This is a genomic window from Gordonia sp. IEGM753 (assembly GCF_050321825.1).
In the GTDB taxonomy this organism is placed as follows: domain Bacteria; phylum Pseudomonadota; class Gammaproteobacteria; order Pseudomonadales; family Pseudomonadaceae; genus Aquipseudomonas.
Genome location: NZ_JBNQGB010000001.1, coordinates 800,074 through 857,046 on the forward strand (window position 1 = coordinate 800,074; position 56,973 = coordinate 857,046).

General features: G+C 59.8%; 52 protein-coding genes (2 of these 52 cut by a window edge). 44 read left to right on the forward strand and 8 right to left on the reverse strand.

What is annotated here, in order from left to right; all coding sequences use genetic code 11:
- The 15 genes from ACQR3R_RS03680 to ACQR3R_RS03750 all read left to right on the forward strand — a co-directional run.
- A protein-coding gene (locus ACQR3R_RS03680) for a TetR family transcriptional regulator (RefSeq protein ID WP_428270650.1) crosses the window boundary here: on the forward strand, positions 1-371 show its 3' portion. Its footprint begins 295 nt before the window's first position; the window shows 371 of its 666 coding nt (coding positions 296-666); its start codon lies beyond the left edge, outside the window; it ends in the stop codon at positions 369-371.
- 347 nt (positions 372-718) lie between these two features.
- Positions 719-1,783 carry an amidohydrolase family protein gene (locus ACQR3R_RS03685; RefSeq protein ID WP_428270651.1) on the forward strand — a complete coding sequence of 355 codons (1,065 nt, stop codon included), beginning with the start codon at positions 719-721 and terminating at the stop codon, positions 1,781-1,783.
- Complete coding sequence (locus ACQR3R_RS03690; protein ID WP_428270652.1) at positions 1,783-2,634, forward strand: fumarylacetoacetate hydrolase family protein; 852 nt, start codon at positions 1,783-1,785, stop codon at positions 2,632-2,634. The genes ACQR3R_RS03685 and ACQR3R_RS03690 overlap by 1 nt, the downstream gene beginning before the upstream one ends.
- Positions 2,635-2,647: 13 nt before the next feature.
- Positions 2,648-3,550: a 3-hydroxyacyl-CoA dehydrogenase gene (locus ACQR3R_RS03695; RefSeq protein ID WP_428270653.1), complete on the forward strand. Its 903-nt coding sequence runs from the start codon at positions 2,648-2,650 to the stop codon at positions 3,548-3,550.
- Entirely contained in the window at positions 3,547-4,722 is a 1,176-nt protein-coding gene (locus ACQR3R_RS03700; protein ID WP_428270654.1) for an acetyl-CoA C-acyltransferase, read from the forward strand. The genes ACQR3R_RS03695 and ACQR3R_RS03700 overlap by 4 nt, the downstream gene beginning before the upstream one ends.
- 34 nt (positions 4,723-4,756) lie before the next feature.
- On the forward strand, positions 4,757-5,227 hold the full coding sequence (locus ACQR3R_RS03705) for a carboxymuconolactone decarboxylase family protein (protein WP_428270655.1): 471 nt from the start codon (positions 4,757-4,759) through the stop codon (positions 5,225-5,227).
- Between the two features lie 139 nt (positions 5,228-5,366).
- Complete coding sequence (locus tag ACQR3R_RS03710; RefSeq protein ID WP_428270656.1) at positions 5,367-6,644, forward strand: cytochrome P450; 1,278 nt, start codon at positions 5,367-5,369, stop codon at positions 6,642-6,644.
- Positions 6,645-6,757: 113 nt separating this feature from the next.
- Positions 6,758-8,065, forward strand: a complete 1,308-nt coding sequence (locus tag ACQR3R_RS03715; protein ID WP_428270657.1) for an amidohydrolase family protein — start codon at positions 6,758-6,760, stop codon at positions 8,063-8,065.
- Positions 8,066-8,175: 110 nt separating this feature from the next.
- Complete coding sequence (locus ACQR3R_RS03720) at positions 8,176-9,324, forward strand: acyl-CoA dehydrogenase family protein (RefSeq protein WP_428270658.1); 1,149 nt, start codon at positions 8,176-8,178, stop codon at positions 9,322-9,324.
- Positions 9,324-10,397, forward strand: coding sequence for an acyl-CoA dehydrogenase family protein (locus tag ACQR3R_RS03725; protein WP_428270659.1), 1,074 nt, complete (start codon positions 9,324-9,326; stop codon positions 10,395-10,397). The genes ACQR3R_RS03720 and ACQR3R_RS03725 overlap by 1 nt, the downstream gene beginning before the upstream one ends.
- Positions 10,394-11,194, forward strand: a complete 801-nt coding sequence (locus tag ACQR3R_RS03730) for a crotonase/enoyl-CoA hydratase family protein (protein ID WP_428270660.1) — start codon at positions 10,394-10,396, stop codon at positions 11,192-11,194. Before ACQR3R_RS03725 ends, ACQR3R_RS03730 begins: the two co-directional genes overlap by 4 nt.
- 42 nt (positions 11,195-11,236) lie before the next feature.
- A complete protein-coding gene (locus ACQR3R_RS03735; RefSeq protein ID WP_428270661.1) occupies positions 11,237-12,361 on the forward strand; it encodes an acyl-CoA dehydrogenase family protein in 1,125 nt (374 codons plus the stop codon).
- Between the two features lie 24 nt (positions 12,362-12,385).
- Entirely contained in the window at positions 12,386-12,931 is a 546-nt protein-coding gene (locus ACQR3R_RS03740; RefSeq protein WP_428270662.1) for a glutathione peroxidase, read from the forward strand.
- A gap of 38 nt (positions 12,932-12,969) precedes the next feature.
- The gene (locus ACQR3R_RS03745) at positions 12,970-13,710 is read left to right on the forward strand and encodes an alpha/beta fold hydrolase (protein ID WP_428270663.1); all 741 of its coding nucleotides are present in this window, start codon (positions 12,970-12,972) and stop codon (positions 13,708-13,710) included.
- Positions 13,707-14,900 (forward strand): MFS transporter, encoded by a 1,194-nt coding sequence (locus ACQR3R_RS03750; RefSeq protein WP_428270664.1) that lies wholly within the window; start codon positions 13,707-13,709, stop codon positions 14,898-14,900. The genes ACQR3R_RS03745 and ACQR3R_RS03750 overlap by 4 nt, the downstream gene beginning before the upstream one ends.
- Here ACQR3R_RS03750 and ACQR3R_RS03755 read toward each other — a convergent pair whose 3' ends face one another.
- A complete protein-coding gene (locus ACQR3R_RS03755; protein ID WP_428270665.1) occupies positions 14,901-15,704 on the reverse strand; it encodes a LysR substrate-binding domain-containing protein in 804 nt (267 codons plus the stop codon).
- Entirely contained in the window at positions 15,695-15,823 is a 129-nt protein-coding gene (locus ACQR3R_RS03760) for a LysR family transcriptional regulator (RefSeq protein ID WP_428270666.1), read from the reverse strand. Before ACQR3R_RS03760 ends, ACQR3R_RS03755 begins: the two co-directional genes overlap by 10 nt.
- 140 nt (positions 15,824-15,963) lie before the next feature.
- Between ACQR3R_RS03760 and ACQR3R_RS03765 the strand changes: the two genes are divergently transcribed.
- Complete coding sequence (locus ACQR3R_RS03765; RefSeq protein WP_428270667.1) at positions 15,964-16,737, forward strand: SDR family NAD(P)-dependent oxidoreductase; 774 nt, start codon at positions 15,964-15,966, stop codon at positions 16,735-16,737.
- 42 nt (positions 16,738-16,779) lie between these two features.
- The gene (locus tag ACQR3R_RS03770) at positions 16,780-18,099 is read left to right on the forward strand and encodes an MFS transporter (protein WP_428270668.1); all 1,320 of its coding nucleotides are present in this window, start codon (positions 16,780-16,782) and stop codon (positions 18,097-18,099) included.
- A gap of 696 nt (positions 18,100-18,795) precedes the next feature.
- Here ACQR3R_RS03770 and ACQR3R_RS03775 read toward each other — a convergent pair.
- The gene (locus ACQR3R_RS03775) at positions 18,796-20,124 is read right to left on the reverse strand and encodes an MFS transporter (protein ID WP_428270669.1); all 1,329 of its coding nucleotides are present in this window, start codon (positions 20,122-20,124) and stop codon (positions 18,796-18,798) included.
- 252 nt (positions 20,125-20,376) lie between these two features.
- On the opposite strand from ACQR3R_RS03775, the gene ACQR3R_RS03780 reads away from it, so the two are divergent.
- The 11 genes from ACQR3R_RS03780 (at position 20,377) to ACQR3R_RS03830 (ending at position 35,313) form a co-directional block, all read left to right on the forward strand.
- The gene (locus tag ACQR3R_RS03780) at positions 20,377-21,462 is read left to right on the forward strand and encodes an oxidoreductase (protein ID WP_428270670.1); all 1,086 of its coding nucleotides are present in this window, start codon (positions 20,377-20,379) and stop codon (positions 21,460-21,462) included.
- Complete coding sequence (locus ACQR3R_RS03785; RefSeq protein WP_428270671.1) at positions 21,459-23,312, forward strand: long-chain-acyl-CoA synthetase; 1,854 nt, start codon at positions 21,459-21,461, stop codon at positions 23,310-23,312. Before ACQR3R_RS03780 ends, ACQR3R_RS03785 begins: the two co-directional genes overlap by 4 nt.
- The gene (locus ACQR3R_RS03790) at positions 23,305-24,390 is read left to right on the forward strand and encodes an MBL fold metallo-hydrolase (RefSeq protein WP_428270672.1); all 1,086 of its coding nucleotides are present in this window, start codon (positions 23,305-23,307) and stop codon (positions 24,388-24,390) included. Before ACQR3R_RS03785 ends, ACQR3R_RS03790 begins: the two co-directional genes overlap by 8 nt.
- 67 nt (positions 24,391-24,457) lie before the next feature.
- Positions 24,458-26,125 carry a DUF1302 family protein gene (locus tag ACQR3R_RS03795; RefSeq protein ID WP_428270673.1) on the forward strand — a complete coding sequence of 556 codons (1,668 nt, stop codon included), beginning with the start codon at positions 24,458-24,460 and terminating at the stop codon, positions 26,123-26,125.
- Between the two features lie 94 nt (positions 26,126-26,219).
- Entirely contained in the window at positions 26,220-27,431 is a 1,212-nt protein-coding gene (locus tag ACQR3R_RS03800; protein ID WP_428270674.1) for a thiolase C-terminal domain-containing protein, read from the forward strand.
- A 4-nt stretch (positions 27,432-27,435) separates the two neighbouring features.
- Entirely contained in the window at positions 27,436-28,386 is a 951-nt protein-coding gene (locus ACQR3R_RS03805; RefSeq protein WP_428270675.1) for an OB-fold domain-containing protein, read from the forward strand.
- Between the two features lie 258 nt (positions 28,387-28,644).
- Complete coding sequence (locus ACQR3R_RS03810) at positions 28,645-29,631, forward strand: YCF48-related protein (RefSeq protein ID WP_428270676.1); 987 nt, start codon at positions 28,645-28,647, stop codon at positions 29,629-29,631.
- Between the two features lie 15 nt (positions 29,632-29,646).
- Positions 29,647-32,061: an efflux RND transporter permease subunit gene (locus tag ACQR3R_RS03815; RefSeq protein WP_428270677.1), complete on the forward strand. Its 2,415-nt coding sequence runs from the start codon at positions 29,647-29,649 to the stop codon at positions 32,059-32,061.
- 195 nt (positions 32,062-32,256) lie between these two features.
- Positions 32,257-33,492, forward strand: coding sequence for a LuxR C-terminal-related transcriptional regulator (locus tag ACQR3R_RS03820; RefSeq protein WP_428270678.1), 1,236 nt, complete (start codon positions 32,257-32,259; stop codon positions 33,490-33,492).
- 207 nt (positions 33,493-33,699) lie between these two features.
- Positions 33,700-34,467 carry an SDR family oxidoreductase gene (locus ACQR3R_RS03825; protein ID WP_428270679.1) on the forward strand — a complete coding sequence of 256 codons (768 nt, stop codon included), beginning with the start codon at positions 33,700-33,702 and terminating at the stop codon, positions 34,465-34,467.
- Between the two features lie 12 nt (positions 34,468-34,479).
- Positions 34,480-35,313, forward strand: a complete 834-nt coding sequence (locus tag ACQR3R_RS03830) for an SDR family NAD(P)-dependent oxidoreductase (protein ID WP_428270680.1) — start codon at positions 34,480-34,482, stop codon at positions 35,311-35,313.
- An 81-nt stretch (positions 35,314-35,394) separates the two neighbouring features.
- Here ACQR3R_RS03830 and ACQR3R_RS03835 read toward each other — a convergent pair whose 3' ends face one another.
- Complete coding sequence (locus ACQR3R_RS03835) at positions 35,395-36,168, reverse strand: glucose 1-dehydrogenase (protein WP_428270681.1); 774 nt, start codon at positions 36,166-36,168, stop codon at positions 35,395-35,397.
- 192 nt (positions 36,169-36,360) lie between these two features.
- Here ACQR3R_RS03835 and ACQR3R_RS03840 point away from each other — a divergent pair, with 192 nt between their 5' ends.
- From ACQR3R_RS03840 to ACQR3R_RS03860, 5 genes are all read left to right on the forward strand, one after another.
- On the forward strand, positions 36,361-37,548 hold the full coding sequence (locus ACQR3R_RS03840; RefSeq protein ID WP_428270682.1) for an acyl-CoA dehydrogenase family protein: 1,188 nt from the start codon (positions 36,361-36,363) through the stop codon (positions 37,546-37,548).
- Positions 37,549-37,627: 79 nt separating this feature from the next.
- Entirely contained in the window at positions 37,628-38,650 is a 1,023-nt protein-coding gene (locus ACQR3R_RS03845) for a 2Fe-2S iron-sulfur cluster-binding protein (RefSeq protein ID WP_428270683.1), read from the forward strand.
- Positions 38,651-38,682: 32 nt separating this feature from the next.
- Positions 38,683-40,299, forward strand: a complete 1,617-nt coding sequence (locus ACQR3R_RS03850) for a FadD3 family acyl-CoA ligase (protein WP_428270684.1) — start codon at positions 38,683-38,685, stop codon at positions 40,297-40,299.
- A gap of 98 nt (positions 40,300-40,397) precedes the next feature.
- Complete coding sequence (locus ACQR3R_RS03855; protein WP_428270685.1) at positions 40,398-42,047, forward strand: DUF1302 family protein; 1,650 nt, start codon at positions 40,398-40,400, stop codon at positions 42,045-42,047.
- Positions 42,048-42,117: 70 nt separating this feature from the next.
- Positions 42,118-43,350 (forward strand): oxidoreductase, encoded by a 1,233-nt coding sequence (locus ACQR3R_RS03860; protein ID WP_428270686.1) that lies wholly within the window; start codon positions 42,118-42,120, stop codon positions 43,348-43,350.
- A gap of 40 nt (positions 43,351-43,390) precedes the next feature.
- On the opposite strand, the gene ACQR3R_RS03865 is transcribed toward ACQR3R_RS03860, so the two are convergent.
- On the reverse strand, positions 43,391-44,224 hold the full coding sequence (locus tag ACQR3R_RS03865) for an alpha/beta fold hydrolase (RefSeq protein ID WP_428270687.1): 834 nt from the start codon (positions 44,222-44,224) through the stop codon (positions 43,391-43,393).
- Positions 44,225-44,480: 256 nt separating this feature from the next.
- On the opposite strand from ACQR3R_RS03865, the gene ACQR3R_RS03870 reads away from it, so the two are divergent.
- From ACQR3R_RS03870 to ACQR3R_RS03880, 3 genes are read left to right on the forward strand one after another with little or no spacing between them, the layout of a single operon-like run.
- A complete protein-coding gene (locus ACQR3R_RS03870; RefSeq protein WP_428270688.1) occupies positions 44,481-45,215 on the forward strand; it encodes an SDR family oxidoreductase in 735 nt (244 codons plus the stop codon).
- Positions 45,216-45,229: 14 nt separating this feature from the next.
- A complete protein-coding gene (locus tag ACQR3R_RS03875; RefSeq protein WP_428270689.1) occupies positions 45,230-46,003 on the forward strand; it encodes a glucose 1-dehydrogenase in 774 nt (257 codons plus the stop codon).
- Entirely contained in the window at positions 46,003-46,638 is a 636-nt protein-coding gene (locus ACQR3R_RS03880; protein WP_428270690.1) for a nuclear transport factor 2 family protein, read from the forward strand. The genes ACQR3R_RS03875 and ACQR3R_RS03880 overlap by 1 nt, the downstream gene beginning before the upstream one ends.
- A gap of 138 nt (positions 46,639-46,776) precedes the next feature.
- On the opposite strand, the gene ACQR3R_RS03885 is transcribed toward ACQR3R_RS03880, so the two are convergent.
- From ACQR3R_RS03885 to ACQR3R_RS03895, 3 genes are read right to left on the reverse strand one after another with little or no spacing between them, the layout of a single operon-like run.
- Positions 46,777-47,103 carry a hypothetical protein gene (locus ACQR3R_RS03885; RefSeq protein WP_428270691.1) on the reverse strand — a complete coding sequence of 109 codons (327 nt, stop codon included), beginning with the start codon at positions 47,101-47,103 and terminating at the stop codon, positions 46,777-46,779.
- Positions 47,104-47,135: 32 nt separating this feature from the next.
- Positions 47,136-48,329 carry an acyl-CoA dehydrogenase family protein gene (locus ACQR3R_RS03890; protein WP_428270692.1) on the reverse strand — a complete coding sequence of 398 codons (1,194 nt, stop codon included), beginning with the start codon at positions 48,327-48,329 and terminating at the stop codon, positions 47,136-47,138.
- Positions 48,326-49,498: an acyl-CoA dehydrogenase family protein gene (locus ACQR3R_RS03895; protein WP_428270693.1), complete on the reverse strand. Its 1,173-nt coding sequence runs from the start codon at positions 49,496-49,498 to the stop codon at positions 48,326-48,328. The genes ACQR3R_RS03890 and ACQR3R_RS03895 overlap by 4 nt, the downstream gene beginning before the upstream one ends.
- Before the next feature lie 320 nt (positions 49,499-49,818).
- On the opposite strand from ACQR3R_RS03895, the gene ACQR3R_RS03900 reads away from it, so the two are divergent.
- The 8 genes in view from ACQR3R_RS03900 to ACQR3R_RS03935 are tightly spaced (at most 16 nt apart) and all read left to right on the forward strand, a layout consistent with a single transcriptional unit that may run on beyond the window.
- Complete coding sequence (locus tag ACQR3R_RS03900; protein WP_428270694.1) at positions 49,819-50,709, forward strand: VOC family protein; 891 nt, start codon at positions 49,819-49,821, stop codon at positions 50,707-50,709.
- Between the two features lie 9 nt (positions 50,710-50,718).
- On the forward strand, positions 50,719-51,597 hold the full coding sequence (locus ACQR3R_RS03905) for a CoA-transferase (protein ID WP_428270695.1): 879 nt from the start codon (positions 50,719-50,721) through the stop codon (positions 51,595-51,597).
- Between the two features lie 12 nt (positions 51,598-51,609).
- Positions 51,610-52,407 carry a CoA-transferase subunit beta gene (locus ACQR3R_RS03910; protein ID WP_428270696.1) on the forward strand — a complete coding sequence of 266 codons (798 nt, stop codon included), beginning with the start codon at positions 51,610-51,612 and terminating at the stop codon, positions 52,405-52,407.
- Between the two features lie 16 nt (positions 52,408-52,423).
- Positions 52,424-53,332 carry an enoyl-CoA hydratase gene (locus tag ACQR3R_RS03915; RefSeq protein ID WP_428270697.1) on the forward strand — a complete coding sequence of 303 codons (909 nt, stop codon included), beginning with the start codon at positions 52,424-52,426 and terminating at the stop codon, positions 53,330-53,332.
- Positions 53,329-54,441 (forward strand): nitronate monooxygenase, encoded by a 1,113-nt coding sequence (locus ACQR3R_RS03920; protein ID WP_428270698.1) that lies wholly within the window; start codon positions 53,329-53,331, stop codon positions 54,439-54,441. The genes ACQR3R_RS03915 and ACQR3R_RS03920 overlap by 4 nt, the downstream gene beginning before the upstream one ends.
- Positions 54,438-55,190, forward strand: coding sequence for an enoyl-CoA hydratase family protein (locus ACQR3R_RS03925; protein ID WP_428270699.1), 753 nt, complete (start codon positions 54,438-54,440; stop codon positions 55,188-55,190). Before ACQR3R_RS03920 ends, ACQR3R_RS03925 begins: the two co-directional genes overlap by 4 nt.
- A 9-nt stretch (positions 55,191-55,199) precedes the next feature.
- Positions 55,200-56,363 carry an acyl-CoA dehydrogenase family protein gene (locus ACQR3R_RS03930; RefSeq protein WP_428270700.1) on the forward strand — a complete coding sequence of 388 codons (1,164 nt, stop codon included), beginning with the start codon at positions 55,200-55,202 and terminating at the stop codon, positions 56,361-56,363.
- A gap of 10 nt (positions 56,364-56,373) precedes the next feature.
- On the forward strand, positions 56,374-56,973 hold the 5' portion of the coding sequence (locus ACQR3R_RS03935) for an acyl-CoA dehydrogenase family protein (RefSeq protein ID WP_428270701.1). The gene runs 459 nt beyond the window's last position; 600 of the gene's 1,059 nt are visible here — the first part of the coding sequence; it begins with the start codon at positions 56,374-56,376; its stop codon lies beyond the right edge, outside the window.

Here is a 56,973-nt window from a genome sequence, read left to right on the forward strand (position 1 = left end):
AGGAACTGGGTCATATCAGTGATCCGGAGGCGCGCCTCAACGCATTGTTCGCCTACCTCGACAACTACCTGGAACAGAGCCGGGCGCGCCGTTTGCTGGTGGTTGCACCTGACTACGCGCTGGGTTTCTTTCGGCGCATCTTCCATGACTCGATCGTGCGCTTCCAGGATGGCCTGGGCATCGTGTTCGATGACTGGGACGACCGATTGGGCGTACGACTCGACCGTGAGCTGATCTGCGAAATGATCATTCGTTATGTGTTGAGCGAAATCCTGGTGCCTGAAGCTGCGGGACGTCGTTTGTTTCCGATCAGGGTCAAAAAACTGCTCGGTGCGCTGATCATGGGTTCAACCTCACGCACTCGTCGCTGACCTCGCCGCAAGCCCTTCGTTACATCCCAGAGCCCCCGATATTCGGGGGCTCTGTCGTTTCAGAGTGTTTATTTTCTGCGATCAAAACCCCTCGCTTCCTCCCGTTTGACTGCCTTTTAGCCACGCTTCAATGCTTGAACGAGCCAAGCCGAAGGCTCTGTTTCGGGCTTCTTGGCGCGTCCTGAAAATAAATTGAACAGTATTTTGATTTCTGCTCAATTTAAATTTAAGCTCTGGTCTTAGCAGCGAGCCCTTCGGCTTAACCTTTTCGCGGCAATTTAATTTCGGCCGTGTGAAGGCACCGCGCTAACAACCAACAAAAAGTGCCAACTTCGAGGTACCTAGACATGCTTATCGATCTCCACGCCCACGCACCCCATCCTGGCTACTACAACCAGCACCCTCATTGGGGGCCGTTCTTCGAGCAACACGCCGACGGCGATATCAAGCTGCGTGTAGGTGACTGGATTCTTGGCCTCGGGTCGCCAGAACGTAAGGCTGCCGTGCGCTCAGGCAAAGGCCCCAAGCTTGAGGAGTATTTCGCTCGCTGGGCTGATCCCAAGGTGCGCCTGGCCGGTATGGACGCAGCAGGGCAGAACCTGCAGGTGGTTTCCGTTCCATCGCATTGCTACATGTACTGGACCGAAGCCGAATTTGCCGTGCCATTTGCGCGCACCGTCAATAACACCCTGGCCGAGTACTGCTCCGCAGCGCCTGATCGCCTGATGTTCTGGGCTCATGTGCCTTTGAACTCGCCGGAAGCAGCGGCGGCTGAACTGCGTTATGCCTGCACCGAACTGGGTGCCAAAGGCATGGTCGCTGGCGGCGCCAATTTTGGTGGGCTGGAATTCGATTCGCCGGAACTCGACGTAGTCTGGAAAACCCTGTGTGACCTGGACCTGCCGATGTTCATTCACGGCTACAACCAGTCGGTTACCTGGGGCAAGAACGCCAACGACGACCGTTACGAAACCACCGCCATCGTCGGCATGCAGTACGACGAAAGCCGTTGCTTCTGGAACCTGATTTGCGGCGGCGTGCTGGACCGTTTCCCTGACCTCAAGGTGTACATCACTCACGGCGGCGGCTATGTGCCGTACCAGTTGGGTCGTTTGGCCAAGACCAACGAGAACCTCGACGTCAAATTCAACAAAAAGCCGTTGCTCGATTACATGAAGAACTTCTACTTCGACGTCGAGCTGCATGAGGTGCCGATGCGCCAGGCCCTGGTTGACATCATTGGTGCCGACCATGTGCTGTACGGCAGCAACTTCGGTGGCAGTGATGCCGTGCGCCACGACTTGACTCATGGCCTGAAGCTGTCCGACGCCGACCTGCGCAAGATCCGTTATGAAAACGCATGCCGTTTGCTGCACATCGATCCGGCCAAGTTGGGCAAGGTAGGTGGCTGATGAAACTGGCTCGATGTGAGTATTTTGCTACAGGCGTTTTTTGGGCTGTGGTCGACGTTGCTCAGGATCAGGTCACACCGATTTCCGGCACCTTCCAAGAGTGGGCGCCGGCCGTCGCAGCGGGACGCGGCATCAGTTCGTTGCGTTTCGCCGGGCCAGCGTTACCACTGTCGAAAGTGCGTTTGCTGCCGCCGATTGAACCGATTAATCGGGTGGTGGTAGCCGGTGCCAATTACGCCAAGCACCTGGTGGAGTTCGGGTTGAGTGCGCCAGCGCAACCGGTGGCATTTCTCAAGGCCTACGGCGCGCTGATTGGCGCCCATGACCCTATCCGCTTTCCGCCGTTGACTGAAGAGCTCGATCACGAAGTTGAATTGGTGGCCGTTATCGGCACCGACGAAATTGACCTCGAAGACCCGTTGGCGTGCGTGCTCGGTTACACCGTCGGCAACGACGTCAGTGCTCGCGACCTGCAACGCAGCGGGGCTGCAGGTATTGGCATGGACCTGTTCGCCGCCAAGAGCCAGGACCGGACCACCGGTCTTGGGCCGTGGATCGTCACCAAGGACGAATTCCCGCAGGGTTCGCCGCAGTTGCGCCTGACGTTGAAAGTGAACGGCGAAACGCGTCAGGACGGTTCAACCAGCGAGATGACCTGGGACGTGGGGCAGTTGATCCGCTTCGTGCAACAGCGTTCAAGCTTTGCCGGTGGTGATGTGTTGTTCACCGGTTCGCCAGCGGGTGTGGGGATGGGCACTGGCCTGTTCCTCAAGGAAGGCGATGTGGTTGAAGCCAGCGTCGAAGGCATTGGCACGTTGCGTAATGTGGTCAGCGAAAAGAACCGCGCCTAATCGAGAGCCAAACATGAACGCTAATAAAGAAAAAGTAGTCGTGGTCGGTGCGGGCCTGATGGGCACCGGTATTGCTCATGCGTTCGCCAGCCGCGGCTTCAGTACGGTGTTGGTGGATACCAACGCCGTCTCATTGACGAACGCCAGGGCGAGCATCGAAAAAATCCTCGCCGACGGTGTGCGCTTGGGCAAGGTCAGCGAAGAAGACGCGCAGCTGTCGCTGGTCAATCTCCAGACCTGTAGTGACTTGAGTGAAGCGGCAACTGGCGCCAACTGGCTGGTGGAAACGGTCTCCGAGCAATTAGCGGTGAAGAAAGCGGTGATTGCCCAAGCGGCGCCGCTGCTGGCTGAGAACGCGATTATCGCGACCAACACCTCGGCCCTCAGCGTCACCGAAATTGCAGCGTCGGTGGACTGTGCGGATCGCGTGATCGGCATGCACTTCTTCAACCCCGTGCACAAAATGAAACTGGTTGAACTGGTGCGCGGGTTGGCCACCAGCGATGACGTGGTGGCTCGCACTCGCAACCTGTGCGAGCAGATCGGCAAAACCTCGATCATCGTCAATGAGTCGCCGGGCCTGACCACCAGCCGCATGTCGGCGTTGTTGGGTAATGAGGCGATGTGGATGCTGCAGGAAGGTACTGCAACCGCCGAAGACATCGACACCGCTCTGCGCCTGGGTTTCAACCACCCGATGGGTCCATTGGAGTTGGGTGACCTGACCGGTTGGGACACGCGTTTGTCCGTTTTGCGTTATCTGCACCAGACCTTGGGCGAGAAATTTCGACCGTGCCCGCTGATCATCAAAATGGTCGCGGCCGGGCGTCTGGGGCGCAAATCGGGGCAGGGCGTTTATCGCTATGAAGACGGCAAGCAAGTTCCCGGTTCGGGACTGAAGGCGAGCGCGTTATGAAAGACATCGTCATCGTTGATGCGGTACGTACGCCAATCGGCAAGTTCCGCGGCAGCCTGGCCGGTGTGCGCGCCGATCACCTGGGTTCGTTGGTGATCGGCCGCTTGCTGGAGCGTGTCGATCTGTCGCCGGCGCTGGTCGATGATGTGATCTTCGGCTGTGTCACGCAGATAGGCGAACAGTCGGCCAATATTGCCCGCACCGCTTTACTCGGTGCCGGTTGGCCGGCCTCCGTTCCGGGGCTGACCATTGACCGCAAATGTGGTTCGGGTGAAGTTGCGGTGCACCTGGCGGTTGGCGCCATCGCCGCCGGTTCCGCCGACATTGTGGTGGCCGGTGGCGCGGAAAACATGAGCCGGGTGCCCATGGGCAGCAACCGCGATATTCATGGCGAAGCGTTTGGCTGGATGGCAGCGCAGCGCTATGAATTGACCGGCCAGGGTGAAGCGGCGGAGCGCATCGCCGACAAGTGGGCGTTGAGTCGCGATGCGCTGGATGATTTTGCTTTCGCCAGCCACCAGCGTGCGGGTGCGGCATCCGATGCTGGCTATTTTGATAATGAAATAGTGTCGGTTGCGGTGGAGGACCTGCGTGAGTTGGGGCTGACCGAGCCTGTGGCGGAGTTGCGTCACGATGAAACCATTCGTCGTGATACCTCGCGAGAAAAACTGTCGACGCTTAAAACCAGTTTTCGTCCCGACACCGGGCGCATTACTGCGGGTAACTCGTCGCAGATCTCCGACGGTGCGGCGGCGTTGCTGCTGATGAGCGCCGACACCGCGAAGAAGCTCAAGCTCAAGGCTCGCGCACGTGTGGTGGCGTTTACCACAGTGGGGTCTGATCCGACGTTGATGCTCACCGGGCCGATGGCCGCTACCCAAAAGGTGTTAGCCAAGGCCGGATTGAGCATCAATGACATCGACCTGTTTGAAGTCAACGAAGCGTTTGCCTCGGTACCGTTGGCTTGGATGCATGAGACCGGCGTGCCGCACGAAAAGTTGAACGTCAACGGTGGCGCCATCGCGCTCGGTCACCCATTGGGCGCCAGCGGTGCCCGGTTGATGACTACCTTGCTCAATGAGCTGGAGCGACGCGGTGGTCGTTATGGCTTGCAAGCTATTTGCTGTGCGGGCGGCATGGGCACGGCCACCATTATCGAACGGCTCGATTGAAGTGGCGCGCTTACCACTGATCCCTGTGGAGGCCATGCCGGCCGCGTTGCAAGACGCGGTCGAGCGTGGTCAGCGCAGCCGCATGCTCAGTTCCATCACACCGGTTCAAGTCTGGGCGCATCGACCCGCAGTCGCATTGGCCTGGTTGAACCTGATGGAAAGCCTGCATGCCGACAGCCTGCTCGATGAGCGTTTACGTGAATTGGTAAGGCTGAAGATTGCCAGCATCACCACCTGCAAAGCCTGCCAACTGGCGCGCAAGTCCGACACCGTGACTGAAGAAGACATTGCCTGCATGGCCTCTGACAGCGAGCACTTCGTGCCCGCCGAGCAGGCGGCGTTGCGTTATGCCGAGTTGTTTGCCAGCGACTACATGGCCATCGATGACAGCCATTTTGCTCGCCTCGGGGCGTTTTTCTCCGCGGCACAAGTGGCAGAGCTTGGGCTGTACTGCGCGCTGATGCTGGCAGGTGGCCGCATGACCCTGGTGCAACAAGCCTACTGAATGACCTTTCAGCTTAATTTGTTGATCGAAATGTTAATAAATGTCCAATATAGATCTATCGAGCCTATGATTGGCCTTTAAGGCGCTGCCTTTGTGCAGGCTTTATAAAAGAATAATGACAATAACAACGGAGACGATCATGTCCACACCGGCACAGAGCGACCTGGTTAAGGTTTTTACCGACGTAGCCAGCAATTATCGCGGCAACAGCGATATCGACTTGCACGCGACCTACCGCGACATGCGCGCCAATTCGCCCGTGCTGCAAGACAATTTCATGTCCCGCCTGGGTGTGCCGTCGATTGCCGGGCTGGACGCCAGCCGACCAACCTTCACCTTGTTCAAGTACGACGACGTGATGGCTGTCATGCGTGACGCTGGCAGCTTTACCAGCGGTTTCATCGCCGAGGGCCTGGGTGCGTTTTTTGATGGCTTGATCCTCACGGCAATGGACGGCGACGCGCACAAGAATATTCGTAATCTGTTGCAGCCGGTGTTTATGCCGGAGACCGTCAATCGCTGGAAAGAAACCAAGATCGACCGGGTAATCCGTGAGGAATACCTGAAGCCGATGGTGCCGTCCAAGGGTGCCGATCTGATGGATTTCGCCCTGTACTTCCCTATCCGGGTTATCTACGCGTTGATCGGTTTCCCCGAGGATCGCCCCGAGCAGATCGAGCAATACGCCGCGTGGGCCCTGGCGATTCTGGCCGGCCCGCAAGTTGATCCGGAAAAAGCCGCGGCTGCGCGGGGCGCCGCGATGCACGCCGCCCAAGCGCTTTACGATGTGGTGAAAGTGGTGGTCTCGGAGCGCCGCGCAGAAGGCGCAACCGGCGATGATTTGATCAGTCGCCTGATCAACGCGCAGTACGAGGGACGTTCGCTGGACGATCACGAGATCGCCACGTTCGTGCGCTCGTTGTTGCCCGCTGCCAGCGAAACCACAACCCGCACCTTCGGCACTTTGATGTCGTTACTGCTGCAAAACCCTGAGGTGTTGGAGCGTGTGCGCAACGATCGCAGCCTGGTGAACAAGGCCATCGATGAAGCGGTGCGGTTTGAGCCAGTGGCCACCTTCAAGGTCCGCCAGGCCTCAAAGGACCTGGAGATTCGTGGCGTGGCCATTCCGAAAGGGGCGATGGTGCAGTGCATCGTTACCTCGGCCAACCGCGATGAAGACGCGTTCGAAAACGCCGATAAATTCGATATCGACCGCAAGCCAAAACCTTCGTTTGGCTTCGGCTTCGGCCCGCACATGTGCATCGGCCAGTTTGTGGCCAAGACCGAAATCAACTGCGCGCTGAATGCGATCCTCGACCTGATGCCCAACGTCCGTCTCGACCCGAGCAAGCCTGGGCCGCAGATCGTCGGTGCGCAGCTGCGCGGCCCGCATTACCTGCATGTGCTGTGGGACTAAGCTGCATTAGCTTTTGATTTAATATGAACACAATCAAAAAAAGTGTTTAAATAAATTAAGTTGTGCACTATGATTCAGGCACAACAACAAGCCCGAATGCGAAGGGGAAAACAATGAAAGTTGAAGATCTGATTCTCGTCAGTGTCGATGACCACGCGATCGAGCCGCCGAATGCTTTTGCTCGCCACATGCCTGCCCGCTTCAAAGGGCGTGAGCCTCATGTGGTCAAAAAAGGCGACCGTGATGTGTGGGTATTCGAGGAACAGGCCACAGGTTACATGGGCCTCAACTCGGTGGTCGGCCGACCGAAAGAGGAATACGGCATGGAGCCGTTGGGCTACGAGCAAATGCGTCGTGGTACCTGGAACATCGCCGACCGCGTCGACGACATGAACGCCAACGGCGTGCTCGGTTCATTGTGCTTTCCAACCTTCCCGGGCTTCGCCGGGCAACGTTTTCAGATGCACGCTGACCGTGAAGTCTCGATGGCGGCCATCCAGGCCTACAACGACTGGCATTTGTATGACTGGTGCAACGCTGCACCAGGCCGCTTCATCCCGCTGATGATCGTGCCATGGTGGGACATGAAGGCCGCCGCTGCCGAAGTCGTGCGCCTGGCCAAACAAGGCGTGCATGCACTGTCGCTGTCGGACAACCCGGCGATTCACGGCTACCCGTCGATCCACAGTGATTACTGGGACCCGTTGTGGAAAGCCTGCAGCGATAACAAAGTGGTCATCTGCTGCCACATCGGCACCGGTGTCAAAGCCAACCACGCGTCTGACCTGTCGCCAATCGACGCCTGGATCACCTCCATGCCGATTTCCATCGCCAACTCCGCCGCTGACTGGATTTGGGCGCCGATGTGGAAGAAGTTCCCGGACCTGCGCATGGCGCTTTCCGAGGGTGGCATCGGCTGGATTCCGTACCTGCTGGAACGTGCCGACTTCACTCACCGTCACCATAACGCCTGGACCAACTCCAACTTCGACGGGAAGATGCCGAGCGACGTCTTCAACAAGCACTTCATCACCTGCTTCATCGAAGACAACTTCGGTTTGCAGAACCTGAACTACCTGAACGCCGAGATGGTGACGTGGGAAAGCGATTACCCGCACTCCGACTGCACGTGGCCGAACTCGCCGGAAACCGCGTGGGAAGGGTTGCAGCACTTGGATAAAGTGATGATCGACAAGGTCACTCACTTGAACGCAATGCGTGAGTTCTCGTTTGATCCGTTCTCCATCCACGGTCGCGAAAACTGCACCGTCGGCGCACTGCGGGCCAAGGCTACACACGTCAGTATCGAGCCCGCCTTGGGCTTGGGTGGTGCCGATCACGGTCGCCACGACAACAAGCCAGTCACCTCTGGCGACATCAATGCGATGTTCGCCGAAGCTGACGCGCAAACCGCGTTGTAAGTTGCCGCTGTTCCTGCAGTCGCCGGCCAACGGCGGCTGCAGGTCAGTTGCGGTTCTGTGGTCGCTTCGTTCGAAGCGATTGCGCCTGTGTTCAGCATTAGAGAGCGCATATGGCCATCAGTCAATTTTCCTACAGCAGTATTCCTCCCGAGGCTGAAGCGCTTCGTGCACAAGTGCGCGCGTTCATTCACGAGACTTTGGCCGATTATCCGTCCACTTTGAGGGCTGAGTCCTGGATGGGTTTCGACGCCCGGTTCAGCAAAAAACTTGGCGCCATGGGTTGGGTCGGCATGGCGTTGCCCAAAGCCTACGGCGGCGCGGCGGCAGGGCCCTTTGCACGTTACGTGATTATTGAAGAATTACTGGCTGCCGGCGCGCCGGTATCGGCGCACTGGATTGCCGATCGGCAAAGTGGCCCGTTGATCAACCGCTTTGGCACCGAGCAGCAGAAGCAGCATTACCTGCCGGCCATTTGCCGGGGTGAAAGTTTTTTCTGCATTGGCATGAGCGAGCCCAACTCCGGTTCCGACCTGGCATCGATCAAGAGCAATGCAGTGCGTGAAGGGGATAGCTGGCTATTGAATGGCCAAAAAGTCTGGACCACCAACGCGCACCATTCGCATTACATGATTGCCTTGGTACGTACGGGTGAAAAACAGGCGGCCCGGCATGAAGGCATGTCGCAATTCATCGTCGACCTGAGCCTTCCTGGCATCACCATCCGGCCGATCCGCGACCTGGCCGGTGGCGAGCACTTCAACGAAGTGTTCTTCGACAATGTGCAGTTGCCCGCCGATGCCTTGATTGGCACCGAAGGCAAAGGTTGGGATCAGGTGACCGCAGAGTTGGCTTTCGAGCGCAGCGGTCCCGAGCGATTCCTCAGTTGCATGGCCTTGTTGAAAACACTGATCGATGCGCTGGGCAAGACGCCCGATGCATTGCAGGCCCGCGAAATCGGGCGCCTTTCGGCCAAGCTGTTGACGCTGCGCAACATGTCGTTGTCGGTCACGGCGCAATTGGCAGCCGGCGAACATCCGGCCTGGGCGGCCTCCTGCGTGAAGGACCTGGGCAATGCGTTTGAACAGGAAATTCCCGAGGTTGCCCAGCTCTTGCTGGAAACCGAGCCACGACAGGATGGCGGCGGCGAACATGCACGCGTGCTGGCCTACCTGACACAAATGGCGCCCTCATTTTCACTGCGTGGGGGCACTCGCGAAATTCTGCGCGGCATTATTGCCCGCGGCTTGGGGTTGCGATAATGCGCGAGTTATTTGAATCGACCATTGAACGGTTGTTTGCCGACCTGGTGACGCCGGCCTATGTGATGAGCTGTGAAGCGGCGGTATGGCCAAGCGAGCTCTGGGCTGCGCTGGATGAGTCGGGTTTTACCTTGGCCGGTGTCTCTGAAGCACTTGGCGGTGCGCAAGCGAGCTGGGCTGACATGTACGTGCTGGTCCGGGCTGCCGGTCGATTTTCAGTGCCCGCGCCTTTGGCTGAAGCCTTGCTCGCTAACTGGCTGTTGAGCAAGGCGGGTCTTGAAGGGCGATCCGGCAGCCTGAGCTTTTGCGCCAATGCTCACCTGATGCTGGATGGCGAACACGTCTATGGCACTGCCTATGCAGTGCCGTGGGGGCGCAATGTCGACGCTGTGGTCGCCATTGCCAATAGCGAAGACGGCAAGCGCAGCGTGGTATTGCTGCAGAGCAGCGCCGTCAGCGAACTCACGCTCAGCCTGAACGTGGCAGGCGAACCACGCGATGACCTGGGCTTCACCAGTGCTCTGGTGCTGGCTCAGGCGCCATTGCCCGATGACCTCGGCGCCGATGTGCTGGAGCTGGGCGGAGCGATGCTTCGTTCGGCGCAGATCGCCGGAGCCCTGCACGCGCTGTTGGACATGACGGCCAACTATGCCGGTGAACGCAAGCAATTCGGCAAGGCTATCGGCTCGTTCCAGGCCATTCAGCAGCAACTGGCGGTCTTCGCAGAACAGGCCGCGGCCGCCAATATTGCCGCCGAGGCAGCCTTCACTGAATCCAGCGCAGGCCTTGCCGCGCTAACCATCTGCGCGGCGAAAATCAGTACCGCAGAAGCGGCAAGCGTGGGGGCCGGTATTGCCCATTCGGTGCATGGCGCCATTGGTTTTACCGAGGAATATCCGCTGCATTTACTGACCCGCAGGTTATGGGCGTGGCGCAGTGAATTCGGTTCCGCCAGCCTTTGGAGTCAACGCCTGGGTGAGCGGATCTGCCAGGGTGGCAGCGATGGCTACTGGCCGTTGCTGACCCACCATGGCCAACAACCTCTAACCAGCCTTGCGAGTAAGCCGGCATGAATCCGTTTCTTCAAATCGAGCGCGAGGGCGGCATCGTCACTGTGCGCATGAACCACCCCGACACCCGCAATGCGCTGACGACGCCTGAGCAGATTCAGGAGTTTGTCGATTTGTGCGCGCAGTTGCGCCGCGACCAGTCGGTGCGCGTGATGGTGCTGACCGGCAATGGCAGCGCGTTCTGTGCCGGGGGTAACGTCAAGGACATGCGTGAGCGCGACGGTATCTTCGCCGGCTCGCCTTATGAACTGCGTAACAACTATCGGGACGGTATTCAGCGCATTCCGCTGGCGATCTATGAGCTGGATATTCCGGTGATTGCGGCGGTAAACGGCCCCGCGATAGGTGCCGGACTCGATCTGGCGTGCATGTGCGACATCCGCCTGGCGGCACCCAAGGCCATCTTCGCCGAGAGTTTCGTGCGCCTGGGGATTGTCCCGGGTGACGGCGGCGCGTGGCTGTTGCCGCGCATCATCGGCATTCCGAAAGCCAGCCTGATGGCTTTCACCGGTGACGCTATCGACGCCGCCAAAGCGCTGGAATGGGGCCTGGTAGAGCAGGTGTGCACCCATGAAACGCTGCAGTCCGAAGCGCAAGCGCTGGCGCGACGCATCGCCAGTAATCCGGGGCATGCGTTGCGTCTGTGCAAGCGGTTGTTGCGCGAAGGCCAGCACATGCGCCTCGATTCATTGTTGGAGCTGTCCGCCGCGTACCAAGCGTTGGCGCATCACACTGAAGACCATCAAGAAGCAGTGGCGGCTTTTGTCGACAAACGCGATCCGCATTATCAGGACCGCTGATTCCCCATTGCCCACAACAAGAATCGATCTGGAGTAAGCAAGATGCGTGGCGTATTTCGAGAAGACCACAACATGTTCCGTGATCAGGCCCGCCGTTTCGTCGACCGCGAAATCGTGCCTTTCCTGCATGAGTGGGAAAAAAACGGCATCGTTCCCCAGGACGTATGGCTCAAGGCTGGCGAGAATGGTCTGTTGTGTTCCACCGTGCCCGAAGAGTATGGCGGCCCCGGAGGCGACTTTGGCCATTCGGCGGTGATGATCGAAGAGTTGGCGCGGGCCAATGCCACGGCAGTGGGTTTTACCACTCACTCGGAAATCGTTACCCCTTACATCGTTGCCTACGGCAGTGAAGAGCAGAAGCAGAAATGGCTGCCGCGTATGGTCGCGGGTGAGTTGATCGGCGTCATCGCGATGAGCGAGCCGGGTATCGGCAGCGATCTGCGTGCGATGCGCACCTCGGCGCGACGTGACGGCGACGACTACATCGTCAATGGCCAGAAAACCTTTATCACCAATGGCGGAAACGCCGGTTTGGTGGTCACCGCCACCAAGATTGATCCGGCCGCCAAAGAGTTGACCCTGATTTGCGTCGAAGCCGATCGTGACGGCTTCGCCAAAGGGCGCTTGCTGGAAAAAATCGGCTTGAAGGGCCAGGACACCGCCGAGCTGTTTTTTGATGAAGTGCGGGTGCCGGCCGGTAATCGATTGGGCGAAGAGGGCATGGGCTTTAAATACCTGACGCACCAGTTGGCCTGGGAACGCTTGATCATTGCGATCCGCGCCGCTCAATCAATCGACACGCTGCTGGAAGAAACTATCGCCTACACTCGTGAGCGCAAAGTCTTCGGCAAACCGGTACTCGACTTCCAGAACACACGCTTCAAACTGGCAGAAGCCAAGGCGCAGGCCACCATGCTGCGGGTGTTCGTCGATGACTGTCTGGCCAAGGTAATGCGTGGTGAGTTGACCCCCGAAATCGCGGCAATGGCCAAGCTGCTGGGTTCGGAAATGCAAGGCAAATTGCTCGACGAATTCCTGCAGTTGCATGGCGGCTACGGCTTCATGAGCGAATACAAGATCAGCCGTGCCTGGGTCGACGCCCGAGTGGCCCGCATCTACGGCGGCACCTCGGAAATCATGAAAGAAATCATTGGCCGCACCCTTTGACGCACAACCGCATGAGGCAGACAAATGACTAACTCTCTTTACGATATTCCACTGAAGCAGATCGATGGCACCGCGAGCAGCCTGGCCGACTATCAGGGCAAAGTCCTGTTGGTGGTCAACGTCGCTTCGAAATGCGGCTTGACCCCACAATACGAAGGCCTGGAAAAACTCTACCAGAGCAAAAAAACCGAAGGGCTTGAGGTGCTGGGTTTCCCCGCCAACAACTTCAAGGAGCAAGAGCCAGGCAGCGATGAGGAAATTGTCTCGTTCTGCTCGACCCAGTACGACGTGCACTTCCCGTTGTTTTCGAAAATTTCGGTGGTCGGCGCCGACCAGCATCCGCTCTACGCCGAGCTGACCGCTGCCCAGCCTGATGCGACCGGTGAAGGTCCTTTCCGTGAGCGCTTGAAGGGTTACGGCATCGAGACAGACAACACCACCGACGTGCTGTGGAACTTCGAGAAATTCCTGATTGATCGCCAGGGCAACGTTGTCGCCCGTTTTTCCCCGGACGTCGCGGCTGATGATGCGCGGTTATTGGCGGCGATTGATGCGCACCTGAAGGGCTAACGGCTCAACAACCGACATCTCCAGCAAGGAATGTTTGCATGACTGATTTGGTATTGCTGCACGGCGGCAGCCATGGTTCGTGGTGCTGGGGGCCGTTGGTTGAGGCATTAAGCCTGCAACCAGAATGCTTCGGGCGGGTGATCACTCTGGACATGCCAGGGTGTGGCAAGAAGCGCGGCAGGGATGTTGCGTCATTGCGGCTCGACGATGTGGTCAATGAGCTGACGCAAGAGCTGCAAGCGCTCGAGGTGAATCAGGCCGTGCTGCTGGGTCACTCCATCGCGGGGGCGATCTTGCCGATGATGGCGCTGTCCGCTCCGCGGTTGTACTCACACTTGGTGTATCTGGCGTGCGCCTTGCCGGATGAAGGCCAGTCAATTTTGCAGTTGCTGGGTAATTCGCTGCACGGCGAAAACCCGGAGCAGGTCGGCTGGCCGCTGGACCCGGTACAGGCCACTCCGCAAGCCATGGCCGTGGCCATGTTCGGCCAGGACCTGAGTGAGCAAACCCTGGCCTGGTTGTTGAACGAAGCGAGCCAGGACACCACGCCACCCTGCCTGGCGGTAGACGCCATCAGTCGTGCCGGGTACACGACGACCATTCCAGTGAGCTACATCATCACCCAGCGCGACAACATCTTGCCCGTCGACTGGCAGCGCCGTTTTGCCCAACGTGCCGGTGCAAGCAAGGTGATCGAGATTGACACGGCGCACGAGCCGTTCATATCGCACACGCAGTTGCTGGCAGAAGTTGTCCGGGGTTTAGAGCGTCATCAATGAAGGCTGACGTCGGTGTCTTGAGCCGCAGCAAGGGCGAGGCAACCCGCAGCCATTGGGTGATCCTGTCGATTATCTGCTTCAACTTTGTCTCTTACGTGTGCAGTGGTTTACCGCTTGCCGTGTTGCCGGGCTACGTCCTCAACGACCTGGGCCTGACCTCGGTGTTCGCCGGGCTGGTGATCAGCGTGCAGTACCTGGGGACGCTGCTGGCTCGCCCATTGGCGGGTGCTGTAGCAGATCGCTTTGGTGCAAAATTTGCCGTGGTGTCGGGTTTCTGCGGATTGATGCTGAGTGGCTGCCTGACCGTGCTTGCAATGGTTTTGCAGTCTCATCTGTGGCTGCTGGTGCCGCTGTTATTGGCGGGCAGGGTTGTGCTGGGCGTCTCCACAGCGATGGTTTCCACGCCGTGTTGCACGTGGGCCATCGGCTTGTGCGGCACCTCGCGATCCGCGCAGGTGATGTCATGGAACGGCATCGCGGCGTATGGCGGCACCGCTGTCGGCGCACCGTTGGGCGTGCTGCTGCGCAACGCATTTGGCATTGCCAGTGTGGGGCTGTGCACGCTGTTGCTGGGCCTGGTTTTCCTGCTGGTGGCGTTGAGCAAGCGCCCCGCGCCTTTGATACCCGGCGTGCGGCTGGCCTTTCACCGAGTGCTGTTGACGGTCATGCCCAATGGCCTGGTATTGGTGTGCAGCTCGGTAGGTTTTGGCGGGTTGACCGCTTTCGTTGCCCTGTATTTCGATAGCCAGAATTGGGAACACGCCGCTTATTGCCTGAGTGCGTTTGGCGCGGGTTTCATCCTGGCCAGACTGACGTCTTCGACAGTGCTGCAACGTTTTCGAGGGTACAAAGTGGTGGGTGTCTGCCTGTTGGTGCAGACCTTGGGCATGCTGCTGATATGGCTCGCGCCTTCACCTGCGCTGGCCATTGCCGGCGGTGCATTGACCGGCATCGGCGTGTCGTGGGTTTACCCCGGGCTGGGCGTGGAAACGTTGGCCAGCACGCCTGCGGCGAACCGTAATTCAGCCCTCAGTGCGCTTTCGCTATTCTTTGATATTGCCGTGGGCATGGCCGGCCCGGTCATGGGGTTTGTGGCATCAGGGTTTGGCTACGCTGCAATATTTCTGTGTGCTGCCCTGATGTCCATCGGCGGGTTTGTGTTGGTGCTTTGCCTGTGTTGGCGCAAGTGACTATTGCAAGCCCTCGGTTGCAGCCAAGGGCAACAACTCTTGGATCAACGCGAACACCGTAGCCTTCACCGCCGTGTCCAGACTGGTCCACGCAAGGCCCGTGGTTGCCCGGTATTGTCCCAGGTCCAGGGGTTTGGAGATCACATTGGCAGGTAACGCTCGCCCGGCATTGGCAGGCAGTACGCCAACGCCGAGCCCGGCGGAAACCAAAGCAAGCATGGTGGTGAACTCGCCCAGTTCCCGGGCGATGTGCAGTGTAACACCGTGGTTGCTCAGCGCTTGCATCAGTCCATCGTGAAAGCCTGGGGCGTAACGTCTGCCCAACACAAACACCGGGATGTTCGCCAGTGCGGTGGGTGACAGGCTGTCATCCGCGGCCAGCGCATGGTGGCAAGGCAGGGCGACAATGAACGTCTCTTGCAGCACTTGCAGGGTCTGGATGCCCGGAATGACCGCCGGTAAACGCATCAGTCCGAAATCGAGTTGGCCATTTTTCAGTGCCGCCGCCTGGTCCGGCCCCGGCATGTCCTTGAGTTCCAGTTCAATGCGCGGGAATCGCTCGTGCAGCGAGCGGATGAGGGTGGGCAGCAACTCCGCAAGCACTGAGGACACGAAACCCAAGCGCACACGGCCTATTTCCCCGCGCCCTGAAGCCCTGGCTACATTCGCCGCATGCGCGGATTGATCCAGGGTCGCGCGCGCCTCCGGTAAAAAAACAGTGCCCACTTGCGACAACGCCACCGAATGTCGATTGCGTTCGAACAGCCGTACACCCAGTTCCTCTTCCAGCATCTTTATTTGCATGCTGAGGGCATGCTGAGGGCTGGCTGAACGATGGACAGGCGTTGCGCGGCCCTACCGAAATGCAGCTCCTCGGCCAGCACCACGAATGACTTCAACAGTTTGATTTCCAATGTTCTCAATCCTCCGGATAGCTTACGTCGGCGACGTTATCACAGATGTTGATCACCAGATCAGCAATCACGATTGGACGCAGTTAAAGCGCTTGGGTGAAGTGGCGATCAAGTCAATAATGATAAGTAGCGCGCAGGCGGAGTACAGCATGTCTTTCAACATTAATAGCTTTCGGCTGGATGGACGCCGAGCGTTGATCACCGGTTCCGGGCGCGGCATCGGTCTTGAACTGGCCCGAGGAATGGGCGCTGCCGGTGCCATCGTCGTGATCAATGATCGCAATATCGAAAAAGCCCAGCGGGTTGCCGGTCAATTGCATGACGAGGGCATTCAAGCGGAAATCGCAGTGTTCGACGTCACTGATCGCGCGCAGTTGTTCGAGGCGATCAATACGTTTGAAGCCGACATGGGGGCCATCGATATCCTGGTCAACAACGCCGGCATTCAGCGTCGCGCACCGCTCGCGGACTACGACGCAAGTGATTGGCACGATCTGATGCGGGTCAATCTGGACGGCGTATTTCATGTATCGCAGGCCGTTGCCCGGCACATGATCGCGCGCCAACGCGGCAAGATCATCAACATCTGCTCGGTGCAAAGCGAACTGGCGCGCCCGACGATTGCGCCGTATGCCGCGTCCAAAGGCGCGGTGAAAATGCTCACCAAAGGCATGTGCGCTGAATGGGCGTGTCACGGCATTCAGGCCAATGGCCTGGCGCCCGGCTACTTTGCCACCGAGATGAATCGTGCCTTGGTCGACAATCAAGAGTTTTCGCAGTGGCTGTGCAAGCGCACGCCTGCGGGACGTTGGGGCAAAGTTGAGGAGTTGTGTGGCGCGGCGGTGTTTCTGGCGTCGTCGGCGGCTGACTTTATCAACGGTCAAACGCTCTACGTGGACGGAGGTTTGACCAGCGTCGTTTGAGTCCGGCATTCGTGCTTAAAAAAATAACAACAGGGGACACCCATGAGCAATCTCAAAGAACAATCACTGCTGCTGGGCAAGGCCGAAGCGCACGTCATTGACGGCACTCCCCAGCGCTCGAAAGCCCAAGGCTTTGCACCCAAGCGCTGGTTCTATCTTATTCCGCTGATTTTCATCACTTACAGCCTCGCCTACCTCGACCGGGCCAATTATGGCTTTGCCAGTGCTGCCGGAATCGAGCAAGACCTGGGCATCACCAAAAGCATGTCCTCGCTGATCGGGGCGCTGTTTTTCCTGGGGTACTTTTTCTTTCAGGTCCCTGGCGCCATTTATGCGCAGAAATACAGCGTCCGTAAATTGGTGTTCTGGAGCCTGATCCTGTGGGGCTTTTGCGCCATGGCGACCGGGCTGGTGACCAATATTCCGATGCTGATGGTTATCCGCGTGTCGCTGGGGATCGTCGAGGCTGCGGTGATGCCGGCGATGCTGATCTTCATCAGCAACTGGTTTACCCGTAAAGAGCGCTCGCGGGCCAACACTTTTCTAGTGCTCGGCAACCCGGTCACCGTGCTCTGGATGTCCGTGGTTTCGGGGTATTTGATTCACGCCTGGGGCTGGCGTGAAATGTTTGTGATCGAAGGTGCGCCCGCCGTGCTGTGGGCGTTTGTCTGGTGGCGGATGGCGCGCGACAAGCCTGAGCAGGTGGACTGGCTGACGGCGCAGGAAAAAAACCAACTCGCCGCCACGCTTGCTGACGAGCAAAAAGACATGCAAGTGGTGCGTAACTATCGGCAGGCATTCACCAGCCCGGTGGTGATTCAACTCTGTGGCGTGCACGCGCTGTGGAGCATCGGTGTATACGGTTTTATCATGTGGTTGCCGAGCATTATCAAACAAGCGGCGGCGGCCGACATCGTTACCGTCGGCTGGCTGAGTGCGGTGCCTTACCTCGCGGCGGTGATTGCCATGCTCGGCGTGTCGTGGGCCTCGGATAAATCCCAGCAGCGCAAACATTTTGTCTGGCCGTTGCTGGCGCTGGGAGCGTTGGCATTCTTTTGCTCTTACCTGCTCGGCTCGAGCCATTTCTGGCTGTCGTTCGCATTGCTGACGCTTGCCGGGGCCGCACTGTATGCGCCTTACGGGCCGTTTTTTGCGCTGATCCCGGAGCTTCTCCCGGCTAACGTGTTCGGTGGCGCGATTGGCTTGATCAACGCATGCGGGGCATTGGGCGCGTTTGTCGGCTCGTGGATCGTTGGCTACCTGATCGGCCTCACGGGCAATCCGGGCGCGGCCTACATCTTCATGACGGCGGGCGTACTCTCTTCAGCGCTGCTGATGGGCTGGGTGAAGGTGCGCCGATAAACCCTCCCGCGGCCCCCGTAGGAAACCGGCTTGCCGGTGATGGCGTTTTCGCGGGCGCCATCGCTGGCAAGCCAGGCTCCTACAGGGATTGCGTTAAGCCGTGGGATTTTGGGCACCACACGGATCCGTAGGAAACCGGCTTGCCGGTGATGACGTTTTCGTGAATCGCCATCGCTGGCAAGCCAGGCTCCTACAGGGATTGCGTTAAGCCGTGGGATTTTGGGCACCACACGGATCCGCAGGAAACCAGCTTGCCGGTGATGGCGATTTCGCGGGCGCCATCGCTGGCAAGCCAGGCTCCTACAGGGATTGCGTTAAGCCGTGGGATTTTGGGCGTCACACGGAGCCGCAGGAAACCGGCTTGCCGGTGATGGCGATTTCGCGGGTGCCATCGCTGGCAAGCCAGGCTCCTACAGGAATTGCGTTAAGCCGTGGGATTTTGGGCGTCACACGGATCCGTAGGAAACCGGCTTGCCGGTGTTGGCGATTGCGATTGCGATGATGTTCCCCCAGCCAGGCTCCCACAAGGTACGGCGTGGAACCTGCGATTTAGGGTGCCTGCACAGGACGTCGTTGTGTACCCCTCGGGATTGTTCGAAGAGCAAAAAAAGCCGCTGCAACCTGGCGAGTTAGCAGCGGCGCGATGGAAGGTGCGGGGTCAGGCGGGCAAGGCTTGTACCGATGGAAGGTGAGGGGTCAGGCGGGCACGGCTTGTACCGTTGGGACCAGGGAGGCTGGGTTCTTTATCTGCTGCCGATAACGTGGCAGTGCCAGGATCAGGAAGACGCTGGCCAATACCAGCAGCGACACTGACGAAGCCAACGCGTAGCGCAGGGATTCACTGCCCAGAGTCGGCACGAAGAAATCGCTGAGCATGCCCACCAGCAGTGGTCCGACACCGACGCCCAGCAAGGTCATGGACATTACGAAGATCGCCGTTGCCTGTGCCAGTCGCGTAGCAGGAAACAGGTGGGTGATGGCACTCAGGCACGGTGTTGCCCACCACACACCAAAAAACGCGAACACACTGTAGAACATGAACGCTTGGGGCACCGCGATACTGCCGATATGGAACGCCGTGCCTTGGGGCCAGAGGAAGTAGGCCAGGGCGAAGGGAATGCTGATCAGCGTACCCAGCAGCGGTACGCCGATTTGCCAACCGGCATCACGACGCGCCATGCGGTCTGTGAGCATGCCGCAGGTCAGCGTGCCAATGGTCGCGCCGCCGCCGCCCACCACGCCGACCAGGAATCCAGCCTGTTGCACGTTGAGGCCGTGAGAACGGATCAGGAAGCTCGGGCTCCAGGTACCGATGGCGTAACCGGCAATCGCTGCCGCACCACCAGTGAGTACCAGCCACAGAAAAGAGGGCACGCGAAACAACTCGACCAGTGTCTTGAACCAGCCATCTTGTGGCGCAGAGGCTGTGCCCAGCGCTGCCACTCGGTTCGGCGCACGCACGGTCAATAGCAGAAGCAAACCGAGGAAAATCCCAGGAGAACCGATCAGCAAGAAGGCGTAGCGCCAACCGTGGTGCTGAGCGATCCAGCCGCCCAGTCCCAGGCCGACAATTGCTCCCAGGCTGGAGCCGAGCATCAACACCGACAATGCTGTAGAGCGGCGATGTGCCGGGTACAAGTCCGAGACCATGGCCACTGATGGTGCTGTTCCCCCGGCCTCACCGACAGCCACGCCGACACGTGCCAATACCAGTGTCAGGAAGTTGCCTGCCATACCGCACAGCATGGTCATCAGGCTCCAGGCAATGCAGCTGAAGGCAATCACCGGTTTGCGTCCAATCCGGTCCGAAAGGCGCCCCAACGGAAAGCCGAATACGGTGTAGAACACCGCGAACGTCACGCCTGAAAGCAGGCCGATGTCGGTATCGGATATACCGAACTCGAGCTTCACCGGCTCGATCAGAATCGCCATCAATTGGCGGTCGATGTAATTGAACACATAGATGCTGGCGAGCACGAAGAGCGCGTAGTGCGTTCGCCATGTCACGGGGTTGGATTGGTTCACTGCGGGTGCTCCCGGTTTTGTTCTAATTGGGGCGATGCTCGACCGGCTAAAGGTTTTTTTCATCGTCCATTCAGACCATCTTTTCCGTTCTTCGCCAGCCGCCCCGCACGATAGCCGACCTAGTCTTGTCGGACGATGTTTCACTCACGTTCACGGTCAATCATTCAGCCCATATTCGCTGCCATGTCAGCGCTTGCCCTGCGTGGCAAGCCCTGCGACAGCCTGAGAATAATAAGAAGCTGAGGAATTGAAATGAGCGTCTTGTTCGAGCCGGTTACCCTGGGCGAGCTGCAACTGGCAAACCGCATTGTCATGGCGCCCATGACGCGCAGTCGCGCCCTGGTCGATGCGGTGCCCGGCAGCGACATGGTCGAGTACTACCGCCAGCGCGCCAGTGCCGGTTTGATCGTGGCCGAAGGGACCGCACCGTCCGCAAGCGGCCTCGGCTATTGCCGTACGCCAGCCATCTACAGCCGCGAGCAGATCGCAGGTTGGCGCCAGGTCACCGACGCTGTGCATGCCGAGGGCGGGCGCATTGTCTTGCAATTGATGCACGTCGGTCGTGCTGCCAGCCAGTACAACAAACCGTTGGGCGCGGCCACGGTGGCACCTTCTGCACTGCGTGCGCGTACTCAGGTGTTCAGTGACGCCGCAGGGCTGGTGGACACAGACGAACCACAGGCGCTGACGCTGGAAGGTATCCGTGAGGTCATTGAAGATTATCGTCAGGCTGCGTTGAATGCGCGCCTGGCTGGTTTCGACGGTGTCGAGTTGCACTGCACCAGTGGCTATCTGCCGATGCAATTCATGGCCTCGGGCAGCAACCAACGCAACGATGCCTACGGCGGCGACGTGGCAGGACGGGTGCGTTTCGCCAGCGAAGTGATCGAGGCGCTGGCCGATGCGATTGGCGCGGGTCGGGTCGGTTTTCGTTTGTGTCCCGGCAACCCCTACAACGACATCGAAGACCGCGAGCCCGCTGCCACTGCGGCCGCTTTGTGCGAGGCCGTAGCGCCGCTGGGCCTGGCGTATCTGCACATCATGCGATCCCCGCTGGCAGACCTCGACGCCTTCGCGCTGGCGCGGATGCACAGCCCCCATGCGCTGATTCTCAACGACGGTTTTGACGGTCCTTCGGCCAGTGCCGCGCTCGCGTCGGGCGAGGGGGCTGCTGTGTCGTTTGGTCGTCACTTTATTGCAAACCCGGATTTGGTCGAACGTTTGAAGTGCGGTTTGCCGTTGACCCGCTTCGATCGAAAAACCCTCTACACCCCGGGCTCGGCTGGCTACTCGGATTACCTCGCCTATCAAGCAATCACCCAGGAGCTGGCGCAATGAACCTGAATGACATGTCTGGCGTCCTGCCTGCCCGGCCTGTACCTCGTGAGCAAACTCAGGCACTGCTTGACCAGCGCTCGGCTGCCGCCGGGTTGATCAAGCCTGGTGATCGCTACACCTTGGCCGACCGTTTGGAACAACAGGCCCGCGAACAAGGTGAACGTACCTTCCTGATCTACGGCGAGCAGCGCCTCAGCTACCTCGAGGTCGATGCGCGGGCCAATCAAATGGCACACACCTTTTATGCCAATGGCTTGCGCGCCGGCGATGTCTGCGCCCTGGCCATGGACAACCGCCCGGCATTTTTTTGCACCTGGTTCGGTCTGGTCAAGCTCGGCGTGGTGGTCGCTTTTATCAATACCCAGGTCAGTGGCCGTGCGCTGCTGCATGCGTTGCAAACGTGCGGCGCCAAGGCGTTGGTTATCGGTGAGGAATGCCTGGCGAATGTCCAGGCCACCGAGGATTTTCCGCAACTGCCGTGTTGGGTGATCCACGACCCGGAAAATCCATGGGCAGGACCGCTACCCAAAGGTATCGACGGGCATTTCGATGCGCGCCTGGAGAAAGCTCCGCGTACGCCATTCCCCCGGGATATCCGTGCGCACATTGAGGCTCAGGCCACGACGCTGCTGATTTTTACCTCGGGCACCACCGGATTGCCCAAGGCTGCGCGTTATAGCCATATGCGCTGGATGTCATCGGGCGATGTGATGGAAGCCACTCTGCAAGTCACCTGCGAAGACGTTTTTTATTGCTGCCTGCCGCTGTATCACGGTGCGGCCGCCACCTCGGTCACCTCTACCGCGTTGCGTGCCGGTGCGTCCATCGTCGTGCGCCGCAGGTTCAGCATGCGCGAGTTCTGGAAAGATGTGGCGAGTCATCAGATCAGCGTATTCCAGTATATCGGAGAGATTTGCCGCTACCTGCTCAATCACCCGGTGCAAGCAGGCGAGCGCGAGCACAGTCTGCGCTGCATGCTGGGTGCCGGTTTGTCACCCGATACCTGGCAGCGCTGGTTGGAGCGCTTTGGCCAGATTCGGGTGTTCGAGGGCTGGGGCGCCACCGAAGCCAATGCTGCGTTGATCAACGTCGACAACTATTTCGGTTCCTGTGGTCGCGTGCCGGACTGGAACAAAACCAACCTTCGGCTGGTGCGCTATGACATCGAAAACGAGTGTCACCCGCGAGACGAAAACGGTTTCTATCAGCTGTGTGAAGTCGGTGAAATAGGCGAGGCCATGGGCTTTATCGTCGACCATCCGAACATTGGCGGCGGTCGATTCGAGGGCTACACCTGCGCCGAGGCTACCGAAAGCAAGATCCGGCGCAATGTGCTGCGCGAAGGTGACGCCTACTGGAGCTCTGGCGACCTGCTGCGCGAGGACGCTGATGGCTACTGCTATTTTGTCGATCGCATTGGCGACACCTATCGCTGGAAGAGCGAGAACGTTTCAACCCAGGAAGTGGCTGATGCGCTGAGCGATCTGCCAGGCCTTGAACTGATCAACATCTATGGGGTTCAGGTACCGGGCCATGAGGGCCGCGCCGGGATGGCCGCGGTATTGATGCAGGAGGGGCAGGCGTTCGAGCCGGATTCGTTGTTCGCGCTGACCGAGGCGCGCCTGCCGCGTTACGCAGCGCCGGTGTTTGTACGGGTCACTCAGGCGGCAGACCTCACGGCCAGCTTCAAGTTGCGCAAGGTCGATCTGCAGCGCCAAGGCTACTGTCCGGCGCGTTGCAGCGATCCGCTGTTTATCCGTGATGAGCAAACCCGCACGTACGTGCCTTATTCCGACGAGGCGCTGACGCGGGCCGGTCTGGCTCCCTTTGCGGTGAAAGACCATGACTGAGCTGGATGCCAATGGTCACGAGCTGCGGGGCGGCCTGCGCTATCCATGGCCGCAGGCACCTGAAGCCGGACAAGTGCGCGAAGTGGCGCCCGGTGTCTGGTGGCTGCGCATGCCGCTACCGTTTCGCCTGGACCACATCAACCTCTATCTACTGCGCCACACCGACGGTTGGGTGGTAGTCGATACCGGGATGAATACCGAGCAGACCCGCGAAGTCTGGGACCGGGTGCTGAGTGAGGTGTGCGCGGGCTTGCCGCTGCTGGCGGTGATCTGCACGCATTTTCATTCAGATCATGCCGGGGTAGCGGCGTGGTTGTCGGAGCGATTCCACTGCCCGGTGTACATGACCGCCAGCGAGTTTCAGTCGTTGCATGTCAGGTTTCCCGCCAGTCAGCCACCGGGCTGGGACTTTCTCGACTTTTACCGCAAGGCCGGTGTCGGCGATGAGCACAGTGCCGAGCTGTTTACGGTGATGAGCAACGCCCATTTCTTGCCAGCGCCACTGAACCATCACCGTCGTTTGCGAGAAGGCAGCCTTCTGCGTATCGGTGGTCGTACCTGGCAGGTGGTAATCGGTCGCGGCCACTCGCCGGAGCATGCCTGCTTGTATACCGCCGAGGACGGATTGCTGATATCCGGCGACCAGGTCCTGCCGCGTATCACTTCCACGGTCGGTGTGCATGCCACCGAGCCATTGGCCAATCCGCTGCGCGACTGGCTCGACTCCATCGAGCATCTGCGCGTTCTGCCTGACAGCGTGTTGGTGCTGCCGGCCCATGAACGGCCCTTCTTTAACTTGCATCACCGCCTGGATCAACTGGACGCCCACCATCGGGCGCATCTGGCGCTGATGCTGGCCAGCTGTGACGAGCCACGCACTGTGCTTGAACTGGTGGCCGTTTTATTTCCCAGGTTGTCGGGTCGCTTCGACGAACTGATGGCGCTTGGCGAAACGTTGGCCCATGCCAACTACCTGGTGGCCGAAGGGTCGCTGGTGCGGGAAGAGGATCGGGGGCGGCTTCGCTACCGGTGTGCTGTAAGGGGAGAAAGCGCTGTTACACCGCTCGATGTGTTTTGAGCGGACGGCACGGCAGCAGTGTTGAACATTCCAGGCAGCCAATCGGTTGCCCTTCAGGAGAGTCAGTGTGATCAAGAAAAATAACAAAAACTCTACGGTCATGGGGTCGAGCGCGTTTCAGGTTACCAGCCTGGCAGCAGCCATTGCACTGGTGTCCACGCCTGTATGGGCGGGTGATACGGTCGAATTTGACAACGGGGCGACCATGGATTGGTCAGTGACCACCAGTTACGGCGTCGGCGTGCGCACCGGCAAGCAGAGCGATCGCTTGATGACGATCAACGCCGACGATGCTAACCGCAACTTCGATCGCGGCAGTCTTACCACCAACCGGGTGGGCGCACTCGGAGAAATGATTCTGCGCAAGGACAACTACGGCGCAGTGGTGCGTGCCAGTACGTTCTACGACGACGTTTACCACCGCAAGAACGACAACGATTCGCCGGCCACGGTCAACAAAAACGGGAGCAACGACGAGTTCACCAGCGACACCCGTTATTACAGCGGCGGTCGTACCCGCCTGCTGGACGCCTATGTGTTCAGCGGCTGGCGTTTTGACAACGACACCATGCTCGACGTCAAGGCTGGGCGGCATATCGAATCCTGGGGCGAGAGCTTGTACTACCCAGGCGTGAATGGCGTGCAAAACCCCTCCGATGCGGTAAAAGCGTCGCAGCCAGGTGTGGAAGTCAAGGAAGTGCTGTTGCCCGTAGGCCAGTTCTCCGGTTCGTTCCGCCTGAACCCTCAAGTGACCTTGGGTGCGTACGTGCAGTACGAATGGAAGGGTACCGAACTGCCGCCGGTGGGCAGTTACCTGTCGAGCAGCGATGTGGTGGGACCGGGTCGTGAATTCATCTATGCCAACGGCCAAAAAGTCACCTACCGCGGCACCGACGAGCCTCGTGATGGCGGCCAATGGGGCGTGCAGGTGCGTTATCGTCCGGTGCCGGCAGTTGAACTGTCACTGTTTCACGTCAATTACCACGACAAAAACCCCGCCACCGCATTGGTCGGCTACGACCCGTTGCCGGTCGGTGGCGGCCGGTACGCCCTGGCGATCGACGGGTATCGGGTGAAGTACTTCGAAGACATCAAACTGACGGGCATCAGTGCCTCGACCAAGCTTGGCGAAACCCAGGTTGGCGCCGAATGGTCGTACCGCGACGGTGCGCCGGTGATGGTCAATACCGGCCTTGGCGCAGTCCCGGCACGAGGCAAGGGCCAGCAGATGCAATTGTCTGCAATCCGTATTCTGGGGGACCGTCCCTGGGCCAGTCAGACCAGCCTGACTGCCGAAATTGTCCGCGTGCAGGTCGACAGCGTCGAATCCACTTCGGCCGCACCCAACCTACAAGGTTTAAACCTGCTGCCTTCGGTAGCAACGCTAGTGGCGCCTTCCAATGACTACACCTACAGCACCAGTGCCGGCTTTCGAACCAAATCATCCAGCGCCTACACCGTGGGCGCATCGTTCAGTTATCCGGGAGTTTTCCAAGGCTGGGATCTGGAAGTCCCCCTCAGCTTCTCCAACGTGTTCAGCGGCTCCACGCCAATGGCCGGAAGCATCTCCGGCGTGCAAGGCGACCGACGACTCAGTGTGGGCACAACCTTCAAGTATTTGAGCAACCTGGAACTGGGCTTGAAATACATCGCTTACCTGGGGGAGCCCGACCCGATCAACCGTCCATTCGCCGACCGTGACTACGCCACGTTCTCGATGAAATACACCTTCTGATTGACCACTCATTGTCCGGGGCATCTGTTTGAGCCCCGGTCTACCAACATACCTGGAATACGGCCGAAGCGTTGCGCTTCGGCAGGGAGGCACTATGGGGCTTAAAGGGCACGCGGCCATTGTGGGCACCGCACAATACAAGCCGGAAAAATACGCGACGGCACCCAAGATGTTTCACCTTGAGCAAGTCGCCGATCTGGCGGCCCAGGCATTGCGAGATGCAGGCCTTAAAGCCTCGGACCTGGACGGGCTGGTGATCAACGGCCCGCAGTTTCATGAAGCCTCAGTCTTCGTGCCGGCGATGGCTGCCGAATACCTGGGGCTGCGCTTGAACTTCGCCGAAGTGGTGGACCTGGGTGGTTGCACCTCGGTGGGCATGGTCTGGCGCGCCGCAGCCGCCATTGAACTGGGCCTGTGCCAGGCCGTGTTGTGTGTCATCCCGGCGCGCATGGCGCCGTTGGGCCCGGACGAAGATCCGAGCTGGATGGTCCGGGCCATGCGTTTCGGCGGCCACAGCACAGCGTTCGGTGCACCCGAGGCCGAGTTCGACCTGCCTTACGGGCACATGGGCCAGAACACCGGCTACGCGATGATTGCCCAGCGTTACGCCGCGCAATACGACTACGACCAACGGGCCATGGCCAAGATTGCCGTCGACCAACGTACCAACGCCTTGGCCAATCCGCAGGCGATGTTTTACGGGCAGCCGTTGACCATCGAGCAAGTGCTGGCGAGCAAAGTGGTGGCTGACCCACTGCATGTACTGGAAATCGTCATGCCAGTGGCCGGTGGCGCCGCGATGATTATCACCAACAAAGAAGTAGCCGCACGTGCCCGCAAACGGCCGGCCTTCATCACCGGCTTCGGCGAGCACCTGGCGTTCAAATCGCCATCCTATGCCGAGGACATGCTGCACACGCCGATTGGTCCTGCCTCGCAGCGGGCTTTCAGCATGGCCGGGCTCAAGCCCAAAGACGTCGATGCCGCGCAGATCTATGACTGCTACACCATCACCACGTTGCTGACGCTGGAAGACGCCGGTTTTTGTGGCAAGGGTGAGGGCATGGCGTTTGTGCGTGAACACGACCTGACCTGGCGTGGCGATTTCCCCATGAATACCCACGGCGGGCAACTCAGCTTCGGCCAGTCGGCCTCGGCCGGAGGCATGAGCCAGGTGATCGAAGCGGTGACGCAGATCTCAGGTTCTGCCGGTGAGCGCCAACTGGGGCGCTGCGACAACGTTTACGTGTCCGGCACTGGTGGCGTGATGAGCGAGCAGGGCGCATTGATACTTCAGGGAGCATAAGCACATGTCCAACAACAAACCGATGCCGGTCGCGACGCAAATCTCTGCACCGTTCTGGGAGGGCCTGAAGGCTCGCCGCCTGTTGATCCAGCAATGCAACGCGTGTGCGCATTGGAATTTTTACCCGCGCCGACATTGCCCGGTATGCCTGGAACACGACTTGGCGTGGCGCGAAGTCGACGGCGCCGCGACGTTGTACAGCTACACGGTGACGCGCATCGCGACGTTGCCTGACTTCATTGATGAAATGCCGCAAAAACTGGCGGTGGTCGAGCTGGCCCAAGGGGTACGCATCAACACTAACCTGGTAGGCCTTGACGAAGACCAAATCCGGATCGGCATGTCGTTGCAACCGGTGTTTGCCGAAGTTGACGCCAAGGGCAACCGATTGCTGCGCTTCACCGGGCTTGACCAAGATGCAGCGAGCCTCGAATCGCTGCCCGTTGAGGACAGCGCGTCGCAGGCTGCAGCCTTGCAGCAGCCTGCGGTTCGCCAGATCGACCTCAATGATGGGCCGGCCTTGCAGGCGCTGGTCAGCGATCAGTTTTGCGACTGGAGCAATGTCGTGGTGGTCGATCAGGCGCTGATCGACGCTTTTGCCCAGCTGTCCGGCGACAATTACTGGATTCATACCGATCCAGAGCGGGCGCGCCTGCAAAGTCCATTCGGTGGCACCATTGCCCACGGTGCTTTGGTGCAGGTGTTGCAGTCACGGATGACGCTGGCGCTGGGCTTCGAGATCAGCGGCTTCACCACCCAGATCAACTACGGTTCTGACCGCCTGCGGTTCCCGGCGCCGGTACCGGCGGGGTCACGCATTCATTCTCGAGCACGGGTCAAAAAAGTCGATCTGTCAGCGCGAGGCACCCAGTTGACTCTGGAACTCACCACTCATGTAGTGGGCCAGGATCGCCCATCAGTGATCAACGACCTGGTGATCCTGTACATCGCCTGATCGCCTGCATCCGCCAGGTTTTTCAGCGCATGGCCATGACGCGGTGTCGCACAGACACCGCAATATTGCGCAACCGATACGCCATTTGTGCCATTGCATAAGCCATTTGGACGATGTGCCCCCCAGGCCTTGCGCCGACTATTCCTCAGAGGCAACGCCCATTGCGCTTGCCTCGCATGCCCTGGCGCCTGACAAGAACAAGAGGATTGGCCCTATGACTTGCCCCATGCACACGTGCCCCGAGCAGGAGCGTTTCCCATGCGTTCTGTGATCGGCTATGTGGTCTGCCTGGTGGTCGCCCTGACCATCGGCTACACCTTCTCTCCCAAATCCCCTCCGCAAGAAGAGCTATTGGCGACGCGTCCCGACCGAGTGCAAATCAACGGTCTGCTCAATCTTGGCTCGCGTGTAGTCGCCGTTGGCGAGCGCGGCAGCATTCTGCTCAGCGATGACCAAGGCGTCAGTTGGCAGCCAGCCAGCGTCGCTCCGCAACGCGATGCCACCCTGACCGCTGTGGTGGCACTGGACGGCGAACGCCTATTGGCCGTCGGGCATGACGGCTGGATCCTGCGCTCTACGGACGCCGGCAATCATTGGCAGGAAATTCGCTACGACGCCGATCTGGGCGAACCGTTGCTGGGCATCTGGACCGCCGGTGGTGACAGCGTCATGGCCTTCGGCAGTTTCGGCAAATTCTACCAATCCCTGGACGCCGGGCAGACCTGGACACCGCAAGTGCTGGACATCGACAGCGCGCACTTGAACAGCATGGCCGGTGGTGAGGATGGTCGCCGCATGCTGGTGGGGGAGCAGGGGCTGGTCCTGCGTACGTCCGACGCCGGCCAGCATTGGCAGACGTTGCCCGCGTTCTACAGCGGTTCGTTGTTCGGCATCGTGCGTTTAAGCGCAGACAACTGGGTGACCTACGGCATGCGCGGGCATGTGTTCGTCAGCCACGATTTTGGCAACAGCTGGACCCAGATCAATGTCGGCAATCAACTGCCGCTGTACGGCCATGTGCTGCTGCCAGATCACACGGGGTTGGTGATCGTCGGTGCGGGCAGCTCGGTGGTGCGTCTGGATGAGCAGGGCGCGCTCGTTGGCGTTGGGCGCCTGGTGGGGCTGGGCACGTTGACTTCGGCGACGATGGTGGGCTCGCGCTTGTTGGTCGGCGGTGAGCGCGGTGTCTTGCAAGGTACAGCTGGCAGCGTTGCTGCCCTAGCGGCCACACAGGCCACCCAGTAAATGAGAGGCGGGGCAATGAATCAAGATAAACACTGGGTGACACGTTGCGTAGCAACGTGCGCCGATCACCTCATGGCCCGGCGCAAGGGCCTGCTGGTGCTGTTCGTTCTGGTGACACTGGGCTTGGGCTACAGCGCTACCCACACGCAACTCGATCCGGGGTTCAACAAACAGATCCCGGTGCGTCATGCGTACATGGTCAACTTCCTCAAGTTCAGCCGCTACTTTACCGGTGCCAATCGTTTCCTGGTCAGCGTGCATTGGAAGGGCGACGGCGATATTTACAACCCGGAATTTCTCGAGACCCTGCGCAAAGTCACTGACGATGTGTTTTTCATCTCGGGGGTCAGTCGTCCCAGCGTGACGTCGTTGTTTACTGCCAACGTGCGCTACATCGAAATCACCGAGGAAGGTTTTTTTGGCGACGTGGTGGTGCCACCCCGTTTTAGTGGCACCCGCGAGGACCTGGCGCAGGTGCGCAGCAACACTGCAGCTTCCGGGCAGGTTGGCCGGCTGGTAGCCAACGATCTGAAGTCGGCCATGGTCCGTGCCGATTTGCAGGACACCGATCCCAAGACCGGCCAGCCGGTGTCCTATGTCGACATCGCCAAGCGCCTGGAAGAAATTCGCGGCAAGTACAACAGCCCCGATATCGAGATCAACATTGTCGGGTTTGCCAAGTTGGTGGGCGATGTCGTCGAAGGGTTGAACACGGTGATCGGCTTCTTTGTCGTAGCCTTTGTGATCACCGGACTATTGCTGTGGCTCTATTCACGTTCCCTGCGCCTGACCGTGGTGGCATTGCTGGTCGCGCTGCTGCCGGTGGTATGGCTGTTGGGGTTGTTGCCATTGCTGGGGCTGGGCATCGACCCGATGTCGATTCTGGTGCCTTTCCTGATTTTCTCCATCGGTGTGTCGCACGCGGTGCAGATGACCAACGCCTGGAAGCAGGACGTGCTGGCTGGCAGTAGCTCCAGGGACGCGGCGCGTTCGGCGTTCTGCAAGATATTCATTCCCGGTTCCCTGGCCTTGCTGATGAACGCACTGGGCTTTGCGGTGATCATGTTGATCGACATCCCCATCGTCCACGAACTGGGGGTAACGGCGTGCATTGGCGTGATGCTGATGATCATCACCAACAAACTGATGTTGCCGATCATCATTTCCTACCTGCACCTGGAGCCTGAGTTATTGCGCCGGGCACAATCTCGACCGGCCGGCAGGCACCGTCTATGGTGGCGCCTGTCGGCATTGGCCGAGCCAGGGCCGGCCCTTGGGGTATTCGCCGTGAGCCTGTTGTTGCTATTGGCCGGAGCCTACAAGGCGCGCGACCTGGCAGTGGGCGATATTGGTGCGGGAGCACCGGAGTTGCGAGCTGACTCACGTTACAACCTGGACAACGCCAAGATCATCAACAGTTACTCCATCGGCCTGGATGTGATGTCGGTGTTCGTCCAGGTCAAGGGTGTTGAGGAAGGTTGCCTGTCGCCTGCGGTCATGCGTGCAGTGGAAGCTTTCGACTTTCGCATGCGCACTGTCTCAGGCGTTCAATCGATCCAGAGCGTGGCGGACATGGGCAAACGGGTGATTGCCGGCAACAACGAAGGTAATCCGCGCTGGGCGGCTATCCCTGGTTCGCCACGCGGCCTCAGCCAAGGCGCGCGCGCCTATATGCCGGATGACGGGATGGTCACTGACGGCTGCCAGCAGATGCAGATTTTGGTGTTCCTGGCCGACCACGAAGGCAGCACGGTCAGCCATGCAATAACCGAAGCCAAACGGATCATTGCCGAGGTTAATTCGCCGCAAGTCGAATTCCTCCTGGCGGGTGGCAACGTTGGCGTCATGGCGGCTTCCAACGAGGCGGTCAAACGCGCCGAGATCATCATGCTGGGAGCGTTGTTCGGTTCAGTGGCGTTGTTTTGCTGGCTGACTTTCCTGTCCATTCGCGCAGTGCTGTGCATTCTGGTGCCACTGGCGATTGTAGCCATTCTTTGCAATGCCCTGATGACCCTGCTGGGGATCGGCCTGAAAGTCGCCACCTTGCCGGTGATGGCGCTTGGGGTGGGCGTGGGTGTCGACTATGGCATCTACCTATACGAGCGCATCCAGCACGAAATGCTGCGTGGCGCCAATCTGCGGGAGGCGTTTTATCAAGCCATGTGCCAACGAGGCACTGCCGCGGTATTCACCGCAGTGACCATGTCCATCGGCGTCTGTACCTGGGCATTCGCGCCGCTGAAGTTTCAGGCCGACATGGGCGTGTTGCTGTCGTTTATGTTCCTGGTCAACGTGTTGGGGGCGATTTTCCTACTCCCGGCGCTGGCAGCCTGGTTCAATCGAGGGCGTCCGTTGGTCACTGTTCGGGCGCCTGGGGCTGCGGCAAAACAGGGCCGGTTTGAGCTAAAAAAAAAGCCCCGCCGCGCGTGATTCCGTGCAGTAAAAAATAAACCTGCCGGGCCTATTGTGGAGTACATCGGCGGTAGGGAAACTGATGCGCGGGCCCAGTTGCATGGGCCCGCAGGCAAGTTGCAGTCAAGAGGGGGAGCCTTGAGCACTCCCGAGCCGAAATTATAAAAATAAATAAGGGAGGGACGTCGTCCTTACCCGTGCGAGGAGAAGACTATGCAAGAAGTTGTCTTGACCCATGAAGCCCTGGCAAGCCTTGGCCTGGACCTCACGCGCTACAGCCAGTTAGTAGGCGAAGTCTATGAAGGCGCCCTCGATCCGAAACTGATGGCCAAGGCCCTCAGAAGCTTCCTGAAAATCTACGATGCCAACTACGTCACCCTGATTTTGCGGGTGCCGGACCAGCCCGATACCGGCGTGATGATTATCGTCGGCGACATCGAAGGTGCCGATGATGTCGCCTACATGACCTATCCGCAGACCAATACCCCGTTCGCTAACCAGCCGTTGGACCAGGTGTTCACCGTGGACGACATCATGACTTCCACGGAATGGGAGCATAACGTCTACTTCAAGATGTTCTGCGGTCCGCATGACGTGTACCACCTGATGGGGGCCGATATTTCCACACCGTATGGCGGCAAGCTGCGCTTTCGCGCCACGCGTCCGAAACACGCACCCAACTTTTCCGCGAACGATCGTGCGCTATGTACCCTGTTCCTGCCACATCTACGCCGGGCTTTGAAGCTGCACAATTTGCTGGACCGCAGCGAATCGCTGAGTGAATTGTACTCCCAGGCCATCAGTCGCTTATCGGTGGCGACTCTGGTCCTCGACGAGAGCGGTAGCGTGTTGCAGATCAATCCGGTGGCCGAGGAAATCCTGGCCCGCTCCGACGGCCTGAAACTGGTCGGCGGGCGTTTGGAGGCGACTTATCCCAGTGATAATCGTGAGCTGCAACGTTTGATTCGCAGTGCGTTCGCCCCGGGTGCACCGAAAAACGCCGAAGCAATGTCAGTAACCCGACCCTCCGGGCTGGTGAATCTCGGTGTGGTGGTTGAGTCCATTCCATCGCTGGACTGGGCCGAGGAGAAGGGGCAACCGGCTGCGCTGGTTTACATCCGCGATGCATCGAGCAAATCGTTGGCAAGCGAAGTAGTGACCAAGCAGTTGTTCAACCTGACCAAGGCTGAAACTGCCTTGGCCATGGAACTTGCCAATGGCTTGTCGCTGGAGGAGGCCGCCGAAGCCCTGAATATCCGGCGCAACACGGCACGAGCGCACTTGCGCTCGATCTTCTCCAAGACCGGCGTGCGACGCCAGACCGAACTGGTGCGCATCATGCTCAACAGTGTGGTGGCCCTGGGCAAACCCAGGCTTGCGTTAAAGATGGCGGAGAAAATCAAGGTGCCCCCGCCACGACTCGCCGCGCCGATCTTTCGCCAGGCCTGATGCCAGGCACCTGCACGGACCGTGCGGGTGTTCAGGGTCTGGGACTGGGCACACATCCTGTAGGAGGCGGCTTGTTGGCGATAGCGATTTTGATGACGCCATCGCTGGCAAGCCGCGCTTCTGCCCATCGCTTTTTTAGTCCGCACAGACGATGCCGTCGGGTACATACCCTGTCGATACTGGGCGCAACTATCACGGAGAACGTCTATGCCTATTACTGCCATCACCGGCAGCGCATCGGGAATCGGTGCTGCCGTCAGCGCGGCCATGCGCGCAGCTGGACATCGGATCATCGGAATTGATCGCAGCAACGCCGAGGTGATTGCCGACCTGTCCACTCCTCAAGGTCGCGATGCCGCCATCGCGCAAGTGCTTGAGCAGTGCGACGGTGTTCTCGACGGGCTGATCTGTTGCGCCGGAGTCGGTGTCACCGCGCCCTCGTGTGAATTGATCCTGGCGGTCAACTACTTTGGTGTCAGCCAATTACTGGAAGGCCTGCGCGGGGCATTAGCCCATGGGCAACACCCGGCTGCGCTGGTGATCGGCTCGGTTGCAGCGACTCATTCGGGGCCTGCCGGCCAGCCAATGATCGACATGATGCTGGCGGGTGATGAGGCTCAGGCGCTAGCGTTGGCCAACAGTCTTGGCCAGCCACACGTGGCCTATGCCGCCTCTAAATGCGCGATCAGCCGCCATGCTCGCAGTCTGGCTGTGAGTTGGGGCAAAGAGGGAATTCGTCTGAACGTGGTGGCGCCGGGTGCAGTAGAAACTCCCCTGCATCAGGCCTCGCTGGACGATGCCCGGTTTGGTAAGTCGACGCGCGAGTTCGTCGCGCCTTTGGGACGTGCCGGACGACCTGACGAAATCGCCGGGTTGGTGGCGTTCCTGCAATCACCCCAAGCGTCGTTTGTTCATGGCAGCGTGGTGTTCGCCGATGGCGGTATGGACGCCATGGTTCGCGCCTCAAATTTTTAAGAAGGAATCCGTATGAACAAGGTCGCATTCATCACTGGCGCCAGCCGTGGCATTGGCCGTGAGGCGGCATTGGCATTCGCCCGGGCCGGTTTCGATCTGGCCATCAGCGCGCGCACTGTCAATGAGGGCGAGAAGCACGAACATGCCTTGCGCGACGCCCATGGGATGCCACTGGCTGGCAGCCTGAATGGCACCGCCGAGGCATTGCGTGATCTCGGCTGCCGGGTGCTCGTGGTGCCCATGGACCTGCTCGACAGCGCCTCGGCCCTGGCCGCTTGCCAAGCGGTGCTGGCTGAGTATGGACGTATCGATGTGCTGATCAATAACGCGATCTATCAGGGGCGTGACCTTAACGCCGGTTTCATGGAGCTGCAGTCGCAGACCCTGGAAAGAATGTTCCTGGGGTACATCCTCACGCCGTTCATGCTGACTCGGGCGGTAACCGAGCACATGGTGACGCGCGGCGGCGGGGTGGTGATCAACGTCACCTCCGGCGCCGGCGAAAGCGATCCACCGGTGGCGGCAGCGAAGGGTGGCTGGGGCTATGCCTATGGTGCCGGCAAGGCTGCAGTGTCGCGATTGTCCGGGGTGTTAACCACGGAGTTGGGCGAGGCTGGCATCCGTGCCTACACCCTTAATCCGGGTGTGGTCACCACCGAAGCTCTCAAGGCTACTATCGGCGATAAAGGCCTGATCGCCTTGCGTGCAGGCAGTGCCCCGCCGCACGTGCCGGCAGCTGTCATGTTATGGCTGGCGACTGCCGAGCAGGCGCCCGGGTTTCAACGCAGAACGATTGCGGCGCAGCCGTTTGCGTTGGAGCACGACATCGTTGCCGACTGGCGTTAATAGCGGGCCATTGAATACGTTGATCGAACAAAGAAAAAAGCTCGCCCCAACACCATCAGGGGCGAGCCGAAAGGAGCGGGTTCAGCTAGGCCAGACCGATGAATCTGCACCGCCATCAACATCGATGATCTTGCCGGTGACCCACGCCGAAGCAGGGCTGGCGAGGTACAGCGCGGCTGCAGCGATGTCCTGTGGCTTACCCAGGCATTTGAGAGGTGTGTTGTTTTCCATGGTTTGGCGCATGGCGGCGGGCATCACCCCGTTCAGCGCTTCAGTCAGTGTGGGGCCAGGGGCGACGGCGTTGACCCGAATCTGCGGCGCGAAATCCTGGGCCAGTAAGCGGGTCAGGTGGCTGAGCGCAGCCTTGGCCGTACCGTAGGCACTGAAATGGCGTTGGGCATAACGCGCGGCGACGGAGCTGATATTGATGATGTTACCGCCACCGGCCTCGCGCATCAGCGGTACACATAATTGGCAGAAGGCGTAAGTGGTCGCGACATTGAAGTTCAGTACCTGAGCGAACTGGTCGGGGGTCATGGTCAACGGATCGTTGGGTCCTCCACCACCGACATTGTTCACCAGATGAGTGATGCGACCCATCTGTTCAACACTGTGGCGCACCAACGCTTGGCGTTGTTCGGTTTCGTTGACGTCACACGCAAAAGCCGATGCGCGACGACCCATGCCACGAATTTCTTCAGCCACTGCTTGAACCTCGTCCAGTGACCGCGCCGAGCACACCACATCGGCGCCGGCCTCGGCATACGCCAAGGCAATCGCCCGACCAATTCCTCTTCCGCTACCGGTCACTATGGCGACGCTGCCCTGCATCTGGAAACGCTGCAAAATACTCATTGCCCTTACTCCGAGGGGTCGATAGATGATGGCTGAATATCGCCGTCCTGTGCGTTGCCAACATCGTCTCAACGGACTAGCGACTTGCGGTGTCGGTGTTCTAGTCCGCTTTGACGATGAATGATTGCTCGCTCGATCCGATGATCCATCACACCTCGCGCAGTGGCGCAGTGAGATCGGGAGAATCGAGTGATGCACAGCATGCGTGAAAAGACCCAGGACGAACGTGATCTGCTTGAACGGGCTCGGCGCCTGGTGCCGGCACTCAAGGCGCGTACGGCACAAGCCGACAAGGACTTGAAGGTACCAGAGGAAAGCATCGCCGAATTGCAATCCACTGGCTTGCTGCGGGCCCTGCAACCACGGGCATTCGGTGGTTATGAAGTGGACCCGCGCACGTTCTTCGAAATCCAGACCATCCTCGCGGAAGGCTGCATGTCTACGGCTTGGGTCTATGGCGTGATGGGTGTTCACCCCTGGCAGTTGGCGCGTTACCCGATAGAAGCGCAGCGTGATGTGTGGGCGGATGACCACAGCGCGCTGATCTGCTCGACTTACATGCCGGCGGCCAAGGTCACGGTGGTGGAGGGTGGTTACCGAATCAGCGGGCGCTGGGGATTCTCCAGCGGTAGCGAGCACTGCCAGTGGATATTGCTGGGCGGCATCCTGCCAGCCGATGGCGATCTGGCGGCCGAACACGGTACGTTCTTGTTGCCTCGTCACGACTATCAGATCGTGCGCAATTGGGACGTGCTAGGCCTGCGCGGTACGGGCAGTCACGACATCGTGGTCGAGGATGCGTTCGTCCCGGCGCACCGTGTACAACGCACTAATAACTGGACGCTTGAGGCGACACCAGGACGCCAGTTCAATACCAACCCGATCTACGCGATTCCCTTTGCCCAAGTATTCTCGCGCGCCGTCTCGACCTCGGCCATCGGTGCCTTGCAAGGCGCGATCAACGAGTTTCGCGACAACGCAGCCAAGCACATCGGCAAGCATGGTGCCCGTACTGCAGACGATCCGGTGGCGCAGACCGCTGTTGCCGAAGCGATGATCACCGTCGACAGCCTGCGCCTGGTCCTGGAGCGCAACTACGAGCACCTGATGAGCCTGGCACGTGCTGGCGAATACCCCGACACCGAGACTCGCCTGCTGTATCGCTACCAGTCGGCCTACGTGACCAATGTCTGCGCCGAGCGGGTGAACGACCTGTTGCGCAGCATGGCGGCTTCCGGGTTGTACAACACCAATCCCGTGGCGCGGTTGTTCCGCGACCTGCACCAGGCACGCGGTCATATTGCCAACAACTACATGGCCTACGGGCGCAGCTATGGCGCTGTGATGCTGGGCTTGCCCAACCCGGACCCTTACGTCTGAGCGCGATAGCGCCTGTTTCGACTCCCTGGGTTTACACCTGCCTGTGATACGCGGGCAGGTGGTCATGAGTACCTGACCTATGAACAATTATCTTGCCCTGCGCGTGGCGCGAGTGATCGAGGAAACGGCCGACGCGCGTTCCCTGGTGTTCGATGTACCGGAGCATTTGGGCGAGCGTTTCCGCTATCAACCCGGCCAGTTCCTGACCTTGCGTGTGCCCTACGAGGGCGGCTGGTTGCCCCGTTGTTATTCGCTATCCAGCACGCCGTTGCTCGATGAACCTTTGCGCGTAACGGTTAAGCGTGTGCACGAAGGGCGCGCTTCGAATTGGCTGTGTGGCGAGTTTCAGGAAGGCCAGGTTTTGGAAGTCTTGCCCCCGGCCGGGGTGTTCGTACCCCGCAGCCTGGACGGCGACTTGTTGCTGTTTGGCGGCGGCAGCGGCGTTACACCGGTGCTGTCGATCCTGCGCTCTGCGTTGCTCGCCGGCACCGGCCGGATCCTGTTGATTTACGCCAATCGCGATGAGGCGTCTGTGATTTTCAAGGACGAACTCCGGACCTTGGCCAGCGTTCATCCGCAACGCCTGCAAATAGTCCATTGGCTGGACTCGGTGCAGGGCATTCCGAGCATCGGGCAACTGGCCGAACTGGCGCGACCCTTTATCGATGCCCAGGCGTTTATCTGTGGTCCGGGGCCTTTCATGGACGCTGCGGTCAGTGCGCTCAAGGGCCTGGGCATGCCGGACCGTCGGGTGCATGTCGAGCGCTTCGTCTCGCTGCCCGGCGAAGGCGAACAGGCACTGGTGGTGAGCAGCGAGGCGGCAATGGCGGCGCAGTTGGCGGTGCGTCTGGACGGTGAGGACTACCACGTGGCCTGCGACAGCGGCGAAACCGTGCTGGCCGCTATGGAACGTGCTGGCCTGAATCCGCCCAGCTCTTGCCGCGTCGGGGGCTGTGCCTCGTGCATGTGCACCCTGGAGAGCGGTGATGTCGAGCTGCTGCACAACGATGCGCTGGACGCGGGCGAACTGGCTGAAGGCTGGATTCTTGCGTGTCAGGCCGTGCCCACCAGCGCGCAATTGCGCATCCGATTTCCCGAATGATGCCTTCGAATGATGCCAAGCCCGAGCCTATGATGAATCAGAGCCTGAACCTTGCCGCGCCACCGAGCGCTGTTCCTACCACCTTGGCCCAGCTGGTCTTCAGCAGCGCCGAACGTTTTGCCGGGCGCACCGCCATCGAGGAAAACGGCGAATGCATCGACTACGCCGAGTTACCCGAACGCGTCTTGGGTTTTGCTCGGGGCTTGATGGCCTTGGGCATCCAGGCCGGTGACCGCATCGGTATCTGGGCGCCGAACAGTCGTGACTGGATTCTCGCAGCGCTGGGTATTCATTGTGCCGGTGCGGTGCTGGTACCGATCAACACGCGCATGAAAGGCCTTGAGGCCGTCGATGTACTGGAGCGCAGCGGGTGCCGGCTATTGTTCGTCCAGCAGCGCTTTCTCGACGTCGATTATCCTGCGTTGCTCGCCCCCCATCGGCCAGCCAGCCTCGAGCACTTGGTCATTGTGGGGGAAGAGGTGCCTGTTCGCAGTTCGGACCTGCACCTGGCTCAATTTCTGAGCGGCGCCGCGACGATTGATGTGGCGAGCGCCATGCAGCGTGCGTTGGCGGTGGGTCCCGACGCCATGTGTGACCTGTTATTCACGTCCGGCACCACCGGTAAACCCAAGGGCGTGATGAGTGGCCACGGTCAGAACCTGCGGGCGTTCACCGAATACGTCAACGTCATTGGCTTGGTGCCGGGCGACCGCTACCTGATCGTCAACCCGTTCTTCCATGCCTTTGGCTACAAGGCTGGCTGGCTGACTTGCCTGATCGGCGGTGCGACGATTCTGCCTCATGCGGTATTCGACGCAGAGCAAGTGTTCCAGCGCATCACCCGTGAACGCATCAGCGTACTGCCTGGCGCGCCGACCCTGTACCTGTCGCTGCTGGCCCATCCGCTGCTCAAACAGGCTGACCTGTCGAGTTTGCGCATTGCCGTCACGGGCTCGGCGAGCATTCCGCCGAGCCTGATCGAGCGCATGCGCAACGAGTTAGGTTTTGCCGTGGTGACTACTGCTTATGGCCTGACCGAGTGTGGTGGGCTGGCGACCATCTGCGATCCCAAGGACTCGGCGCAAGTGATCGCTGGCACCAGCGGTCGGCCGATTACCGGCACTGAAGTTAGCATCCGCGACCCGCACAACCAGACGCTGGATGCCGGACAAACGGGCGAGATTTGTTTGCGTGGTTTTCACGTAATGCAGGGCTATTTCCAAGACCCGGTGGCCACCAGTGAAACCATTGATGCCCAGGGTTGGCTGCACACCGGCGACGTAGGACGCCTGGACGAGGCGGGAAACCTGATCATCACTGATCGCCTGAAGGACATGTTCATCGTTGGCGGTTTCAACTGCTATCCGGCAGAAATCGAAGCAGCGCTGATCAAGCACCGTTCGATTGCACAGGTCGCGGTGATCGGCATCGCCGATGAACGCATGGGCGAGGTCGGTTGCGCCTGTGTGGTGCTGCGCGAAGGCGAGGCGCTCAGCGAGGCGCAATTGATCGCCTGGAGTCGAGAGCAAATGGCCAATTACAAGGTGCCGCGTCAAGTGCGCTTCTTCAATACATTGCCCCTCAACCCGTCGAGCAAAGTGGTGAAAAACGAATTGCGCGCCTGGGTGGCGAACAGCGCACCGGCATGAAGAGCACTCATCTCATCAAATGGACGATGTGTGCGGCGGTGGTTTTTTTCATGCTGTGACGACACAAGCAAAAACAACAACAAAAAAAGGAGAGGGGCATGTTTATCCGAAAACCTGTTGCGCGCCACCCGGGCCATCTGTTGAGTGGCCGTCGCTGCATGTTGGCAACGGCCATCACCGTTGCCAGTGCCACGGTCAGTGCTGCGCCGACCATTGAACTGGGCGAAAACACCACCCTGGACTCATCGCTTACGGTGAACTACACGGCATCCATGCGGACCGCCAAGCAGGCAAGCCAGTACCTCAATGACCCGAACAACGACGATGGCACCCGCAATTTCAAACGTGGCTCATTGATCAACAACCGCCTGAGCCTGTTCGGCGAGTTGCAACTCAAGCACGACAACCTCGGTGCGGTCTTGCGTGGCAGCGATTTCTACGACGATGTCTATAACCAGCGCAACGCCAACGACTCGCCAGAGACGGTGAACAAAGTCGGGCACTACGATGGCTTCAGTGACAAAACCCGTCAGCTGAGTGGCAGCACGGCGCGTCTGCTCGATGCGTATGTGTACGGCAACTTCGATGTCGGCGAAACGCAGTACCTGTCGCTCAAGGCTGGACGGCATCTGGTGGCCTGGGGCGAAAGCCTGTTCTGGTCCAACATCAGTCAGGGCCAGGCCCCGGTGGATGCGACCAAGTTCAACGTGCCGGGTACCGAAGCCAAGGATTCGTATTTGCCGGTGGGGCAGGTGTCCGGTTCGTGGTCGCTGAACGAAAACCTGGCGCTGGTGGGTTACTACCAGTACGAGTGGGAAAAAACCCAGCTCAACCCGGTGGGTGATTACTTCGGCAGCGACACCTTCGGTCCTGGCGCGGAGTTTTTTCGTCTGGGCAGCGGGGTGGTCGATCGCCTTCCCAATGGCGCGGCGGTTAGTTATGCCGGTGAGAAAGATGCCAGTGACAGCGGCCAATGGGGTCTGGGGGTACGCTACCGCATCACCGAAAACACCGAGATCGGGCTGTTCCACTATCGCTACAACGAGCGTGTTGGCTCGTTATTTTTCGACTTCACCGGCGCCACCCAATATTCGTCGCTCAAAAGTATTGGCCATGATGGCGCTGCACCGTCCTACCGCATGGGCTATTTCGAAGGCGTCAAACTGACGGGTGTCAGCTTCAGCTCCAAGGTTGGCGATTCGGTGCAATACGCCGGTGATCTGAGTTACCGCGATGGCGCCTCGGTCTATTTGAGCAATGGCGCACCGACCACCGGGCAAATCTGGCAAGGCAACCTCAACGCCTCGTACATTCTGGGCCCAAGCTTTCTGGCCCAGCAGACCACCGTCATGGGCGAAGTGGTGCATCAACACATCGCCTCGGTGGACAGCCTGACAATTACCGGCGGTGGCGCTGGCATCGACGGCACGTTCGACAAATTCGAGTCGGCGACTCAGACCCGTGGCTCGACCCTGCTGGGCATTGGGGCCTACATGGACTACCCGTCCATTGCCAATGGCCTGGACCTCAGCACCAAGGTGGTATGGACGCAGAACGTCGACGGCAGCGCTTATCAGGGCCTTGGTCGTGCCGAGAAGCGGCTGACCGTGGGCGGCGATTTCAAGTACCTGGGCAACTTCCAGGTCGGTATGACCTATGTCGCTTATTTGAGCTCACCGGACGTGGCCCAAGGCCGTTTGCTGGCCGACCGTGATTACCTGTCGTTCAACGCCAAATACACCTTTTGATGATCATGGCTGCGTCGTGCCAAGGCGACGCAACCCTACTCGTAGCCCGATAACAATAAAGAGGCCTGTCATGAACCCTCGTCCCACTCCGTCACCCTTCAGCCCTATCGCGATTGGCCCGCTGACCCTGAAAAACCGTTTTATCAAAGCCGCCACCAACGAAGGCATGAGCGCTCAGGGCGTGCCTTCCAAACAATTGGTCAAGCTGCATTCGGCGCTGGCCGCAGGTGGAACGGCGCTGACCACGGTGGCTTATTGCGCCGTGAGCAGCGATGGCCGTACGTTGCCTAACCAACTGATTCTTGCCCCCGCAAGCTTGCCGCACTTCAAAGTCCTGACCGACGCCGTGCACCAGGCCGGCGGGCTGGCCAGCGCTCAAATCACTCATGGTGGTTGCTTTACGTTTATCCGCGAGCGCTCAACCAAAAGACCGTTGTCGGCCAGCGGCGGCTTCAACAAGATCGGCTTGATGAGCGGCATGTTCTTTAAACAGGCGATGAACGAAGCCGACATGCAGCAAGTTGTGCGCGACTTCGCGCAAGGAGCGCGCCTGGCGCAGCAGGCGGGTTTCGACGCTGTGGAAATCCACATGGGGCACGGCTATTTACTTAGCCAGTTTATTTCGCCGATGTACAACAAGCGTCGCGATCAATATGGCGGCAGTCTCGAAAACCGCCTGCGCTTTCCGCGTCGGGTGTTGCGCGCAGTGCTGGATGCAGTCGGCCAGGAAATGGCGGTGATCTGTAAGTACAGCATCACTGAAGGCGTGCGCGCCGGTAATAGCGCTGAGGACGGCGCCCGGATTGCTCGCCTGCTGGAAGAAGAGGGCGCGCACCTGCTGGTGCTTAGCGCCGGGATGAATGCTGAATCGATCACGACGATGTTCGGGTCTTCCTTCCCCAAGGAAAACCGCGTGCAGCAGAAGAACAAGATCATTGCATTGGCCATGGCTATTCAGCGCCGCACCGAACCAACCGTGGAGTTTCATGAGTTGTACCTGCTGGAACATGCACGCAAGGTGCGGGCGGCGGTCAAGATGCCGTTGGCGTACCTGGGGGGAGCCAAGAGCCTGGCGAGCATCGAGCAGGTCATGGCCGAAGGGTTTGACCTGGTTGCCATGGGGCGAGTGTTGCTGGCCGAGCAGGACTACGTAAACAAGCTCGCCAGCGGCACCAGCCGCGACTCGATTTGCACCGCCTGCAATCGTTGTGTGGCGATGATGTACACCCCCGGCGGCACGTCCTGCGTATTGGGCCAGCCCGGCGACGCCGAGTTGAACCGCCAACCTGCGGCAGGGCGCTAAGTACCTCCTCCTGGCGGAGGAGGAGCGGTGTTGTGGAACATCAACCGTGCTGCAGGAAGTCGATGCACGTACGGTTGAATAGCTCACGGTGTTCCACTTGCACCCAATGCCCGCAACGATTGAGCACGATGAAGCGTGCATTCGGCGCACCGTCGATGATGCGCTGGGCGCCGCTGATCGGATTGAAATGATCGTTGTTGCCCCAGAAACCGAGGATCGGGCACTGGATTTCGCCAAGGCGTGCTTCCATGTTCGGCACCATCATGGTGCTGAACAGATTCTTCGGTTGGGTCACGGCCACCGCCACGCGTTCTTGCAGCAAGCTCTCCGGCAGGATCGAGTCATCGAACAACTGCAGGCGCATCATGCTGCGCATTTCCTCTAAACCAATGGGGCCGGCATTGAACAGGCTGACCATGCGCAAGATGCCTTCCATCTTGAAGTAGGTTTCGCGCTCCTCTACACCACCGGGTGCCAGCAGGATCAGATTCTCGGGCAGGTGCGGCAGTCGCAAAGCCAGGCCCAAGGCAATTGCGCCACCCAACGAATTACCGAGCAATGTGCAGCGCTGTACGCTGACTGATTCCAGGAACGCCGCCACGCAGTCGACGAAGAAATCCAGATTGTACTGTGCGTCTTCGGGTTTATCAGAGCGGCCGAAACCGGGCAGGTCTAGCACGATGTTGCGATAGCCCGCAGCGACCAATTGCGGATAGTTGCCCTTGAAATTGCTGAAACCACTGGCGCCGGGTCCGCTGCCGTGCAGCCAAAGCACCACGGGGCCGGCGCCCTCATCCAGATAGTGCAGGCGCAAGCCGTTTGGCAGGGTGGCGTAATGGCCGATGGGCAGGGGCAGGTCTACGGGTTGGTTCATTGGGTTCTCCTTGTCTGCGATTCATGGAGCACAACCGCGCCAGGCACTAAAGCGAGTTGAAGGGGAACGCTGCGCCTGGCGTGGTGCACGCCAATGAATGGTGGGCGCAGATTGCGCTATTCACATCGTCCGTTCAGACCACGTTGTGCTAGTCCCATCGGACGATGTTAGCCAAGGCACTCGCCGCTAATCATTGAGGGGGTGGCCGCACTGCAACCGCAGCGGCCGCAGCCTGATTGCACACTCGGAGATTGCTATGAAGTTACTCAACAAAGTGGCCTTTGTGACCGGCGCCGCGCAGGGCATGGGCCAAGCCATCGTTCGTGGTTTTGTCGCCGAAGGCGCCAAGGTGGTCGCTGTCGACCTGAATCAGAAGGCCTTGGCCGAGAGCCTCGCGGACCTGGGCGACACGGTGCTGGCGCTGGCCTGCAACGTCGGTGACGGCGCCTCCGTGGCAGATGCCATGGGACAGGCGGAGGAGCATTTTGGCGGCCTCGATATATTGGTCAATAACGCGGGTGTCGGCGCGTTGGACAGCTTCCTTGAGACCCCGGATGAGAGTTGGGCACGAGTTATCGGCGTGAACCTGGGGGGCACTTTCCTGTGCTGCCGCGAAGGCGCCAAGTTGATGGTCAAGGGGGGGCGCAAGGGCGCGATCATCAACCTCTCAAGCACCGCTGCGCTAACCGGCGATGGCCCAAGCCACTACTGCGCCTCGAAGGCCGGCGTCATGGGCCTGACCCGTTCGATCGCTCGTGAACTGGCAGCCAGCGGAATTCGCGTCAATACCTTGGTGCCGGGCCCGACCAATACCCCGATGATGGCCGGGATCCCTGACGACTACATGCAAGCACTGCTTAAAAACGTGCCACTGGGCCGTATGTGCGAGACCGACGAGATCGCCAAGGTTGCGGTGTTCCTTGCCAGCGAGGATGCCAGTTTCATGACCGGGCAAAACATCGCCGTCAACGGCGGCATGGCCTTTATCTGATCAGGGAGTGACTTATGAGCAAACGTCTAGAAGGTAAAATTGCTTTCATTACCGGCGCAGGTTCTGGCATCGGCGAAGCCACCGCACTACGGTTTGCCGAAGAGGGTGCCACGGTGGTGTTATGCGGCCGGCGCATCGAGCCGTTGCAAGGTGTGCAGGAAAAAATCCGCGCGCGAGGCGGGGAGGCCGATATCGCCGTCGCCGATGTCAGTGATGAACAGGCTTACGTCGACGCGCTGCAAACCACCGCGCAACGTCACGGCCGCCTGGACATCCTGGTCAATAACGCAATGGCGTATACCTGGGGCGGAATCGACACGATGTCCACTGCCGACTGGCACGCCAACTTCGCCACTACCGTCGACGGTACCTTTTGGGGCACTCGCACGGCGATGCAGTTGATGAAACAGCAGGGCGGCGGCTCAATCGTCAACATCGCCTCTATTTGCGGCCTGTTCGGCACGTCCTGGATGGCCGGTTATTCGGCGGCTAAAGCGGCCGTGATCAACTTCAGCCGTGCGGCAGCCAGCGAAGGCGCGCCGCACAATATCCGCTGCAACGTGATCATCCCGGGCGTGGTCGATACGCCCGCTACGGCTGGCATGCTGGGTGATGCCAAGACCCGCACCAACACCGAGAAGGTTATCCCGATGAAGCGTGTTGGCCTCCCGTTGGAGCTGGCCAATGCCATCCTGTTTTTGGCCAGCGATGAAGCTTCGTATGTGACCGGTGCCAGCCTGGCTGTGGATGGCGGGCGCGGTTCAGACCTGTACACGGTGCTTGAGTGATGGGCCAGGACACCAGCGCATTGCTTTCGCGTATCGACCGTCTGGAATCACTGGATGCGATCCGGCAACTGGCCGGCAAGTATGCATTGGCATTGGACATGCGAGACATGGATGCCATGGCCAACTGCTTTGTCCCGGACGTGCGTGTGGGTCGCGACAAGAGCGGCCGGGCACACCTCAAGGCGTGGCTGGACGAAACCATGCGCAAGCAGTTTCACGGCACCTCTCATCACTTGGGCCAGCACATCATCGAGTTCAGCGATGCCGACCACGCCACCGGCGTCGTGTATTCGAAGAACGAACATGAGACCGGTCCCGAGTGGGTGATCATGCAGATGTTGTATTGGGACGACTATGAGCGAGTGGACGGACGCTGGTGCTTTCGCCGGCGCTTGCCATGTTATTGGTACGCCACTGACCTGAACAAACCGCCCATTGGCGGGCTGAAAATGCGCTGGCCGGGACGTGAGCCCTATGCCGGGACCTTCCACGAGTTGTTTCCGACCTGGGATACGTTCTGGGCGAAACGCCCGGATAAGGACGCGTTGCCCCAGATCGCCGAGCCGGCTCCGTTGGAGGGATTTCTGGGTGCCCTACGCCGTGGGGCGGATGATCCGAAAATTCGGGTACGTTGAACCAGCGGGCGGCGATGCGACATCGCCGCCGCCGTGCTCGCGCGGTGATGACGGCGATTTCAGAGTCGCCATCACCGGCAAGCCGGTTTCCTACAGATGTGCGTGAACGCCATCAATGTCGGCATGTGCCACAGATCCTTAGGAGCCTGGCTTGCCAGCGATGGCGATTTCAGAATCGTCATCACCGGCGAGCCGGTTTCCTACGGGATTTGCGTGAACGCCATCAATTTCGGCCTGTGCCACAGATCCGTAGGAGCCTGGCTTGCCAGCGATGTCGATTTCAGAGTCGCCATCGCTGGCAAGCCGGTTTCCTACAGGATTTGCGTGAACGCCATCAATTTCGGCCTGTGCCACAGATCCGTAGGAGACTGGCTTGCCAGCGATGGCGATTTCAGAATGGTCATCACCGGCAAGCCGGTTTCCTACGGGATTTGCGTGAACGCCATCAATGTCGGCCTGTGCCACGTGGGTGTCCAAATCGCCGGGAAACGGTCAAATCATCTGTTCAACCGGGGTTCCCGAGGCATGCCCAGTGCCCGTTCGGCTATGACGTTGCGCTGGATTTCATTGCTGCCACCGTAGAGGGTGTCGGCGCGGGTAAACAGGAACAGCGATTGCAGACGGCTGAGCTGATAGGGCGCGTTATCAAGAATTTCCGCCGCATCGCCCAGTACGTCCATTGCCAGTTTGCCCAGGTCACTGTGCCAGGTAGACCACGCCAGTTTGTAAATCATCGCTTCTCGACCCAGGGTGCCGTCTTGCGGGCCCGAAAGCATGCGCAGCGAGTTGTAGCGCAATACCTTGAGGCCGGCCCAGGCCTGTGCGATTCGCTGGCGTAGCATAGGGTCGCGCGCGGCACCGTTGGCACGGGCGATGCGGATGATTTCATCCAGTTCGTTCTGGAACTGCATCTGCTGACCCAACGTAGAAACGCCTCGTTCGAAACCCAGCAATGCCATGGCAATCTTCCAGCCTTCGCCGGGTAAGCCGATAAGGTTGTCGGCGCTGGTCACGGTCTGGTCGAAGAATACCTCGTTGAATTCACTCGTACCTGTCAGCTGCTGAATCGGCTGCACGCGGATACTGTCCTGCGCCATCGGCACCAACAGGAACGATAAGCCGTGATGCCCCTGGCTGCCGGGCTCGGTGCGCGCCAGTACGAAACACCAGTCAGCCTCGTGCGCCAGCGAGGTCCAGACTTTTTGCCCGCTGATCAACCAATGGTGGCCAGTGGTATCGAGCCTGGCCCGCGTTTGTACGTTGGCCAAGTCCGAGCCGGCGCCGGGTTCCGAGTAGCCTTGGCACCAAAATTGGCTACCGTCGAGGATGCCCGGTAACAAACGCTGCTGTTGGGATGGCGTACCGAAGGCGGCCAGTGTGGGGCCGACCAGCCCTTCGCCGATGTGGCCCATGCGCCCTGGGCCACCGGCGCGAGCGTATTCCTCATGAAAAATGACTTGCTGGCTGATGGACAGACCCCGTCCGCCATGTTCCTTGGCCCAACCAACGCCGATCCAGGCGCCTGTCGCCAGCTCACGCTCCCAGGCTTTACGCTCTTGCGCAAAGCTGTGTTCATCCCCCGGCCCACCACGAAAGCGCAGCGGCGCAAATTCTCCGCACAAGTGCTCGTGCATCCACTGTGCGACTTCTTCGCGGAATGCCTCGTCAGCACGGCTGAAACCGATTTTCATGATTGCTCTCCCAAGAGGTACGCAGCCAAACGCTCGCGGTGCAGTGCCGGGCTACCCAATAGTTGCTCGCTGGCACGGGCGCGCTTGAAGTACAGGTGTGGGTCGTATTCCCAAGTGAAACCCACCCCGCCATGCAGTTGGATGGACTCTGCGGCACAGTGATAAAACGCCTCGCTGGCATGGATCTTCGCAGCAGCAGCTGCCAGTTCAAGTTCTTGTGCCACGGTTGCGTCGCCTGCCGGGTCCAGTCGTTCCTGGGCTACGCAGGCAGCGTAATAGGCGGCGGATCGGGCACATTCAACGCGCAGCATCATGTCGGCACAACGGTGCTTGATCGCCTGGAAACTGGCAATCGTGCGATTGAATTGTCGGCGTTCGGCAATGTACGACAAGGTCAGCCCCAGCACCTGTTGCGCGCCGCCTGTCTGTTCTGCGGCAAGACCGATGGTCGCGATCAGCAAGGTGTCGCGTAGCACTGCCCAGCCTTGCTCGGGTCCGCACAGCAGATGCGCGTCGTTCACCTTCACGTTATGCAAATCAACGCGTGCCAGGCGCCGAGTCTGGTCCATGGTTGGCAAAGGCGCGCGCGTTACACCCGGCGCATCGCCGGGTAAAGCAAACAGGCTGATGCCCTGTTCACCTCGGGTGCCTGGAGCACGTGCCGCAACAACCAGCAGGTCTGCCGAGGCGCCATCGATGACCTGTGCGTACTGGCCATTAAGGTTCCAGCCCAATGAATTCTGCTCGGCAACAGTTTGCACGGCGCAGGCTTCGAGTCCGGGCACACTGGCAAAGGCCAGCGTAGCGCGGGTTTTACCACTGGCAATCGCCTCCAGCCAGCGGGCCTTCACGGCGTCGTTGTGCGCCAGCAACAGGGCGGGGGTAGCCAGGCATGCGGTGGCAAACAGGGGTGATCCCAGCAAGTAGCGACCGCATTGCTCCAGCAGTACGACGAGTTCGACAAACCCAAGGCCCATGCCGCCACAGCGCTCGGGCACCATCAGGGCTGGCCAGTAAAGCTCCTGACCGATTTTCTGCCAGACATCAGGGTCATGAGCGTGCGGGTGAATCATGGCGGCGCGCACAGCATGCGAGTCGCTGGCCTGAGCGAGAAAACGTTCGGCGCTGTCACGAATCATCACGTGTTCTTCAGTTAAAGCGAACTCCATGGGCACGGCCTCGAAAGCAGATGAATGCGCCAGTCTGCGGGGCGCATGGCGCTGTTCGAATCACTAAAACGGACTAGTACGTCGGTTCATCTGCGGCATCGGGAGCAACACACAACCCGTGAGAGCGCGAGCTTGCTCGCGATTGTGAAAGGCCAGTCAACGTCGAAGTTGAATGTTCGACCGCTTTGGCGAGCAGGCCCGCTCCCACAAAAAAGGGGCGCAAAGCATCAGGGTGCTTAGTCTCAACGGACGATGAAGCGGCGGTTGGCGCTTTGCACAATGCTCACCACGAAACCCATTCAGCCAACGAGGACCAAGGCATGATCGACATTCGCGGTTTGAGCTATTTCGTCTCGCAGATCGAGAACCTCAGCCAGTGGCAGCGTTACGCCGAAGACGTGCTGGGCATGCAGGTCCTTCCCGCGCCCGGCGGTGGCCTGTATGTAAAGATGGACGAGCGTCCATTTCGCATGCTGATCGTCGAAGGTAGCGAGGCGCGTTACCTGGCGTCCGGGTGGGAGCTGGCCAGCGAGACGGCATTCAGGGCCGCACTTGAGCACCTGACGACTGTCGGTATCGAATGGCAGCCGGGCTCTGCCGCCGAGATCGATCAACGGGGTGTGCAGGCGTTGGTCAAACTCACCGACCCGTCCGGTAATTGCCATGAATTGACGTGGGGGCATCGCTCCGATTGCCTGCCCTTCATATCGCCTCAGGGCGTGCCGCGTTTCATCACCGGCGATATGGGGTTGGGTCACACCGTGCTGCCAGCACCTCATTTCGATGCGACGCTGGCGTTCGCCAAAGACGTACTGGGCTTTGAACTCTCGGATGTTTTCAACTTCCGGCCCGACCCCTCGGCGCCGCCGATCCGCATTCACTTCCTGCATTGCCACAACGCGCGCCACCACAGTTTGGCGCTGGCCGAGTACCCGGTGCCGTCAGGCTGCGTGCACGTCATGGTCGAGGTCGACTCGATGACCGAGGTTGGTCGTGCCCACGACCGGTTACGCGCTCACGAGGTGAAACTGTCGGCCACCCTCGGGCAGCACCTGAACGACCGGATGACCAGTTTCTACATGAAGACGCCATCGGGTTTCGATCTGGAATATGGCTATGGCGGATTGCTGGTCGACTGGGCCGAACATTCAGCTTTTGAATTCACCCGCGTGAGCATTTGGGGGCACGACTTTTCAGTCGGCCAACAGTAAGGAAATATCATGATGAACAAACAACTGACAGCGGCCGATGCGGTCGCTCAATTGCGCGATGGCATGACCATCGGTTTCGGTGGCTGGGGTCCACGACGCAAGCCGATGGCTATTGTGCGCGAGATACTGCGCTCGCCGGTCAAGGACTTGACCGTGGTCGCCTACGGCGGTCCGGAAGTGGGCATGCTGTGCGCCGCCGGCAAGGTTCGCAAACTGGTGTTCGGCTTTGCCACGCTCGACGCTATTCCGTTGGAACCTTATTACCGCAAGGCCCGCGAGGCCGGTGAACTGGAGCTGATGGAACTGGACGAAGGCATGTTCCAGTGGGGCTTGCGCGCCGCCGGCATGCGCTTGCCTTTCCTGCCGACTCGTTGCGGCCTGGCGACGGATGTAACGCGCCTGAATCCTGAACTCAAGACCATCAAATCGCCTTATGCCGATGGCGAGGTGCTGCTGGCAATGCCGGCGCTCAACCTTGACGTTGCGTTTGTGCATGTCAACGTGGCCGACCGCCTCGGCAACTGCCTGGTAACCGGGCCGGACCCTTATTTCGATCACCTGTTCGCCCGTGCCGCCAACCAGTGTTTTGTCTCGTGCGAGCGTTTGGAAGAACGCTTGGAACTGAACGCCGATCAGGCCCGCTTCAATACGTTCGAGCGGTATCTGGTTACCGGCGTTGTACACGCACCACTCGGTGCCCACCCGACCGCGTGCGCTCCCGACTACGGCTGGGACATGAAACATCTCAAGGGCTACGTCGCCAGTAGCCAGGCGGAAAATGGCTGGCAGGACTATGTGCAGACCTACATCGCCGATGGGGAACAGGCCTATCAGGCAAAAAATGGCGGTGCCGACTCCATGGGCGCCTTGCCCCTTCCCGTGTTTTGAGGATTAGCGACTATGTCTGCAACCTGTGATTTCACCCTGGCTGAATTGATGATCGTCGCCGCCTCGCAGGCTTGGCGCGGCAATGGCGAAGTGATTGCTTCGGGCCTGGGCGTAATCCCGCGCCTGGGTGCCAGCCTGGCCAAACTCACCCACAGTCCGCAACTGTTGATGACCGACAGCGAGGCGTTCCTGGTCGAAGAGCCGATCCCGCTGGGGCCGCGTGGCGATTACGTACCGCGTTACTCGGGCTATATGTCGTTCGAGCGAGTCTTTGAGTGCGTGTGGGGCGGGCGGCGTCACGCAATGATAGGGCCCACCCAGATTGACCGTTGGGGCCAAACCAACCTGTCGTGCGTCGGCGATTATCAAAAACCAAAAACCGCGATTCTCGGCGTGCGTGGCTTGCCGGGTAACAGTATCAACCATCTGAACTCATTCTTCGTGCCGAGCCATAACACCCGGGTTTTCGTCAGCGGCGAGGTGGACATGGTCTCCGGTGTCGGCTTCAAGGCCGATCGCTGGCCTGAAGGCGCGCGCCGCGACCTGATGGACATTCATTGCGTGGTCAGCGACCTGTGCGTCCTCGATTTCAATGGTCCGGAGCGTGCTGTGCAAGTGCGATCTTTGCACCCCGGCGTCAGTTTTGATCAGGTCCAGGACAACACCGGTTTCCCGCTGCTCAAGTCGGCGCAATTGCAAGAAACCAAACACCCAACCCAAGAGCAGTTGGCGCTGATACGCCGGCTCGATCCCCACGATTATCGCGCCACGGCGATAAAGGGCAATCCGCCCGGCATCCGTGCGGCCTGAGGCAAGGACAGCGAGCATGCACAGCAGCGACAATGAATTCATCGCCCGGCAGGACAACGCCGTCTATGAGACGGACAAACCGGTGTTGTACAGCGTGGCCGAGGGCATCGCCACGCTGACGCTCAACCGGCCAGCCTTCAACAACGCGCAAAACTCGCAAATGACCTACGCGCTGGACGCGGCTTTGCGTCAAGCGGTGGACGATGACAGTGTCAAGGTCATCGTCCTGCGGGGTAACGGCAAACACTTTTCGGCAGGCCACGATATAGGCACCCCGGGGCGCGACATCAACAAGCCGTTCGAGCGTGCGCACCTGTGGTGGGATCACACTAACAAGCCTGGCGGTGAGCAACTTTATGCTCGCGAACAGGAGGTTTACCTAGGCATGTGCCGGCGTTGGCGGGAACTGCCCAAGCCAACCATTGCCATGGTCCACGGCGCATGCGTGGCGGGTGGGCTGATGCTGGCCTGGGTCTGTGATCTGATCGTGGCCAGCGACGATGCCTTTTTTCAGGACCCGGTGGTGCGCATGGGCATTCCGGGGGTCGAGTACTTCGCCCATCCCTATGAAATGAACCCGCGCATTGCCAAGGAATTCCTGTTCACCGGTGACCGTATGAGCGCCACTCGCGCCTGGCAGGTGGGCATGGTTAACCGCCTGGTTTCGCGCGAAGAACTTGAACAGGCCACCTATGCGCTGGCCGCTGGTATCGCCCGGCAACCGCGTATGGGGCTGGCGCTGACCAAGCAGGCGATCAACCACGTCGAAGACCTGCAAGGCAAGCGCGCAGCGATGGATGCAGCGTTCGCCTGGCACCAGTTTGCCCACGCCCATAACGAGCTGTTGTCCGGTGACAAACTGGGCGGCTTCGACGCCAAGGGTATGGCCCGGGCGAACAAGCAGGCTGAGGACGAAAGCCAATGAATCACTGGCTGGATACGCCGTTGACCGAGGCGCTCGGTTGCCGCTACCCGATTGTGCAAACCGCCATGGGCTGGGTCGCCGACGCGAACCTGGTCATCGCCACCACCCGCGCTGGCGGTTTCGGTTTTTTAGCCGGGGCGACGATTGCGGCTGATGAGCTGGAAGGCGAAATCCGCAAAGTGATTGATGCCACCGGTGGCAGTCACTTCGGGCTCAATTTTCATATGTTCCAAGACAACGCCGCGCAGTGTGTCGACCTGGCAATCCAGTACCGCCTGCGTGCTGTGAGCTACGGGCGCGGTCCCGACAAACAGACCATCGCCCGTTTTAAAGCCGCCAAGGTGTTGTGCATTCCGACCGTGGGCGCCTTGAAACATGCGATCAAGGCTGTGGAGTTGGGCGCCGACATGATCACGGTTCAGGGCGGCGAGGGCGGCGGTCACACCGGCGGTGTGCCGAGTTCGATTCTGCTGCCGCAGGTGCTGGCGGCGGTCAACGTGCCGGTGATCGCAGCGGGTGGTTTTTCCACTGGCCGAGGCTTGGCCTCAGTGCTGGCTGCCGGTGGCGCGGGGATTGCGATGGGTACGCGGTTTCTCATGACCCGGGAGTCGCCAACCCCGGGCGCGACGCTGGAACGCTACCTGAAGGTCAACGACCCGCAACAGGTGCGAGTGACGACGGCGGTGGATGGCATGCGCCACCGCATGATCGAGAACCGCTTTATCAACCATCTGGAGCATGCCGGACCTTTCGGCCGCCTGCGGATTGCGTTGGGCAGCGCCTGGCAGTGGAAGCAGCAGACAGGCATGAGCCTGCGGCACATGGCCTCGGTTTTTATCAGGGCATTGCGCGAAGATCCTGGCGCGCTGTCGCAAGTGGTGATGGCTGCCAACCAGCCAGTGCTGTTGCAGCGCTCAATGGTCGATGGCCAACCCGACGAAGGCATCTTGCCCAGTGGCCAGGTGGCAGCGGCCATCGGCGAGCTGCTGAGTTGCCATGAGGTCATCGAAGGCATCGCAAGTGAGGCCCGGTATTGCTTGGACGCACTGTTGCTGCGCAGCCAGACCCGCCCCTCAAACCGTCCAGCGAGTATTGGAGAATCCCTATGAACCAAGCATTTACCACTCTTATCAATCAGGGAATCGCGGAACTGGTGATCGCCAAGCCGCCGGTTAACGCGCTCGACAGCCGTGAGTGGCAGGCCCTGGCGCAACAGATCGAAGCGCTTGGGGCCAATCCCGAAGTTCGGGTAATCGTGATTCGCGCTGAAGGCCGGGGTTTTTGCGCCGGGGTCGACATCAAAGAACTGGATAAGCATCCGGAGCGAATCGTCGAGGTCAATGCCGGTAACTACGCCACCTTCAAGGCCGTGCACCGCAACCCGGTGCCGGTAATTGTCGCGGTGCACGGGTTTGTCCTCGGCGGTGGAATCGGCATCACCGGGGCGGCGGATATTGTCATCGCGTCGCAATGCGCAACCTTTGCCCTGCCGGAAGTAGATCGTGGTGCCATGGGCGGCGGGGCGCATCTGCAGCGCCTGTTTCCAGTGCAAAAAGTTCGCTACCTGTTTTTTACCGGTGACAGCATCGGCGCCCCAGAGGCCCTGCAGTACGGCTTTATCGAGCGCATCGTGGCTAAGGATTTACTGCGCGAAACGGCCTTGGGCATCGCGACGAAAATCGCCGAAAAAAGCCCGGGCATGATCCGCCTCGCCAAGGAAGCCTTGAACGGTATCGAGGACGGCAACCTGGAAGACAAATACCGCTGGGAACAGGGCTTCACCCTGCAGGCATACAGCAGCCCGGACTCTGCGGAAACGCGCCGGGCTTTCGTCGAAAAACGCGACGCCAAGTTCTGAGGGAACGCCATGGACCTGACTTACACCCCCAAGCAAGACGCCTTTCGCGGCGAAGTACGCGTCTGGCTTCAAGCCAACCTGCCACGCGAACCCTTGGCCAGTTACGACACCCGCGAAGGCTTTGAACAACATCGCGCCTGGGAGGCCAAGCTGTTCGAAAGTCGCTGGTCGATGGTGATGTGGCCGGCCGAACTGGGCGGTCGCGGTTGCGATCTGATCGAGTGGTTGATCTTCGAAGAAGAGTATTACGGTGCCGGGGCGCCGATGCGCGTCAACCAGAATGGCCAACTGCTGTTGGGGCCGACGTTGATGGAGTTCGGCACGCCGGAACAGAAACGGCGCTTCCTGCCACGCATGGCCGCCAGCCTGGACATGTGGGCACAAGGCTGGTCGGAACCGAATGCGGGCTCCGACATGGCAGCAATCACCAGCAAAGCGCTGCTCGACGGCGACCATTATGTGATCAACGGGCAGAAAACCTGGTCGACCCGGGCTATCTACGCCGACTGGATTTTCGGCCTGTTTCGCAGTGAGCCGGGGTCGACGCGACACCACGGACTGTCGTTCATCATGGTGCCGTTGAATGCGCCCGGGGTGAGCATTCGTCCGATCAAGGCGCTCAATGGCAAAGACGCCTTCGCCGAGGTGTTTTTCGATGACGTGCGAGTGCCGGTTGCCAACCGAATCGGGGATGAAGGGCAGGGCTGGCATGTGGCGATGGCCACCGCCGGTTTCGAGCGCGGTTTGTTGCTGCGCTCCCCGGCCCGATTCCAGGCGACGGCGCGCAAACTGGTTGAGCTTTACAAGGCCAACCGAGCCAGTGCCGACCGTGATCCGAGCCTGCGCGATGCCGTGCTGGAAACCTGGATGGGCGCCGAAGCCTATGCGTTGTCGGCCTATCACACTGTGGGGCGGCTGAGCCGCGGTGAACAGATAGGCGCCGAGTCGAGCATTAATAAAATCATCTGGTCGGAACTGGATTTGAAGATGCATGAGACGGCCATGCGCATTCTAGGTGCACGCAGCGAACTGGTGACCAAAGGCGCCGGAAATGACGACGCGGAGGGCTGGCTGGAGGGCTTCCTGTTTGCCCAGTCGGGTCCGATTTACGCCGGCACCAACGAAATCCAGCGCAACATTATTGCCGAGCGCATGCTCGGTTTGCCGAAATAAGGAACCGTCCATGGACTTCACTTTTAACGATGACCAGTTGGCGTTCCGCGAAGCCATCAGCCGCTTCCTGATGACTGAAGCTGCCCCGGAAATGCTCCGCGAAATCTGGGAAACGGACATCGGACGCTCCCGTGACCTGCGCAACAAGATTGCCGAACAGGGATTGACCGCGTTATCGGTGCCAGAGGCCGAAGGTGGCATGGGCATGGACGATGTGACGTGGGCGCTGATGACCCAGGAACTGGGTTACTACGCCATCCCCGATTCGCTGGCTGACACCGCTTACGTTGCCAGCGGTTTGCTGGCAAGCCTTAAGCCAGAGCATCCGGCTCGCGCCAACCTGTTGCCGCGCATCGCCGATGGCAGTTTGCGCCTGGCGATCTCTCATCCAGTCAACGCGCTGGTCAGCGATGCACAGTTGGCCGAGGTACTGATCCTCACCGATGGCGATGACATTCATGTCGTGCCGCGCTCCCAGGTGGACGTGGAAAACCACCCAAGCATCGACGCCTCGCGCCGCCTCGGCCACGTCACGTGGAATCCATCGCCTGAGACGCTTGTGGCCAGTGATGAGCAGGGCGCAGCCTTGCAGAAAACGCTACTCGACCGT

What these genes read in the sequence shown, in the direction of transcription:
- ACQR3R_RS03685 (WP_428270651.1), top strand. Translation starts at nt 719, where the DNA reads ATGCTTATCGATCTCCACGCCCACGCACCCCATCCTGGCTACTACAAC.
- ACQR3R_RS03690 (WP_428270652.1), top strand. Translation starts at nt 1,783, where the DNA reads ATGAAACTGGCTCGATGTGAGTATTTTGCTACAGGCGTTTTTTGGGCT.
- ACQR3R_RS03695 (WP_428270653.1), top strand. Translation starts at nt 2,648, where the DNA reads ATGAACGCTAATAAAGAAAAAGTAGTCGTGGTCGGTGCGGGCCTGATG.
- ACQR3R_RS03700 (WP_428270654.1), top strand. Translation starts at nt 3,547, where the DNA reads ATGAAAGACATCGTCATCGTTGATGCGGTACGTACGCCAATCGGCAAG.
- ACQR3R_RS03705 (WP_428270655.1), top strand. Translation starts at nt 4,757, where the DNA reads ATGCCGGCCGCGTTGCAAGACGCGGTCGAGCGTGGTCAGCGCAGCCGC.
- ACQR3R_RS03710 (WP_428270656.1), top strand. Translation starts at nt 5,367, where the DNA reads ATGTCCACACCGGCACAGAGCGACCTGGTTAAGGTTTTTACCGACGTA.
- ACQR3R_RS03715 (WP_428270657.1), top strand. Translation starts at nt 6,758, where the DNA reads ATGAAAGTTGAAGATCTGATTCTCGTCAGTGTCGATGACCACGCGATC.
- ACQR3R_RS03720 (WP_428270658.1), top strand. Translation starts at nt 8,176, where the DNA reads ATGGCCATCAGTCAATTTTCCTACAGCAGTATTCCTCCCGAGGCTGAA.
- ACQR3R_RS03725 (WP_428270659.1), top strand. Translation starts at nt 9,324, where the DNA reads ATGCGCGAGTTATTTGAATCGACCATTGAACGGTTGTTTGCCGACCTG.
- ACQR3R_RS03730 (WP_428270660.1), top strand. Translation starts at nt 10,394, where the DNA reads ATGAATCCGTTTCTTCAAATCGAGCGCGAGGGCGGCATCGTCACTGTG.
- ACQR3R_RS03735 (WP_428270661.1), top strand. Translation starts at nt 11,237, where the DNA reads ATGCGTGGCGTATTTCGAGAAGACCACAACATGTTCCGTGATCAGGCC.
- ACQR3R_RS03740 (WP_428270662.1), top strand. Translation starts at nt 12,386, where the DNA reads ATGACTAACTCTCTTTACGATATTCCACTGAAGCAGATCGATGGCACC.
- ACQR3R_RS03745 (WP_428270663.1), top strand. Translation starts at nt 12,970, where the DNA reads ATGACTGATTTGGTATTGCTGCACGGCGGCAGCCATGGTTCGTGGTGC.
- ACQR3R_RS03750 (WP_428270664.1), top strand. Translation starts at nt 13,707, where the DNA reads ATGAAGGCTGACGTCGGTGTCTTGAGCCGCAGCAAGGGCGAGGCAACC.
- ACQR3R_RS03755 (WP_428270665.1), bottom strand. Translation starts at nt 15,704, where the DNA reads ATGCAAATAAAGATGCTGGAAGAGGAACTGGGTGTACGGCTGTTCGAA.
- ACQR3R_RS03765 (WP_428270667.1), top strand. Translation starts at nt 15,964, where the DNA reads ATGTCTTTCAACATTAATAGCTTTCGGCTGGATGGACGCCGAGCGTTG.
- ACQR3R_RS03770 (WP_428270668.1), top strand. Translation starts at nt 16,780, where the DNA reads ATGAGCAATCTCAAAGAACAATCACTGCTGCTGGGCAAGGCCGAAGCG.
- ACQR3R_RS03780 (WP_428270670.1), top strand. Translation starts at nt 20,377, where the DNA reads ATGAGCGTCTTGTTCGAGCCGGTTACCCTGGGCGAGCTGCAACTGGCA.
- ACQR3R_RS03785 (WP_428270671.1), top strand. Translation starts at nt 21,459, where the DNA reads ATGAACCTGAATGACATGTCTGGCGTCCTGCCTGCCCGGCCTGTACCT.
- ACQR3R_RS03790 (WP_428270672.1), top strand. Translation starts at nt 23,305, where the DNA reads ATGACTGAGCTGGATGCCAATGGTCACGAGCTGCGGGGCGGCCTGCGC.
- ACQR3R_RS03800 (WP_428270674.1), top strand. Translation starts at nt 26,220, where the DNA reads ATGGGGCTTAAAGGGCACGCGGCCATTGTGGGCACCGCACAATACAAG.
- ACQR3R_RS03805 (WP_428270675.1), top strand. Translation starts at nt 27,436, where the DNA reads ATGTCCAACAACAAACCGATGCCGGTCGCGACGCAAATCTCTGCACCG.
- ACQR3R_RS03810 (WP_428270676.1), top strand. Translation starts at nt 28,645, where the DNA reads ATGCGTTCTGTGATCGGCTATGTGGTCTGCCTGGTGGTCGCCCTGACC.
- ACQR3R_RS03815 (WP_428270677.1), top strand. Translation starts at nt 29,647, where the DNA reads ATGAATCAAGATAAACACTGGGTGACACGTTGCGTAGCAACGTGCGCC.
- ACQR3R_RS03820 (WP_428270678.1), top strand. Translation starts at nt 32,257, where the DNA reads ATGCAAGAAGTTGTCTTGACCCATGAAGCCCTGGCAAGCCTTGGCCTG.
- ACQR3R_RS03825 (WP_428270679.1), top strand. Translation starts at nt 33,700, where the DNA reads ATGCCTATTACTGCCATCACCGGCAGCGCATCGGGAATCGGTGCTGCC.
- ACQR3R_RS03830 (WP_428270680.1), top strand. Translation starts at nt 34,480, where the DNA reads ATGAACAAGGTCGCATTCATCACTGGCGCCAGCCGTGGCATTGGCCGT.
- ACQR3R_RS03835 (WP_428270681.1), bottom strand. Translation starts at nt 36,168, where the DNA reads ATGAGTATTTTGCAGCGTTTCCAGATGCAGGGCAGCGTCGCCATAGTG.
- ACQR3R_RS03840 (WP_428270682.1), top strand. Translation starts at nt 36,361, where the DNA reads ATGCACAGCATGCGTGAAAAGACCCAGGACGAACGTGATCTGCTTGAA.
- ACQR3R_RS03845 (WP_428270683.1), top strand. Translation starts at nt 37,628, where the DNA reads ATGAACAATTATCTTGCCCTGCGCGTGGCGCGAGTGATCGAGGAAACG.
- ACQR3R_RS03850 (WP_428270684.1), top strand. Translation starts at nt 38,683, where the DNA reads ATGAATCAGAGCCTGAACCTTGCCGCGCCACCGAGCGCTGTTCCTACC.
- ACQR3R_RS03855 (WP_428270685.1), top strand. Translation starts at nt 40,398, where the DNA reads ATGTTTATCCGAAAACCTGTTGCGCGCCACCCGGGCCATCTGTTGAGT.
- ACQR3R_RS03860 (WP_428270686.1), top strand. Translation starts at nt 42,118, where the DNA reads ATGAACCCTCGTCCCACTCCGTCACCCTTCAGCCCTATCGCGATTGGC.
- ACQR3R_RS03865 (WP_428270687.1), bottom strand. Translation starts at nt 44,224, where the DNA reads ATGAACCAACCCGTAGACCTGCCCCTGCCCATCGGCCATTACGCCACC.
- ACQR3R_RS03870 (WP_428270688.1), top strand. Translation starts at nt 44,481, where the DNA reads ATGAAGTTACTCAACAAAGTGGCCTTTGTGACCGGCGCCGCGCAGGGC.
- ACQR3R_RS03875 (WP_428270689.1), top strand. Translation starts at nt 45,230, where the DNA reads ATGAGCAAACGTCTAGAAGGTAAAATTGCTTTCATTACCGGCGCAGGT.
- ACQR3R_RS03880 (WP_428270690.1), top strand. Translation starts at nt 46,003, where the DNA reads ATGGGCCAGGACACCAGCGCATTGCTTTCGCGTATCGACCGTCTGGAA.
- ACQR3R_RS03890 (WP_428270692.1), bottom strand. Translation starts at nt 48,329, where the DNA reads ATGAAAATCGGTTTCAGCCGTGCTGACGAGGCATTCCGCGAAGAAGTC.
- ACQR3R_RS03895 (WP_428270693.1), bottom strand. Translation starts at nt 49,498, where the DNA reads ATGGAGTTCGCTTTAACTGAAGAACACGTGATGATTCGTGACAGCGCC.
- ACQR3R_RS03900 (WP_428270694.1), top strand. Translation starts at nt 49,819, where the DNA reads ATGATCGACATTCGCGGTTTGAGCTATTTCGTCTCGCAGATCGAGAAC.
- ACQR3R_RS03905 (WP_428270695.1), top strand. Translation starts at nt 50,719, where the DNA reads ATGATGAACAAACAACTGACAGCGGCCGATGCGGTCGCTCAATTGCGC.
- ACQR3R_RS03910 (WP_428270696.1), top strand. Translation starts at nt 51,610, where the DNA reads ATGTCTGCAACCTGTGATTTCACCCTGGCTGAATTGATGATCGTCGCC.
- ACQR3R_RS03915 (WP_428270697.1), top strand. Translation starts at nt 52,424, where the DNA reads ATGCACAGCAGCGACAATGAATTCATCGCCCGGCAGGACAACGCCGTC.
- ACQR3R_RS03920 (WP_428270698.1), top strand. Translation starts at nt 53,329, where the DNA reads ATGAATCACTGGCTGGATACGCCGTTGACCGAGGCGCTCGGTTGCCGC.
- ACQR3R_RS03925 (WP_428270699.1), top strand. Translation starts at nt 54,438, where the DNA reads ATGAACCAAGCATTTACCACTCTTATCAATCAGGGAATCGCGGAACTG.
- ACQR3R_RS03930 (WP_428270700.1), top strand. Translation starts at nt 55,200, where the DNA reads ATGGACCTGACTTACACCCCCAAGCAAGACGCCTTTCGCGGCGAAGTA.